This window comes from Variovorax frigidus (assembly GCF_051216515.1).
Taxonomy (GTDB): domain Bacteria; phylum Pseudomonadota; class Gammaproteobacteria; order Burkholderiales; family Burkholderiaceae_C; genus Variovorax.
On the sequence record NZ_JBPJZF010000002.1, the window covers coordinates 791772 to 847343 of the forward strand.

General features: G+C 66.6%; 53 protein-coding genes and 1 pseudogene (2 of these 54 running past the window's edge). 27 read left to right on the forward strand and 27 right to left on the reverse strand.

The window, feature by feature from the left end:
* From ACSFBC_RS08945 to ACSFBC_RS08980, 8 genes and pseudogenes are all read left to right on the forward strand, one after another.
* Positions 1-658, forward strand: partial view of an oxepin-CoA hydrolase, alternative type gene (locus ACSFBC_RS08945; protein ID WP_435509945.1) — the 3' portion only. It extends 155 nt beyond the left edge of the window; only the last 658 of its 813 coding nucleotides appear in the window; its start codon lies off the left edge, out of view; it ends in the stop codon at positions 656-658.
* Positions 659-1582: 924 nt separating this feature from the next.
* Positions 1583-2791, forward strand: coding sequence for a CaiB/BaiF CoA transferase family protein (locus ACSFBC_RS08950; RefSeq protein WP_435509946.1), 1209 nt, complete (start codon positions 1583-1585; stop codon positions 2789-2791).
* Between the two features lie 44 nt (positions 2792-2835).
* Positions 2836-3834: a Bug family tripartite tricarboxylate transporter substrate binding protein gene (locus ACSFBC_RS08955; protein ID WP_435509947.1), complete on the forward strand. Its 999-nt coding sequence runs from the start codon at positions 2836-2838 to the stop codon at positions 3832-3834.
* Between the two features lie 55 nt (positions 3835-3889).
* Positions 3890-5839: an acyl-CoA synthetase gene (locus tag ACSFBC_RS08960; RefSeq protein WP_435509948.1), complete on the forward strand. Its 1950-nt coding sequence runs from the start codon at positions 3890-3892 to the stop codon at positions 5837-5839.
* Between the two features lie 37 nt (positions 5840-5876).
* Complete coding sequence (locus tag ACSFBC_RS08965) at positions 5877-6878, forward strand: Bug family tripartite tricarboxylate transporter substrate binding protein (RefSeq protein WP_435509949.1); 1002 nt, start codon at positions 5877-5879, stop codon at positions 6876-6878.
* A gap of 92 nt (positions 6879-6970) precedes the next feature.
* A pseudogene (locus tag ACSFBC_RS08970) lies at positions 6971-7111 on the forward strand (electron transfer flavoprotein subunit alpha/FixB family protein); the annotation flags it as partial.
* Positions 7112-7248: 137 nt separating this feature from the next.
* Positions 7249-8232, forward strand: coding sequence for a tripartite tricarboxylate transporter substrate binding protein (locus ACSFBC_RS08975; protein ID WP_435509950.1), 984 nt, complete (start codon positions 7249-7251; stop codon positions 8230-8232).
* A 41-nt stretch (positions 8233-8273) separates the two neighbouring features.
* On the forward strand, positions 8274-9245 hold the full coding sequence (locus ACSFBC_RS08980; protein ID WP_435509951.1) for an NAD(P)H-dependent flavin oxidoreductase: 972 nt from the start codon (positions 8274-8276) through the stop codon (positions 9243-9245).
* A gap of 208 nt (positions 9246-9453) precedes the next feature.
* Here ACSFBC_RS08980 and ACSFBC_RS08985 read toward each other — a convergent pair whose 3' ends face one another.
* Both ACSFBC_RS08985 and ACSFBC_RS08990 read right to left on the reverse strand, forming a co-directional pair.
* Positions 9454-9678: a hypothetical protein gene (locus tag ACSFBC_RS08985; protein ID WP_435509952.1), complete on the reverse strand. Its 225-nt coding sequence runs from the start codon at positions 9676-9678 to the stop codon at positions 9454-9456.
* Positions 9679-9902: 224 nt separating this feature from the next.
* A complete protein-coding gene (locus ACSFBC_RS08990; protein WP_435509953.1) occupies positions 9903-10130 on the reverse strand; it encodes a DUF1016 N-terminal domain-containing protein in 228 nt (75 codons plus the stop codon).
* Positions 10131-10386: 256 nt separating this feature from the next.
* On the opposite strand from ACSFBC_RS08990, the gene ACSFBC_RS08995 reads away from it, so the two are divergent.
* From ACSFBC_RS08995 to ACSFBC_RS09005, 3 genes are all read left to right on the forward strand, one after another.
* Complete coding sequence (locus tag ACSFBC_RS08995; protein ID WP_435509954.1) at positions 10387-10947, forward strand: TRAP transporter small permease; 561 nt, start codon at positions 10387-10389, stop codon at positions 10945-10947.
* Positions 10944-12242: a TRAP transporter large permease gene (locus tag ACSFBC_RS09000; RefSeq protein WP_435509955.1), complete on the forward strand. Its 1299-nt coding sequence runs from the start codon at positions 10944-10946 to the stop codon at positions 12240-12242. Before ACSFBC_RS08995 ends, ACSFBC_RS09000 begins: the two co-directional genes overlap by 4 nt.
* A gap of 157 nt (positions 12243-12399) precedes the next feature.
* Positions 12400-13434 carry a DctP family TRAP transporter solute-binding subunit gene (locus ACSFBC_RS09005; protein ID WP_435509956.1) on the forward strand — a complete coding sequence of 345 codons (1035 nt, stop codon included), beginning with the start codon at positions 12400-12402 and terminating at the stop codon, positions 13432-13434.
* Positions 13435-13511: 77 nt separating this feature from the next.
* Here ACSFBC_RS09005 and ACSFBC_RS09010 read toward each other — a convergent pair whose 3' ends face one another.
* The 11 genes from ACSFBC_RS09010 to ACSFBC_RS09060 form a co-directional block, all read right to left on the reverse strand.
* Positions 13512-13943: a GreA/GreB family elongation factor gene (locus ACSFBC_RS09010; protein WP_435509957.1), complete on the reverse strand. Its 432-nt coding sequence runs from the start codon at positions 13941-13943 to the stop codon at positions 13512-13514.
* A 368-nt stretch (positions 13944-14311) separates the two neighbouring features.
* On the reverse strand, positions 14312-15049 hold the full coding sequence (locus tag ACSFBC_RS09015; protein ID WP_219213097.1) for an amino acid ABC transporter ATP-binding protein: 738 nt from the start codon (positions 15047-15049) through the stop codon (positions 14312-14314).
* Between the two features lie 257 nt (positions 15050-15306).
* Positions 15307-15996 carry an amino acid ABC transporter permease gene (locus tag ACSFBC_RS09020; RefSeq protein ID WP_435509958.1) on the reverse strand — a complete coding sequence of 230 codons (690 nt, stop codon included), beginning with the start codon at positions 15994-15996 and terminating at the stop codon, positions 15307-15309.
* A gap of 1 nt (position 15997) precedes the next feature.
* The gene (locus ACSFBC_RS09025) at positions 15998-16729 is read right to left on the reverse strand and encodes an amino acid ABC transporter permease (protein ID WP_435509959.1); all 732 of its coding nucleotides are present in this window, start codon (positions 16727-16729) and stop codon (positions 15998-16000) included.
* 106 nt (positions 16730-16835) lie between these two features.
* Entirely contained in the window at positions 16836-17735 is a 900-nt protein-coding gene (locus ACSFBC_RS09030; protein ID WP_435509960.1) for a transporter substrate-binding domain-containing protein, read from the reverse strand.
* Positions 17736-18100: 365 nt separating this feature from the next.
* Positions 18101-19078 (reverse strand): LysR substrate-binding domain-containing protein, encoded by a 978-nt coding sequence (locus ACSFBC_RS09035; RefSeq protein ID WP_435509961.1) that lies wholly within the window; start codon positions 19076-19078, stop codon positions 18101-18103.
* Between the two features lie 57 nt (positions 19079-19135).
* The gene (locus ACSFBC_RS09040) at positions 19136-20074 is read right to left on the reverse strand and encodes a 2-hydroxyacid dehydrogenase (protein ID WP_435509962.1); all 939 of its coding nucleotides are present in this window, start codon (positions 20072-20074) and stop codon (positions 19136-19138) included.
* 202 nt (positions 20075-20276) lie between these two features.
* Complete coding sequence (locus ACSFBC_RS09045) at positions 20277-20762, reverse strand: hypothetical protein (protein ID WP_435509963.1); 486 nt, start codon at positions 20760-20762, stop codon at positions 20277-20279.
* Positions 20759-21502 carry a hypothetical protein gene (locus ACSFBC_RS09050; protein WP_435509964.1) on the reverse strand — a complete coding sequence of 248 codons (744 nt, stop codon included), beginning with the start codon at positions 21500-21502 and terminating at the stop codon, positions 20759-20761. Before ACSFBC_RS09050 ends, ACSFBC_RS09045 begins: the two co-directional genes overlap by 4 nt.
* A 12-nt stretch (positions 21503-21514) precedes the next feature.
* Positions 21515-23140 (reverse strand): hypothetical protein, encoded by a 1626-nt coding sequence (locus tag ACSFBC_RS09055; RefSeq protein WP_435509965.1) that lies wholly within the window; start codon positions 23138-23140, stop codon positions 21515-21517.
* A 134-nt stretch (positions 23141-23274) separates the two neighbouring features.
* Entirely contained in the window at positions 23275-25110 is a 1836-nt protein-coding gene (locus ACSFBC_RS09060; protein WP_435509966.1) for an ABCB family ABC transporter ATP-binding protein/permease, read from the reverse strand.
* Positions 25111-25148: 38 nt separating this feature from the next.
* On the opposite strand from ACSFBC_RS09060, the gene ACSFBC_RS09065 reads away from it, so the two are divergent.
* Complete coding sequence (locus ACSFBC_RS09065; RefSeq protein ID WP_435509967.1) at positions 25149-25574, forward strand: acyl-CoA thioesterase; 426 nt, start codon at positions 25149-25151, stop codon at positions 25572-25574.
* 9 nt (positions 25575-25583) lie between these two features.
* Here ACSFBC_RS09065 and ACSFBC_RS09070 read toward each other — a convergent pair whose 3' ends face one another.
* Complete coding sequence (locus tag ACSFBC_RS09070) at positions 25584-26582, reverse strand: ABC transporter substrate-binding protein (RefSeq protein ID WP_435509968.1); 999 nt, start codon at positions 26580-26582, stop codon at positions 25584-25586.
* 96 nt (positions 26583-26678) lie between these two features.
* Between ACSFBC_RS09070 and ACSFBC_RS09075 the strand changes: the two genes are divergently transcribed.
* The 6 genes from ACSFBC_RS09075 to ACSFBC_RS09100 all read left to right on the forward strand — a co-directional run bounded on the left by ACSFBC_RS09075 (position 26679) and on the right by ACSFBC_RS09100 (position 32122).
* Positions 26679-27371: a TetR/AcrR family transcriptional regulator gene (locus tag ACSFBC_RS09075; protein WP_435509969.1), complete on the forward strand. Its 693-nt coding sequence runs from the start codon at positions 26679-26681 to the stop codon at positions 27369-27371.
* Positions 27372-27496: 125 nt separating this feature from the next.
* Entirely contained in the window at positions 27497-28330 is an 834-nt protein-coding gene (locus ACSFBC_RS09080) for an ABC transporter permease (RefSeq protein WP_435509970.1), read from the forward strand.
* On the forward strand, positions 28327-29394 hold the full coding sequence (locus tag ACSFBC_RS09085; protein ID WP_435509971.1) for an NAD-dependent epimerase/dehydratase family protein: 1068 nt from the start codon (positions 28327-28329) through the stop codon (positions 29392-29394). The genes ACSFBC_RS09080 and ACSFBC_RS09085 overlap by 4 nt, the downstream gene beginning before the upstream one ends.
* The gene (locus ACSFBC_RS09090) at positions 29381-30232 is read left to right on the forward strand and encodes a GNAT family N-acetyltransferase (protein WP_435509972.1); all 852 of its coding nucleotides are present in this window, start codon (positions 29381-29383) and stop codon (positions 30230-30232) included. The genes ACSFBC_RS09085 and ACSFBC_RS09090 overlap by 14 nt, the downstream gene beginning before the upstream one ends.
* A gap of 28 nt (positions 30233-30260) precedes the next feature.
* The gene (locus ACSFBC_RS09095; RefSeq protein WP_435509973.1) at positions 30261-31328 is read left to right on the forward strand and encodes a dihydrodipicolinate synthase family protein; all 1068 of its coding nucleotides are present in this window, start codon (positions 30261-30263) and stop codon (positions 31326-31328) included.
* A complete protein-coding gene (locus tag ACSFBC_RS09100; RefSeq protein ID WP_435509974.1) occupies positions 31325-32122 on the forward strand; it encodes an ABC transporter ATP-binding protein in 798 nt (265 codons plus the stop codon). Before ACSFBC_RS09095 ends, ACSFBC_RS09100 begins: the two co-directional genes overlap by 4 nt.
* A gap of 11 nt (positions 32123-32133) precedes the next feature.
* Here ACSFBC_RS09100 and ACSFBC_RS09105 read toward each other — a convergent pair whose 3' ends face one another.
* The 9 genes from ACSFBC_RS09105 to ACSFBC_RS09145 all read right to left on the reverse strand — a co-directional run bounded on the left by ACSFBC_RS09105 (position 32134) and on the right by ACSFBC_RS09145 (position 42035).
* Complete coding sequence (locus ACSFBC_RS09105) at positions 32134-32898, reverse strand: enoyl-CoA hydratase (RefSeq protein ID WP_435509975.1); 765 nt, start codon at positions 32896-32898, stop codon at positions 32134-32136.
* 4 nt (positions 32899-32902) lie between these two features.
* Positions 32903-33733 (reverse strand): acyl-CoA thioesterase, encoded by an 831-nt coding sequence (locus tag ACSFBC_RS09110; protein ID WP_435509976.1) that lies wholly within the window; start codon positions 33731-33733, stop codon positions 32903-32905.
* A 44-nt stretch (positions 33734-33777) separates the two neighbouring features.
* Positions 33778-34980, reverse strand: coding sequence for an acetyl-CoA C-acyltransferase (locus ACSFBC_RS09115; RefSeq protein WP_435509977.1), 1203 nt, complete (start codon positions 34978-34980; stop codon positions 33778-33780).
* Entirely contained in the window at positions 34977-35396 is a 420-nt protein-coding gene (locus ACSFBC_RS09120; RefSeq protein WP_435509978.1) for an endonuclease domain-containing protein, read from the reverse strand. The genes ACSFBC_RS09115 and ACSFBC_RS09120 overlap by 4 nt, the downstream gene beginning before the upstream one ends.
* A gap of 67 nt (positions 35397-35463) precedes the next feature.
* Entirely contained in the window at positions 35464-37869 is a 2406-nt protein-coding gene (locus tag ACSFBC_RS09125; protein WP_435509979.1) for a 3-hydroxyacyl-CoA dehydrogenase/enoyl-CoA hydratase family protein, read from the reverse strand.
* 278 nt (positions 37870-38147) lie between these two features.
* Entirely contained in the window at positions 38148-38582 is a 435-nt protein-coding gene (locus ACSFBC_RS09130; protein WP_435509980.1) for a DUF2147 domain-containing protein, read from the reverse strand.
* Between the two features lie 40 nt (positions 38583-38622).
* A complete protein-coding gene (locus ACSFBC_RS09135) occupies positions 38623-40419 on the reverse strand; it encodes an acyl-CoA dehydrogenase C-terminal domain-containing protein (protein WP_435509981.1) in 1797 nt (598 codons plus the stop codon).
* A gap of 64 nt (positions 40420-40483) precedes the next feature.
* Positions 40484-41167 (reverse strand): TetR/AcrR family transcriptional regulator, encoded by a 684-nt coding sequence (locus ACSFBC_RS09140; RefSeq protein ID WP_435509982.1) that lies wholly within the window; start codon positions 41165-41167, stop codon positions 40484-40486.
* A gap of 109 nt (positions 41168-41276) precedes the next feature.
* Positions 41277-42035, reverse strand: a complete 759-nt coding sequence (locus tag ACSFBC_RS09145) for an SDR family oxidoreductase (RefSeq protein WP_435509983.1) — start codon at positions 42033-42035, stop codon at positions 41277-41279.
* 105 nt (positions 42036-42140) lie between these two features.
* Here ACSFBC_RS09145 and ACSFBC_RS09150 point away from each other — a divergent pair, with 105 nt between their 5' ends.
* A complete protein-coding gene (locus tag ACSFBC_RS09150; RefSeq protein WP_435509984.1) occupies positions 42141-43025 on the forward strand; it encodes a LysR family transcriptional regulator in 885 nt (294 codons plus the stop codon).
* Positions 43026-43082: 57 nt separating this feature from the next.
* On the opposite strand, the gene ACSFBC_RS09155 is transcribed toward ACSFBC_RS09150, so the two are convergent.
* Both ACSFBC_RS09155 and ACSFBC_RS09160 read right to left on the reverse strand, forming a co-directional pair.
* Positions 43083-43931, reverse strand: coding sequence for a fumarylacetoacetate hydrolase family protein (locus tag ACSFBC_RS09155; protein ID WP_435509985.1), 849 nt, complete (start codon positions 43929-43931; stop codon positions 43083-43085).
* A gap of 69 nt (positions 43932-44000) precedes the next feature.
* Positions 44001-44735: an SDR family oxidoreductase gene (locus ACSFBC_RS09160; protein WP_435509986.1), complete on the reverse strand. Its 735-nt coding sequence runs from the start codon at positions 44733-44735 to the stop codon at positions 44001-44003.
* Positions 44736-44886: 151 nt separating this feature from the next.
* On the opposite strand from ACSFBC_RS09160, the gene ACSFBC_RS09165 reads away from it, so the two are divergent.
* The 7 genes from ACSFBC_RS09165 to ACSFBC_RS09195 all read left to right on the forward strand — a co-directional run bounded on the left by ACSFBC_RS09165 (position 44887) and on the right by ACSFBC_RS09195 (position 53313).
* Positions 44887-45597 (forward strand): FadR/GntR family transcriptional regulator, encoded by a 711-nt coding sequence (locus ACSFBC_RS09165; RefSeq protein ID WP_435509987.1) that lies wholly within the window; start codon positions 44887-44889, stop codon positions 45595-45597.
* 65 nt (positions 45598-45662) lie between these two features.
* Entirely contained in the window at positions 45663-46664 is a 1002-nt protein-coding gene (locus ACSFBC_RS09170; RefSeq protein WP_435510057.1) for a sialic acid TRAP transporter substrate-binding protein SiaP, read from the forward strand.
* 170 nt (positions 46665-46834) lie between these two features.
* Positions 46835-47389, forward strand: a complete 555-nt coding sequence (locus ACSFBC_RS09175; RefSeq protein WP_435509988.1) for a TRAP transporter small permease — start codon at positions 46835-46837, stop codon at positions 47387-47389.
* A gap of 144 nt (positions 47390-47533) precedes the next feature.
* On the forward strand, positions 47534-48928 hold the full coding sequence (locus ACSFBC_RS09180) for a TRAP transporter large permease (RefSeq protein WP_435509989.1): 1395 nt from the start codon (positions 47534-47536) through the stop codon (positions 48926-48928).
* 39 nt (positions 48929-48967) lie between these two features.
* Positions 48968-50494 carry a UxaA family hydrolase gene (locus ACSFBC_RS09185; RefSeq protein WP_435509990.1) on the forward strand — a complete coding sequence of 509 codons (1527 nt, stop codon included), beginning with the start codon at positions 48968-48970 and terminating at the stop codon, positions 50492-50494.
* Between the two features lie 147 nt (positions 50495-50641).
* Positions 50642-51727: a malate/lactate/ureidoglycolate dehydrogenase gene (locus tag ACSFBC_RS09190; protein WP_435509991.1), complete on the forward strand. Its 1086-nt coding sequence runs from the start codon at positions 50642-50644 to the stop codon at positions 51725-51727.
* Positions 51728-51873: 146 nt separating this feature from the next.
* Positions 51874-53313 carry a catalase gene (locus tag ACSFBC_RS09195; RefSeq protein ID WP_435509992.1) on the forward strand — a complete coding sequence of 480 codons (1440 nt, stop codon included), beginning with the start codon at positions 51874-51876 and terminating at the stop codon, positions 53311-53313.
* Between the two features lie 22 nt (positions 53314-53335).
* Here ACSFBC_RS09195 and slmA read toward each other — a convergent pair whose 3' ends face one another.
* Positions 53336-53986 carry a nucleoid occlusion factor SlmA gene (gene slmA / locus ACSFBC_RS09200; RefSeq protein WP_435509993.1) on the reverse strand — a complete coding sequence of 217 codons (651 nt, stop codon included), beginning with the start codon at positions 53984-53986 and terminating at the stop codon, positions 53336-53338.
* 130 nt (positions 53987-54116) lie between these two features.
* Between slmA and galE the strand changes: the two genes are divergently transcribed.
* Positions 54117-55136: a UDP-glucose 4-epimerase GalE gene (galE, locus tag ACSFBC_RS09205; protein ID WP_435509994.1), complete on the forward strand. Its 1020-nt coding sequence runs from the start codon at positions 54117-54119 to the stop codon at positions 55134-55136.
* A gap of 306 nt (positions 55137-55442) precedes the next feature.
* On the opposite strand, the gene argB is transcribed toward galE, so the two are convergent.
* Positions 55443-55572, reverse strand: the 3' end of a protein-coding gene (gene argB / locus ACSFBC_RS09210) for an acetylglutamate kinase (RefSeq protein ID WP_435509995.1). Its footprint extends 764 nt past the window's final position; 130 of the gene's 894 nt are visible here — the last part of the coding sequence; its start codon lies off the right edge, out of view; its stop codon occupies positions 55443-55445.

A 55572-nucleotide genomic window follows, 5' to 3' on the forward strand; every position in this document is an offset into this window, starting at 1 on the left:
CGTCTTCACCGGCGCGGGCGATTTCTTCTGCTCCGGCGGCGATCTGAATCTGCTGGCCAAGCGCCGCGAACTGCCCGCATCGGAACGCCGCGAAAAGCTCGAAGGCCTGCACGACCTGATCCGTGCGATCCGCGATTGCGGCAAGCCCGTCATCGCGGCCGTCGAAGGCGGCGCGGCGGGCGCGGGCCTGTCGATGGCGCTGGCCTGCGACATGCTGGTGTCGGCGCGCGATGCCTTCTACACCGTGGCCTACGTCAAGGTCGGCCTCACGCCGGACGGCGGTGCCACGGCCTTCCTGTCGGAGTTCGTCTCGCGCCAGGTGCTGACCGAGATGTGCCTGACCGGCGACCGCCTGCCGGCCGAACGTCTGCACGCGCTGGGCGCCGTCAACCGCCTGACCGACAAGGGCGCCGCGCTGGCCGAAGCCATCGCGCTCGCGGCCAAGGTGGCGAACGGCCCCCTGCGGGCGAGTGCGCGCATCAAGACGCTGTGCCGGCAGGCGCATCGTGCATCGCTCGAAGAACAGCTGGAACTGGAAGCCGTCTATATGGTCGAAGCACAGGCCGATGCGGAAGCGGCCGAAGGCATCGGTGCCTTTCTCGGCAAGCGCAAGGCGGATTTCGTCGCGCTGCGCCACAAGAAGCAGGACGCGTTCTGACGCCCCGGCCTCATCCTCATCCTCATCGAACCTGAACCTGAACCTGAACCTGAACCTGAACCTGAAACCGAACCCAAAACCGTTCGGGCTGAGCCTGTCGAAGCCTCGCGCCCATCGCGAGCAGCCCTTCGACAGGCTCAGGACGAACGGTGTAAGGAGTGATTTGTGCCTGTCCCAACAACCGTTCGGGCTGAGCTTGTCGAAGCCTTTCGCCCACCGCGAGCAGCCCTTCGACAGGCTCAGGGCAAACGGTGTAAGGAGTGATTCGTGGCTATCCCAACAACCGTTCGGGCTGAGCCTGTCGAAGCCTTGCGCCCATCGCGAGCAGCCCTTCGACAGGCTCAGGGCGAACGGTGTAAGGAGTGATTCGTGGCTATCCCAACAACCGTTCGGGCTGAGCCTGTCGAAGCCTCGCGCCCATCGCGAGCAGCCCTTCGACAGGCTCAGGGCGAACGGTGTAAGGAGTGATTCGTGGCTATCCCAACGACCGTTCGGGCTGAGCTTGCCGAAGCCTTGCGCCCACCGCGAGCAGCCCTTCGACAGGCTCAAAGCGAACGGTGTAAAGAGTGATTTTTGCCTATCCCAACAACCGTTCGGGCTGAGCCTGCCGAAGCCTTTCGCCCACCGCGAGCAGCCCTTCGACAGGCTCAGGGCGAACGGTATAAGGAGTGATCTGTGGCTATCCCAACAACCGTTCGAACTGAGCCTGTCGAAGCCTCGCGCCCACCGCGAACGGCCCTTCGACAGGCTCAGCGCGAACCGTGTAAAGAGTGATTTGTGCCTATCCCAACAACCGTTCGGGCTGAGCTTGGCCGGTCCTGAGCTTGTCGAAGGATCGAAGCCTCGCGTGGCGCTTCGACAAACTCAGCGCGAACGGATCTGTATTTCGAACCCAACCCGGTCTCACGTCTTCCTGGAGCCGCTATGCCCATGCTGAATTCCTCCCTGCCGCTCGCCGGCGTACGCGTCCTCGATCTGTCCCGCATCCTCGCGGGCCCCTGGTGCGGCATGGTGCTCGCCGACATGGGTGCCGAAGTGATCAAGGTCGAGCACCCGGGCCGCGGCGACGACACGCGCGACTGGGGCCTGCGCGTCGGCAAGACCGAGACCGCCTACTTCAACAGCGTGAACCGCAACAAGCGCTCGGTCACGCTCGACCTGCAGACGCCCGAAGGCCAGCAGATCGCGCGCGACCTGGCCAAGCAGTGCGACGTGGTGATCCAGAACTTCAAGTTCGGCGGCATCGACAAGCTGGGCCTGGGCTACGCACAGCTCCGCAAGGAACAGCCGGGCCTCATCTACTGCTCGATCTCGGGCTACGACCGCACCGGCCCCGAGGCCGCGCGCCCCGGCTACGACCTCGTGGTGCAGGGCGAGGCCGGCCTGATGGCGCTGAACGGCGAAGCCGACCAGCCGCCGCTGAAGTTCGGCGTGGCGGCCGTCGACCTGTTCACCGGCATGTACTCGGCGCAGGCCATCCTGGCCGCGCTCTACCAGCGCGAGAAGACCGGCAAGGGCCGGCATGTGGAGATGGCGCTATTCGACTGCGGCCTGATGATCACGGCCTACTACGGCCTCGAAGCGCTGCTGATGGGCGAAGACCCGCCGCGCTACGGCAACTCGCATCCGTCGATCGTGCCGTACGGCGTGTTCGACGCGCAAGACGGCCCGCTGGTGATCACCGTGGGCAACAACGCGCAGTTCGCGCGCTTCTGCACCGAGGTGATCGAGCGGCCCGACCTCACGGCAGACGAGCGCTTCAAGACCAACATCCTGCGCTCGGCCAACCGCGATGTGCTGCTGCCCGAACTGCACGCCGAGCTGGCCAAGCGCCCGCGCGCCGCGCTGCTCGAAAAACTCAACGCCTCGGGCATTCCCTGCGGCGAAGTGCTGGGACTGCTGGAGGCGCTGAACTCCAAGCGCGCCACCGACGCCGGCCTCGTGACCACGCAGCCGCACCCGGTGGCCGGCACGGTCAACGTGCTGGCGCCGCCCTACCGTTTCGATGGCGAGCGCCTGCCCGTGCGCAGCGCGCCGCCCACTTTGGGCGAAGGCACGCACGACGTGCTGAAGTCCCTGCTCGGCCTGTCGGATGAAAAGCTGGCAGCGCTGAAAACGAACGGCGTCGTCTGATCGCACCCCGCGAAGACAACGCCCGCATCCCTGAAGAGAAGTCCATGACCTTTCCGTTTCTTAGCTCCCCTCGCAATCCCGTGCGCCGCGCCTTGATCGCCCTGGCCCTTCCCCTGCTGACCGGCACCGCCTTCGCGCAAGCCTGGCCCACCAAGCCGATCACGCTGGTCGTGCCCTTCCCGCCCGGCGGCCCGACCGACGTGGCCTCGCGCATCGTGGCGCAGAAGATGTCGCTGTCGCTCAAGCAGAACATCCTGGTCGACAACCGCAGCGGCGCCTCGGGCACCATCGGCGCGGCCTTCGCAGCCAAGGCCGCACCCGACGGCTACACCTTCGTGATGCTGGCCACGCCCACGCTGCTGGCCTCGCACCTGTACGGCACCGTGCCCTACGACATCTTCAAGAGCTTCACGCCCGTGGGCACGGTGTACGACCTGCCGATCGTGATGGTGGTGAACCCGAAGGCCCTGCCCGGCGTGAACGGCCTGCAGGACCTGATCGCCAAGGCCAAGGCCGACGGCGGAAAGCTCAACTACACGACCGCCGGCGCCGGCAGCTTCGGCCACCTGACGACCGAGCAGCTGAAGAACATCGGCAAGTTCGAGATGCAGCACGTGCCCTACCGCGGCAGCGCTCCGGCCGTGACCGACCTGATCGGCGGCCAGGTGCCCGCGATGTTCTCCGACCTCGTGGCCGTGATCCCGCACATCCGCGCCGGCACGCTGCGCCCGATCGCCGTGGGCTCCGGCAAGCGCGTGAGCCTGCTGCCCGACGTAAAGACCGTGGCCGAGCAGGGCTTCCCCGGTTTCGACGCCACCTCGTGGGGCGCGCTGCTGGCCCCGGCCGGCACGCCGCAAGCTGTGGTCGACCGCATGAGCGCCGAGCTGAAGAAGGCACTGGCCGACAAGGAAGTCGGCGAGAAGCTTGAGAGCGTGGGCTCCTTCGCGGCGTACGGCACGCCGGAACAGACCGGCGCGCGCATGCGCCAGGACTTCGAGCGCTGGGGCAAGGTCATCCGCGACAACAAGATCACGAACCAGTGAGACACAAGGCGGGGCATCCCGTCCGCAGCCGGCCAGACGACCTCAAGGAGACACCATGACAACAGGCAACGACAAGAACAACAACGTCATCGGCGCACCGTTTCGCCCCCGGTTTCCGGTGCGCGGGCTCGCCGACATCCGCGTGCTCGAGGCAACGCCGCTCGCAGAAGCGCTCACGGTGCGCAGCACCTACGAGATTTTCTGCAATGCCAGCGCGGCCTTCGGCGACAAGACCGCGCTGACCTTCCTGCGCACCGGCAACCCGGCCGACGAGCCGATCCGCTGGTCGTATGCCGAGCTGCTCGCACGCATCCACCAAACCGCCAACCTGCTGCACACGCTGGGCGTGGGGCCGGACGACGCGGTGGCCGTGCTGCTGCCCGGTTGCCTCGAATACCACCTCGCACTCTGGGGCGGAGAAGCGGCCGGCATCGTTCAACCGCTCAACCCGTTGCTCACCGATGAAAAGCTGGTGGCACTGATGACCGCGGGCCGCGCCAAGGTGCTGATCGCCTATGGCTCGGACAGCGAATCGGGCATGTGGTCGAAGGCCATGCGCCTGCGCGGCCAGGTGCCCACGCTCACCACCGTGCTGCGCGTGGCGCCGCACGACGAAGCACAGGGTGCTGCGGGTGCGTTGCCCGAAGGCGTGGCCGAGTTCGACGTGCTGCGCGCCGTGCAACCGTCCGACCGCCTCGTGAGCGGCCGCGACATCGCGCCCACCGACATCGCTGCCTACTTTCACACCGGCGGCACCACGGGCGCCCCCAAGCTGGCACGCCACAGCCACGGCGCGCAGGTGTTCACCGCCTGGGCCAGCGTGCAGCTCGCGGGCATGAGCGAGCACGGCATCTCGGTCAACGGCTACCCGCTGTTCCATGTGGCGGGCGTGCTGCCGGCCTCGCTGTCGTCGCTGTCGGCAGGCGCGGAGGTGATCATTCCGACGCCTTCGCTGCTGCGCAACAAGGAGGTGCTGGCCAACTACTGGAAGCTCGTCGAAAAGTACCGCCCGACCTCGCTGTCGGCCGTGCCCACGGTGCTCGCGGCACTGGCCAACGTGCCGCTGGACGGCGCGGACATTTCGTCCATCACCTACTGCCGCACCGGCGCCGCCGTGCTCGCGCCCGAGCTGGCCGCGCGCTTCGAGCGCCTGTTCGGCCTGCACGTGCACGAGAGCCTGGGCATGACCGAGATGGCCGGCATCTCGACCATCACGCCGCCCGGCGTGAACGGGCCCGCCGGCTGCGTCGGCTTTCGCCTGCCGTACGCGCAGGTGCGCATCGTGGCGCTCGACGAGAACGGCAACGCGAGCGAGCGCGAAGTGGCGCCGGGCGAGACCGGCATGGTGCTGTTCAAGTCGCCCAACGTGTTCTCGGGTTTCGTCGATCCGGCCGACAACGCCAAGGCCTTCACGGCCGACGGCTGGCTCGCGACCGGCGACCTGGGCTGGATGGACGCCGAGGAGCGGCTGCATCTCACAGGCCGCTCGAAGGACCTGATCATCCGCAGCGGCCACAACATCGACCCCAAGACCATCGAGGACGCGCTGGGCGCGCACCCGGCCGTGCAGCTGTGCGCCGCCGTGGGCGCCCCCGATGCCTACGCGGGCGAGCTGCCCGTGATCTTCGCGACGCTGGTGCCCGGCGCCTCCGCCGCCGAAGACGAGCTGCTGGCTTTCACTTCCGCGCGTGTGGACGAGGCACCCGCGCGGCCCAAGTGGGTGTCGGTGATCACGACGATGCCCATGACCAACGTCGGCAAGATCTACAAGCCCGAGCTGCGCGCCATGGCCGCGCGGCAGGTGGTGGCGGCCACGGTCACCGAGGTCTGCGCCGAACTCGGGCTGAGCGATGCGGCTCGGCCCGCGGTGAGCACGGAAGGCGAAAACCTCGTGCATGTGCAGATCGACGCCGCCGCAGCGGGCGCACTCGCCGCACCACTGCAGGAGCGGCTGCAGAAAGTGCTGGCACCGCTGCCCTTCAAGACGTGCATCGCGCTGAAATGAACTTCAAGAGTTTCTGAAACCAACGGGAGACAAGACCATGGCCCATCCATCCTCCAACCTGCGCGCATTGCTCTGCGCCGCAGCAGCATCGACCGCCGCACTGTTCGCGCTGGCACCCGCGCATGCGCAGGCGCCCTACCCGAACAAGTCCATCCGCCTCGTCGTGCCCTTCCAGGCCGGCGGCGCGACCGACGTGCTCGCGCGCGTGCTGGCCCAGAAGATGTCGACCGGCTTCGGCCAGCCCGTCATCATCGACAACAAGCCCGGCGCGGCCGGCATCATCGGCACCGACGCGGTCGCCAAGTCGGCGCCCGATGGCTACACCGTCGTCTTCTCGCTCAGCAACGCGCTGCTGACCAACGAATTCCTCTACGAGAAGCTGCCCTACGACACGCAGCGCGACCTCACGCTGGTCTACCAGGTGGCTATGGGTCCGTTGGTGCTGGTGGTGCATCCGAGCGTGCCGGTGAAGACCGCGCCGGAGCTGCTGAAGTACGTGGCCGCGAACAAGGGAAAGGTGGCCTACGGCTCGTACGGTGTGGGCGCCTACCCGCACCTGGCCGGCGCGCACATGAGCCTCACGCAGCAGGCCGAGATGAACCACGTCGCCTACAAGGGCGAGGCGCCGATGATGCAGGACCTGATCGGCGGCCAGATCCAGATGGCCTATGCGAGCGCGCTCGTGGCCAAGCCGCACATCGACGCGGGCAAGGTGCGGGCCATCGGCGTGAGCGGCGAACGCCGCATGGCCGCGCTGCCCAACGTGCCGACGATGGCCGAGCAGGGCCTGAAGGACGAGGCCTATCGCGTGACCGGCTGGCTCGCCTTCGCGGTGCCAGCCAAAACGCCCAAAGCCATCGTGGACCGCATCGCCGACGAAGTCCGCAAGGCCATGCAGCAGCCCGATGTCCGCGAGCGCGTGGCGGCCATGGGCTTCGAGAGCAAGGACAGCTCGCCCGAGCTTTTTCTCGCCGCCTGGAAGCAGGAACGTCCCGTGTGGGAACGCTTGATCAAGCAGTCGGGCGCCAAGCTCGAGTAACCCATTTTTCGTCCTTCAAAGGAACAGCCATGAAGGTTCTGGTCCCGGTCGAACGGGTCGTCGACTACAGCGGCAAGGTACGCGCGAAGAGCGACGGCACGGCCGCGACCGGTGGTTCGGCTTCGGTCGAAACCGTCGAAGGCCTGGCCGACAGCGGCAAGTCGAGCTTCGTGAGCCGCGAGGTGACGAAGAGCGAAAGCCCCGAACTGGGCCAGACCGGCAAGATCGTGGCGCCGACTTGTTCGCGGCCGTCCCCGAGCTTGCACAGGCGATCTGAACGGAGCTCTGGCGCGGTTCAAGGAGGGCTTCCGACGCTCTCCTGGCGAGCTCCAGAGCGATTTTTCATTCAACGAATCTGGTGACAAATTCCATGACCATTCCCCTTTCCCGCCGCGCGCTCATACAGACAGCCACCGCCGCACTGGCCAGCGCGGCTCTGCCAGCCCTGGCGCAGTCCGCCTGGCCCAGCCGCCCGATCAAGATCATCGTGCCCTACACGGCAGGAGGCTTTACCGACCAGATGGCGCGCCTGTTGCAGGTGGGTCTGCAAAAGCAACTGGGCCAGCCCATCGTGATCGAGAACAGGGCGGGAGCCAACAGCATCATCGGCGTGGACCAGGTGGCCAAGTCCGCACCCGACGGCTACACCTTCGGGGTGGTGATTCCGGCTTTCACGGCCAACACCACGCTTTACCCCAAGCTGCCCTATGACCCGCGCAAGGACCTGGTGGGCGTGTCGCTCATGGGGGTGTCACCGCTGGTGGCAGCCGTCGCCAACAATGCGCCCTTCAAGAGTGCCAAGGAACTGGTGGCCTACGCCAAGGCCCACCCGGGCAAGGTGAGCTTCGCTTCCTCAGGCAGCGGCTCGGCAGCGCACCTGACCAGCGAGTTGCTGAAGACGCTGACCAAGACCGACATGGTGCACGTTCCCTACCGTGGCGCTTCGCCGGCCCTGGCCGACCTGATGGGCGGTCAGGTGCCGTTGTTCCTGGACCCACCACCCAACCTGATCCAACCCGCCAAGGTCGGGCGCATCCGTCTCATCGGCGTGGCCGGCGACAAGCGCCTGCCCATCCTGCCCGACGTGCCTACTTTTGCGGAACAAGGTTTCGCGGGGATGGTGGGAAGCACCTGGGCGAGCATGATCGCGCCCGCCGGCACACCGCGCGACATCGTCAAACGCATGTCGGAGGCAGTCAACCAGATCATCCACAGCGAAGAAACACGCGCCAAGCTCGAAGCCATGGGAACGTTCGCAGAAGGCAGCACGCCAGAGGCATGCGACGCCTTCCTTGCGGCGGAAACGACCAAGTGGGGGAAGGTGATTCGCGACGCCGGGGTGACGGTGGACTGAAGAGTGAGGGCCACAGCCCGCCACGAACACTGGAGAAAAAAATGAAAACCCGCATCACCGAACTGCTCGGCATCCGCTACCCCATCATCCAGGGCGGCATGCAATGGGTGGGCCGCGCCGAGTTGGCCGCAGCCGTGTCGAACGCCGGCGGCCTCGGCATCCTCACGGCGCTGACGCAGCCCACGCCCGACGACCTGCGCAACGAGATCGCGCGCACCCGCACGTTGACAGACAAGCCCTTCGGCGTGAACCTGACGATCCTGCCGGCGGTGAAGCCGCCGCCGTATGCGGAATACGTGCAGGCCATCATCGACAGCGGCGTGAAGATCGTGGAGACCGCGGGCAACAGCCCGAAGGACTTCATCGAAGCGCTCAAGCGCCACGACGTGAAGATCGTCCACAAGTGCACCTCGGTGCGCCATGCGCTGTCGGCGGAACGCAATGGCGTCGACGCGGTGTCGGTCGACGGCTTCGAATGCGCGGGCCATCCGGGCGAAGACGACGTGCCCGGCCTCGTGCTGCTGCCCATCGCGGCACGCAAGCTGCGCATTCCGATCATCGCGTCGGGCGGCATCGCCGACGGACGCGGCATGGCGGCGGCATTGGCGCTGGGCGCCGAGGGCGTGAACATGGGCACGCGCTTCTGCGTGACGCAGGAAGCGCCGATTCACCCGAACATCAAGCAGGCGCTGGTCGATGCCACCGAGCGCGACACCAGGCTGATGTTCCGCACCATGCGCAACACAGCTCGGGTGTTTCGCAACGCCATCTCCGAAGAAGTGGTGGCCACCGAGAACCGTCCTGGCGGCTGCGAATTCGAGGAGGTGCGCCCGCTGGTGGCCGGTGCGCGTGGCCGTGCGGCGCTGGAGTCGGGCGAGGTGCACGACGGCGTGGTGTCGGCCGGCCAGTGCATCGGGCTGATCGACGACATGCCGACCTGCGCGGAGTTGCTCGAGCGCATGGTGCGTGAATGCCGCGAGCATCTGGACCGGGCGCGGGGCTGGATGGGCTGAAGTCTTTCTGCTCGCATCCGGGGCGCTCACGAGGCCCCCTTACAGCGCATTGCGGAAGCTGCATTTGTTGGCGGTTGCGTCTGAACTTGCTCGCAAGGCTGGGGAGTTGTTTCAGATGAGCGAGAAGGCGCGACGTGGGGGCGCCTGAGACTGGCGGGTAGCGGCTGGTCTGCGGGCTGCAGGTTTCGCGGCCCGCCTGGGCGGACCGTCAACTGCCCGACGCAGTCACCGCACCCATCGCACGGCCCTCATACGCCAACAGGATCAGCGGCTTCGCTGCATCCAGATCCGACTGCGACGCGAGGGAAATTTCCAGGTCACCCGTTCCCCAATGTCCCTGCTGCCTGACATCCCGCCCGTTCGAGGGTAGCGGCAGCACCTGGGCTGGGTCGACGTGCAGGTACAGAAGCAGGCGCGACTTCTGCGGCACCACGGTGGCAAAGTTCTTCAGGGTACGCGGTCAGTAAACCACGTCCTTGAGCCGCAGGCTGTGACCTGACAGCCTACGTTCCCACATAGAGCAACGTGGGAACGTAAATGACAGACGATGTGGAAGAAGGCACGGGCCTCCGGCGTCTTGAGCGCCACGATGGCCACCAGGTGGCTCCAGCTCAATTGTGTCGACAGCGTCGACACAATCTCCACATCAGGGAAAGCCTATGCGAACTTCACCATTCGACGCAGGTTGCGGGATTCGAACCCGCGGCCGAATTCCTGCGCCAGTTGCTGGCCCAACTGATCGAGCAAGCGAGCGCCGTAGCCGGCACGCTCACCGCCCAGCACTTCGGGGGCTAGGCGCTGCCCGACGGTCCAATACAGCCGGGTGAGCTCGGCATTGACCGCGCCGGTCAGCCCACCAACGCCACAGCCGCACTCATCGTGCACAGGGCGCCGGGTGCTCCCCGCAGCGAAATATAGGAGAAGCCGCGAAGGGCGGGGGACATTCGCGGAGGGGGAGTGCCCGACGCCGTGTGCACACGCCCTGAAAGCCGCTCTGCAGGCCCGGCAGCTAAGGAAACCCCCGATATATGAGTGGTCATTGACCCCCTAGCATCGACGGCTGTTTCCCTGTCGAGGTGTACGGATCGCGTCCCGGCGTCCGCCCGGTGACATGGCGCCTGCCTCACCTGCCCTTTCTGCGATGACAACACCTCCCGAGTCCGGCCCCATGCTGGACGCCGCCAGCCCCATTCCCCCCGACATCGGAGCCGCCGACGAACCCACCAAGGTCCCGCTCGCCATTGAAGACTGGCTCACCGTCATCATCATGGGCGCGCTGGCGCTCATCACCTTCGCCAATGTGCTGGTGCGCTACTTCACCGACTCCTCCTTCGCCTGGACCGAGGAGTTCTCGATCTTCCTGATGATCCTGCTGGCCATGGTGGCCGGCTCGGCCGCGGTGGCGCGCGACCGCCACATCCGCATCGAGTATTTCTCCGAGAGCGGTTCGATGGCGCGGCGCAAGCGGCTGTCGCAGTTCGGCGCGGTGCTGGTGGCCGCGCTCTTCATCCTGATCGCGGCGCTGAGCACGCGCATGGTCTGGGACGACTACCGCTTCGAGGAGACCTCGCCGGGCATCGGCGTGCCGCAGTGGTGGTACTCGATCTGGCTGCCGATCGTGTCGACCGCGATCGCGCTGCGGGCCGTGGGCCTGTTCATCCGCCGCGGACGCCGCGATGACGGCGAGGGCACGCCGAAATGATCGCGACGCTGCTCTTCGTCGCCTTCGTGGTGCTGATGCTGGTCGGCGTGCCGATCGGCGCGGCGCTGGGTCTGGCCGGCGCGGCCTGCATCGCGCTGGCGAACGCCGACGCCCAGTGGTTCGGCCTCTTGGCCGTGCCGCAGAATTTCTACGCCGGCCTGGGCAAGTACCCACTGCTGGCCATTCCGATGTTCGTGCTGGTTGGCTCGATCTTCGACCGCTCCGGCGTCGCGCTGCGGCTGGTGAACTTCGCCGTCGCGATGGTCGGCCGTGGCCCTGGCATGCTGCCGATGGTCGCGATCCTGGTCGCGATGTTCCTGGGCGGCATCTCCGGTTCGGGCCCGGCCAATGCCGCCGCCGTGGGCGCGGTGATGATCGCCGCGATGTCGCGCGCCGGCTACCCGCCGGCCTTCTCCGCCAGCGTGGTCGGCGCCGCAGCGGCCACCGACATCCTGATCCCGCCCTCGGTGGCCTTCATCGTGTACTCGGTGCTGGTGCCCGGCGCCTCGGTGCCGGCCCTGTTCGCGGCCGGCATGATCCCCGGCATCCTGGCCGGCCTGGCGCTGATCATTCCCGCGGTCTGGATGGCGCGCAGCCACAAGATGGGCGCGCTCGAGGCCAGCATGCCGCGGCCCGCGTTCTGGAAGAGCTTTCGCGAAGCGACCTGGGGCCTGGCGGCGCCGATCCTGATCCTCGGCGGCATGCGCGCCGGCTGGTTCACGCCGACCGAGGCCGCGGTGGTCGCGGTGTTCTACGGCCTGTTCGTGGGCATGGTGATCTACCGGACCATCAAGGTGCGCGACCTGTTCGTGATCCTGCGCGAATCGGGCGAACTCTCGGCCGTGATCCTGCTGGTGGTGTCGCTCGCGGGCATCTTCGCCTACTCGCTGTCGACGCTGGGCGTGATCGATCCGGTGGCCACGGCCATCGTCAACTCCGGCCTGGGCGAGTACGGCGTGCTGGCACTGCTGATCGTGCTGCTGATCACGGTCGGCATGTTCCTCGACGGCGTGTCGATCTTCCTGATCTTCGTGCCGCTGCTGTGGCCCATCGTGCAGCACTACAAGTGGGACCCGGTCTGGTTCGGCGTGATCCTCACGCTCAAGGTCGCGCTGGGCCAGTTCACACCGCCGCTCGCGGTCAACCTGATGGTGTCGTGCCGCATCGCCAACGTGCGCATGGAAGAGACCGTGCGCTGGGTCGGCTGGATGCTGTTCGCGATGTTCCTGGTGATGGTGGCCGTGATCGTCTGGCCGCAGCTCGCGCTGTGGCTGCCGGCCAAGCTCGGCTACTGATGGCTCTCCCCCAGTCTTCGCGCACTGCGTGTCGCTTCGCCAACCCCCTCGCCGGGGGCGACACCAGCGGCCCGGCAAAGCCGGTTCCGCGGTGTCACTGGCGAATGAGCTGCGTTCCCAATCAACTTCCATCGATTTTTCACACGGAGACAAGACCATGAAATTCCGCCGCACCCTGCTCGGCCTCGCGCTCGTCGCGACCGCTCTCGGCTTCACCACCGGCGCCATGGCGCAGGCGGCCTACAAGGCCGAGTACAAGATGTCGCTGGTGCTGGGCCCGCCCACACCCTGGGGCCAGGCCGGCCAGATCTGGGCCAACCTGGTGAAGGAACGCACCCAGGGCCGCATCAACATCAAGCTGTACCCGGGCGTGTCGCTGATCCAGGGCGATCAGACGCGCGAGTTCAGCGCGCTGCGCCAGGGCGTGATCGACATGGCCGTGGGCTCGACCATCAACTGGTCGCCGCAGGTCAAGCAGCTCAACCTGTTCTCGATGCCCTTCCTGATGCCCGACTACGCGGCGGTCGACGCGCTCACGCAGGGCGAGGTCGGTGCCGAGCTGTTCAAGATCATCGACAAGGCCGGCGTGATGCCGCTGGCCTGGGGCGAGAACGGCTACCGCGAGATCACCAACTCCAAGCATGCGATCAAGTCGCCGGCCGACCTCAAGGGCATGAAGATCCGCGTGGTTGGCTCGCCGCTGTTCGCCGACCTGTTCACCGCGCTGGGTGCCAACCCGACGCAGATGAGCTGGGCCGATGCGCAGCCCGCGCTCGCGAGCGGCGCGGTCGACGGCCAGGAGAACCCGCTGTTCCTGTTCACCGTGCTGAAGATGCACAACGTGGGCCAGAAGTTCGTCACCACCTGGGGCTATGTGGCCGACCCGCTGATCTTCGTGGTCAACAAGGAGATCTGGGCCTCGTGGACGCCGGCCGACCAGGCCATCGTGAAGCAGGCCGCCATCGATGCCGGCAAGCAGGAAATCGCCATCGCGCGCAAGGGCCTGGTCGAGGCCGACAAGCCGGTGCTCAAGGACATCGCCGGCATGGGCGTGACGGTGACGCAGCTGACGCCGGCCGAGCGCGAAGCCTTCGTGAAGGCCACGCGTTCGGTGTACGCCAAGTGGCGCCCCACCGTGGGCAACGACCTGATGACCAAGGCCGAGAAGGCCATCGAAACGCGCAAGAAGTAAAGCAGCAAGGCGCTCGCGCCGCAACGACGAAGGCCCCGCATGCGGGGCCTTTTTCGTGGGCGAATGCTACGGCTTCCTCAACGCAAGTACTCGCCGCTCGCCTCGGGCTGGAAGGCGATGCCGGCAATGCGCAACGCACCGCCCGAGCCGTCCGGCGCGACCCAGTTCGCCACGTCGCCCACGCGCAGACCCAGCAGCGCGGTGCCCACGGGCGACAGCACCGAGATACAGCCGGTGGCGGGGTCGGCGTCCTGCGGGTAGCTCAGCGTCAGCGTGCGCTCGCCCGCACCGGTGACTTCGGCCACGTTGACCCGCGAACGCATCGTGACGACGTCGGCCGCGATGTCGGTCGGCGACACGAGGTCGGCGTTGTCGAGCACGGCCTGGATGGCCGGCGAGTAGGCGGCATCGGCGTCGGCGTACTTGGCGAGCCGCGCGTGATCGAGTTCGGTCAGGGTGCGGCCGGCGAGGACCGCGGAAGAGACGGGGGAAGAGAGGGGTTGAACCATGGAACGCTCCTGGAGGAAATGCACAACGCCGGACGGTGGGCGCCCGGCGATCCAGTGGCGGGAATGGGAAGAGGATGAAAGCGGATCGCCGGGCTCAGGAATGTGCAGCAGCACTTCGAGCCGGTGGCATGCGGCGAAGCTCCGCGCGCGGTCGCGTCGCCGGACGGCTCGAGACGAGCCGGCGAGCGAAGAAGCAGCCGAGGGAGAACGCGATGGAACGCATGGCGATATCGTAGGCCGGGCCGGCCCGTGCGCGGGCAATAGCCTTGCGCGGCATCAGGTACCGCGTGCGCCAAAGAGGATGTGCCCAAGAAAAAGGCCCCGCATCGCGGGGCCCTGGTACAGCGAGGTGCCTGCGATCCGCGGGCTCAGTGCTGCAGGATCTTGTTCAGGAATTCCTTGGTGCGCGGCTGGCGGTTCTCCGGGTGGTTGAAGAACTCGTCCTTCTCGCAGTCTTCCAGGATGCGTCCGCCCACGTCGATGAAGATCACGCGGCTCGCGACCTTGCGCGCAAACGCCATCTCGTGCGTGACCACCATCATGGTCATGCCTTCCTTGGCCAGCGTGACCATCACGTCGAGCACTTCGCCGACCATTTCCGGGTCGAGCGCCGAAGTGGGCTCGTCGAACAGCATCACGATCGGGTCCATCGACAGCGCACGGGCGATCGCCACGCGCTGTTGCTGGCCGCCCGACAGCTGGCCCGGGAACTTGTCCTTGTGCGCCATCAGGCCCACGCGGTCGAGCATCTTCAGGCCACGGGTCTTGGCTTCGTCGGCCGAACGGCCCAGCACCTTGATCTGCGCGATCGTGAGGTTCTCGGTCACCGACAGGTGCGGGAACAGCTCGAAGTGCTGGAACACCATGCCGACCTTGGAGCGCAGCTTGGGCAGGTTGGTCTTGGGGTCGTGCAACGGGATGCCGTTGACAGTGATCTCGCCCTTCTGGAAGGGCTCGAGCGCGTTGACCGTCTTGATCAGCGTCGACTTGCCCGAACCCGACGGGCCGCACACCACCACCACGTCGCCCTTGGCAATGTTCACCGAGCACTCGTTGAGCACCTGCACCGGGCCATACCACTTGGAGACGTTCTTGATTTCAATCATTTTTTCCGACATTTCAAACTCCTATCGACGAGGCGTGCAAGCTGATTCCATACCAGAAACACCGCGGAACCGGCTTTGCCGGGCCGCTGGTGTTGCCCCCCTGGAAGGGGGTTGGCGAAAGCGACACGAAGTGCGCGAAGACTGGGGGTAAGACCAGTGACACCGCGGAACCGGCTTTGCCGGGCCGCTGGTGTTGCCCCCTGGAAGGGGGTTGGCGAAAGCGACACAAAGTGCGCGAAGACTGGGGGTCATCTGATTCATCGGATGATGGCGATCTTCTTGTGCAGGCGCTTCACCATCCAGGACAGCGAATAGCACAGGATGAAGTAGACGACCGCAGCCAGCAGGTAGGACTCGACGGTACGACCGTACTGCTTGCCCATCGTGTCGAAGCCCTTGAGCAGGTCGTAGGCGCCGATGGCGTAGACCAGCGAGGTGTCCTGGAACAGGATGATGGTCTGCGTGAGCAGCACCGGCAGCATGTTGCGGAAGGCCTGCGGCAGGATCACCAGGCGCATGTTCTGGCCGTAGGTCATGCCCACCGCCTGGCCCGCGTTCACCTGGCCACGCGGGATCGACTGGATGCCGGCTCGCATGATCTCGCTGAAGTAGGCGGCCTCGAACGCGATGAAGGTGATCACCGCCGAGATCTCCGAGCGGTAGTTGGCGCCCATCGAACCGAACAGGTTGTAGAACGAGGCCGGCACCAGCAGGAAGAACCAGAGGATCACCATCACCAGCGGGATGCTGCGCATGCCGTTGACGTAGATGGCTGCCGGCGCGTCGAGCCATTTCTTGCCCGACAGCCGCATCAGCGCCAGCAGGGTGCCGAAGACCACGCCGCCGATGGTGGCGATCAGGGTCAGCATCACGCTGAAGTAGAAGCCCTTCAACACGAAGTTGGAGATGACTTCCCAGTTGTAGAACGAAAAATCGAGGTTCAACATGTCAGTGTCCCCCGCCGCCGCTGGCCGAAACGATGAAGCCCGGAACGCGCGTTTTCTTTTCGATGAATGACATGAGGCGGTTGATCGCGAAGGCAGAGATCACATAGAGCCCCGTCACCGCGAGGTAGACCTCGATGCCGCGCGAGGTTTCTTCCTGCGCCTGCATCGCGAACATGGTGAGCTCGGACACCGACACGGCGAAGGCCACCGACGAGTTCTTGAAGATGTTCATCGTCTCGCTTGTGAGCGGCGGAATGATGATGCGGTAGGCCATCGGCAGGATCACGTAGCGGTAGTACTGGAAGGTGGTGAAACCCACCGCCATGCCCGCATAGCGCTGTCCCTTGGGCAACGCCTGGATGCCCGAACGCACCTGCTCCGCGATACGCGCGGAGGTGAAGAAACCCAGCGCCAGCACGACCAGCACGAAGCTGGGCACCGTCTTCATCGGTGGGATGAGCGCGGGAATGACGTGGTACCAGAGAAAAATCTGGACCAACAGTGGAATGTTGCGGAACAGCTCGACCCATGCATTGCCGAAGCGAATGAGCCACGGGTTGTCCGGCAGCGTGCGGATGATGCCCACCAGCGAGCCCAGCACCAGCGCGACGATCAGCGCCAGCAGCGAGACCGACAGCGTCCAGCCCCAGGCCGAAAGCATCCATTGCCAATAGGTCGGGAATTTCCCGCCTGGATCCTGCAAGAAGACCTGCCAATCCCAGTTTGATCCCATCGGGACTCTCCTTGTTGTTGTAGACCGTTTCGATGTGAAGCGCGCCCTGCTTCAACAGAAACGCCCGCCGGATGTGGCGGGCGTTGGCGCAATAACCGGGAAGCGATTACTTCTTCGCGGCGTAGTCTTCCATCGGCTTGTCGTTCGGGTTCGCCCATGCGTCCTTGGTCGCGTCCGACAGGGCCAGGCCGATCTTCACGTTCGACGGCGGGATCGGCTGCAGGAACCACTTGTCCCACAGCTTGGCGAGGTCGCCGTTCTTGATCTGGGCCTTGATGCTGTCGTCCACGGCCTTCTTGAAGGCCGGATCATCCTTGCGGATCATGATCGCGATCGGCTCGACGCTCAGGACTTCGCCGACGATCTTGAAATCGCTGGGCGCCTTGGACTTGGCGATGTTCGAAGCCAGGATGGAACCGTCCATCACGAAGGCGTCGGCACGGCCCGATTCGAGCAGCAGGAAGCTGTCGGCGTGGTCCTTGCCGAAGACTTCCTTGAAATCGATGCCACCGGCGCGCTCGTTCTTGCGCAGGGTCTGCACCGAGGTGGTGCCGGTGGTGGTCGCGACGGTCTTGCCGTTCAGGTCCTTGATCGAGGCGATGCCCGAGTTCGCCTTGACGGCGATGCGGATTTCCTCGACGTAGGTGGTGACGGCGAAGGACACGTCCTTGGCACGCGTGGCATTGTTGGTGGTCGAGCCGCATTCCAGGTCGACGGTGCCGTTCTGCACCAGCGGCACGCGGTTCTGCGAGGTCACGGGCTGGTACTTGGTTTCCAGCTTCTTGCCCACGACCTTCTCGAGGTCCTTGATGATGTTGGCGCAGATGTCGTAGTGGAAGCCGGTGTACTGGCCGTTACCGAGCGTGTAGGAAAGACCGGAGGATTCGCGAACGCCTTCGGTGATGGAGCCCGAGGCCTTGATCTTGGCGAGGGTGTCGGTGGCTTGCGCGAACGCGCCGCCGGCGGCCATGACGGCGATGGTCAACGCCAATACTTGCTTCTTCATACGAAACTCCTGAGTGAAACTGAAACAGAGCCAAATTTTAGACAGTCGCGCGAACAGAGGCACCCGGTCCAACCCGGTGCACCGCCCGGCACCCGTCTGGGGCGGCGCGAAAATCCTCGATGCATCCTTGGTGCAACGCACCGCTGAAGCACGACATGCAGGGGATTAAGCAGTCTTTGTGCCCGCTTGGCCCACCGACAGGCAAGAGATCGCCCCGGTGCGGAAAAGAACACGCATGCACTGATTTTCTCCAGCGAGTGACAGCAAAGCAGGCGGGACTGTATGCGGCGCACGGCGGCCTGACCAATGCCGTATGCGCGCGTCATCATGCACATCTTTTATAGTTTGTGCAGTGCAGCAAACAATCAATTGACAGGCTGCGTTTCGACGAGATAGGCCCATAGCGCGTCCAGCGCTCGCTTGGGGGGTGCGAAGTCGTCGTGAGACTTCGTCGCGCGTCCGGTCTTGCCAGGCGTCGCCGCCGCCGGACGCTCGCGGTAGGCGCGGATCTCCATCGTGGCCTCGAGGCGGTCGATCTCGGGCGGGAGCGCGCTCACCAGCCGCCGCGCCTTGACCTCCTTGCGCACCGCGCTCTGCGGCAGGAACGCGATGCCGTGGCCTTCGAGCGCCATCGCCTTCAGGCCTTCGGACATGTCGGTCTCGTAGACGCGGTCGAGGTGGATCGCGGTGTCCGACTCCTTGATCAGCTGGTCGACGATGCCGCTCATGTAGGCACCCGGCGCGTAGCCCAGATAGGGCAGCGGCTGGCCCTGGCGGCCCGGCAACCGGTAGCGCGGCGCGCCGTCGGCGTCGGGCTTGACCCAGGGCGCGACCACCTCCTGCCCCAGCACCACCATTTCGTAGCGGTTGGTGTCGAGCTGCAGCGGTTGCGACGGGTGCTGGTAGGCGATCAGCAGGTCGCAGCTGCCTTCGACCAGCCGCATCACCGCGTCGTGCACGTTGAGCGCGATGAGCCGGCTCTTGAGCGGCCCGAAGTGCTCGCGCAGCGTGGTCGCCCAGGCCGGGAAGAAGGTGAAGGCCAGCGTGTGCGGCACCGCGAACTCGATCACGTCGTGCGCCGCGGCCGAGTGGCCGCGCAGCATGGCGCGCGTGCTCTGCAGGCCCTGCAGCATTTCGAGCGCCTGGCCGTAGAGCGTCTGGCCGGCCGGCGTGAGGCGCGTGGGATAGGAAGAGCGGTCCACCAGGTCGGTGCCGGCCCATCCTTCGAGCGCCTGGATGCGGCGCGAGAAGGCCGGCTGCGTCACATGGCGCAGCTGGGCCGAGCGGCTGAAGCTGCGGGTTTCAGCAAGACTGACGAAGTCTTCGAGCCACTTGGTTTCCATGGGGCTGGATTATGTGCGCGCCCCCGGACTTTCGACGGCGCTTCGGCCAGCGCCAGGTCAGACCGGCGAGATCACGCCGCGGCCGGTGAAGTGGCCTTCGGCGTTGGCGAGGAAACGCTCGAACGAAGCCTGCGTGGCCTCGGGCGACCAGCCCGCGAGGTGCGGCGTGAGGATCAGGTTGTCCAGGCCGATCAGCGGCTCGGGCCGCAGCGGCTCGCTCTCGTAGACATCGAGCCCGGCGCCGGCGATGCGGCCTTCACGCAGCGCGGTGGCCAGCGCCTCGGTGTCGACCAGGCTGCCGCGGCCGATGTTCACCAGGAAGCCCTGCGGGCCGAGTGCATCGAGCACGCGGGCGTCGACGATATGGTGCGTGGCCGCGCCGCCCGGCGCCGCGCACACCAGCATGTCGCTCCACTCGGCCAGCGCATGCAGGTCGTCGAAGTAGCGGTGCGCCACGCCTTCCTTGGGCTTGCGGTTGTGATAGCCGATGGCCATGTCGAAGCCGGCCGCACGCCTGGCGATCTTCTGGCCGATGGTGCCCATGCCGAGGATGCCCAGGCGCTTGCCCGAAACGTTCGGCGGTTGCGGAATGGCCAGGCGCCAAACGCCGTCGCGGCACAGGCGATCGAGCTGGCGGAAGTTGCGCACGGCCGAGATCAGCAGGCCGAAGGCGTGGTCGGCCACGCAATCGTCGTTGGTGCCCTGCCCGTTGGCCACCACGATGCCGCGCGCACGCGCCGCGGCAAGGTCGACCTTTTCGTAGCCGGCGCCCATGCAGCACACCAGCTCGAGCGCCGGCATCGCGGCCATCTCGTCGGCAGTCAACCCGGTCACGCCGATGGTCAGCACCGCGCGGAAATCGGCACCGCGCGCGGCGATGGCGGCCGAGCGCTCGGCGGGCTCGGCGGCGTAGCTCAGGTCGAAATGCTCGGCGAGCACGGCTTGGTGGGCGCGCGAGAGGTGGCTCAGCACGAGCAGGGGAATCTTGGTCGTCATCTGTGATTGGTTCCGAATGAGAGTGTGCTGCGCCCGCTGGACGGGTGGCTTCCGGCCTGCAATGGCCTTGTCCCGTCACCGTCTCGGGCGACTGAAGCATTTTCCATGCGGGAGACGAGACCACGATGGCTTCGGCGGCGTGCGTCACGCATCGTCGATGAAAAAACATCCGGCCGTGCGAGCCGGCCGGGTGTTCTTGTGCCTAACGGTTGCCGATCACCACATAGCCGTCGCCAAACTTCTCGGCCTTCGGTGGCACCTTGGCGCACAGGCGCTGGTTGCACAGGTTCAGGTCCCCGGCAGCGATGGCGCCGAGGACCTGGCGGTTGTAGTCGATCTCCTGCAGCGCCTGTGCGTTGTGCCACACCCAGTAGCTGCTGCCACCCACCACCAGCACGGCCATCGAAAGCAGCGCCAACGAGACCTTCCACAGCCATGCTTTCTGCGCGGCCAGCAATTGGCGCTGCGCCTTTTGCAAGAACTGCTCCGCGTTCGTCAGCTCGCGCTGCATGCTCTTCTGCCCCTCCCGATGTGCGGCATCGACATCGGCCGACAGGCGCGAAGCGCTGTGGTCGAGTTGCTGGCTGGCCTGCGCGATCCGCGCCGCGGCGCCCTCATTTTCTCGGCGGAGATGCCGGGTCACGCTTGACAGATTCAGCGCCAGTTCCTGCAGTTGCTCGGGGGTCATGGTGCGGCTGTTTTGGCGGGTAGGGGCGACGATGCCGATGGGGGCAAGGGGTCGGCGATCAGGAATTCGGGGCTGAAGGAGGAAGCGCCGCTTTTTCTCAGTTGGGCTTGGCCTGATTGCCCAAAATCGACGGTGATGGTGATCGGTTCGGTGCTTTCGTCAACCTTCACCTTTTGCCAGAGGATGCTCCACGTGCCGGCCTCGACCACGATGGTGGTGCTCTGGGGTGGGCTGCGGAAGGGGGCGTACTCCGGCGGCCATCGCGCCCGCTTTTCTACTACAGTAGCCTGGGCAGTCAGTTTATAAATGCCGGGCGGCATCAACGGAGCGTGAGCAGGAAAGCGCCCCTCTCTCGGCCTTAAGGTGACTGAATCAATGTAGTCACGACCAAAGGTAGTGCTAAACCATGCACTGCCTTGAGCTTGCTGCGCGCTCACGTTGGGCACATAGATTTGGGCGTTGACCTTGCCAACACCCGGTGGCTCGCCAATGCGTTCCAAGGTGATAAAGCCGCTGATGATGTATTTTTCCGTCACGCCAAAAGAGGCAGCGGCGTTCCACAATGCGCCCCGCGTCAGGTCAGTCGGTGCTCCCGCTCCATAGTCAGCCGGTGCTCCATAGCTCGTAGGCATATTGCCCCCACAGCGGCTGAAGCATTCGCCGTACCCAACCATGGCGCAGCCCGTCAGCGCCAGCGCTGCCAGTGCGGCAACAGCCCACTTGTACAAAGTGCTCTTCATCGTGCGCTCCCTCTATCGGCCCATCACCGGGCCACGCTGTTGCTGCTGTTGCGCGTCTTCTTGCCGCTGCGCCGCAAGTTGTTGCTCGCGCTCACGTTGCTGCTGCGCAATCAGGGCTTGTTCGTAGTCTTGGCTTTGCTGTTGAAACTTCTGCCATTCGGGCGAAGCCTGGTGCGCCTCAAGCACCCGGTCATAGGCTTTGTCGTCTTTGCGCTCGATGGCATCGACCAGCGCCTTGAACCGCTCGCCAATGGCGCTTTGGGTGATGATGGATGCGGCCAGCGGGGTGTCGGGCGCGGCCGCAGGCGCTTGGGGTTGTTGTTGCTGCGTGTGCTTGCCGTGTGGATGCTGCACCACATCCCGATGCAGCGGGTGGTCTTTGGCAAGGTAGTGTTGTTGGGCTTGGTCGCGTTGCGCATCGATATCGATTTCTACCTCTCGAATAGTCGCTTGCCGCTCAGGCTTCGGATCATTCTTGATCTCCCGATACTTCCCCTCCAAATCCCGCAGCGCCTCCTGATACAACGGACTGCCGTCCACCCTCGGATGGTCATTCTTCCCTTCGGGCAGCGAGCTTTGGCTGACAACCTGCCCTTGCCCATCGCGCGTTTCGACGGCGTAGCTGGGCGTGAAGTAGTTCTGGGCAATGAGCGGCCCCGTCGGCGTTCTGGTTTCGGTGCTCAAGGCCTGGCCGGTCGCGGGGTCGCTCGTCGTGGTGGTGAAGCGCCGGCCTTGATCGAGGTCCAGCACCTTCTCGACGCGGTGGCCTTGCTCGTCGGTGTAGCCGAGCTTGAAGCGGCCGTGCGCCATGGCGCCCGCCTGATTGGCAGGGTGGTCTGGATGGGGCTCCCACACCGGCGCACCAGGTTGTTTGATGCTGTCGATGCTGTTGTGGAAGAAGTCGCGCTCGCGGTCGCTCAGGGGCAACGTGACGAACTGCTCGAACGCGGTCTTCTTGAGGCCCACGGCCCCCATCGCATGTCCGCCCATCGAAAGGGGATTGAAGTCCACGCCGCCGCCCTTGTCGCGCAAGGCCGGCATTTCGGCCAGCATGCGTTCGCGAGCGGACGCGGGGTAGCTGCCAGCCAGCGCTTCGAAGCCGGCCACGCCCTTGTTCTTGAAATAGCCGGCGACGGCGCCTTCGGGCTTCCAGTCTTGCAGGCCATGCAGAAACTCGGTTTCGGCCGTGGTGCGGATGTCGTGGTAGCGGGCGTCGGCGGCCAGGGCGGTGGCGTTGGTGGATCGCTCCCAGCCGCTCAGTTCGGCCCAGGTGCGGTATTCGCCGGGGCGCCCGGGGCGTTCAAATTCTTTGTGGCCTTGCAGCATGCGGTCGCGCTGGTCGGCGGCGTACCAGCATTCGATGTCGTGGCGCTGGGCGATGGTGTCCGCGTAGGAATTCGCGCCCGTCGTGCGCGGCGCCTCGGGGTCGGCGAGTTGCTGGTGGATCGTGTAGTGCGCCGCCACCTGCGCATCGAGGTTGTAGACCCGATCGCCATTCGGCAGGACAGTGCCGTACAGATCGGGCCGGCTGCCCTTGGCGGCATGGATCTGGCTGACCCCGCCGAAGTAGTCGGCGCCGGGCGAATTGCCATAGCGCGGCGGCAGGCTCTGATCGGCCTGGTGTCTGTAATCGCCCATTCTTTGAGGCTCCCTGTGATGGCTGAAGCATGCACATCCCGGACGAAATGACAGCGGGCCATGCAGCCGCACACCATCCGTTTTGGCGCATGCTACTTCCCCTCAAGCAAGCTACAAAGCGATGAGAAACGTGTTCAAAGATTGACCGGCGCCGCCTCGATTTTTTGCAGCGCCCACATCTGCGCATAGCGCCCCTGGCGCGCCAGCAGCTCCGCGTGGGTGCCGCGCTCGACGATCACGCCGGCCTCGAGCACCAGGATCTCGTGCGCATCGACCACGGTCGACAGCCGGTGTGCGATGACCAGCGTGGTCTTGTTCTGCGCCGCGCTCTTGAGCTCCGACTGGATCGCGCGCTCGTTGGCCGAGTCCAGCGCCGAGGTGGCCTCGTCGAAGATCACGATCGGGGGGTTCTTGAGCAAGGTGCGCGCGATGGCCACGCGCTGCTTTTCGCCGCCCGACAGCTTCAGGCCGCGTTCGCCGACCGGCGTGTCGTAGCCCCTGGGCGTGGCGGCGATGAAGTCGTGGATGCGCGCGGCCTTGGCCGCCGCCTCGATCTCTTCGGTCGTCGCGCCCGGGCGGCCGTAGGCGATGTTGTAGGCCACGCTGTCGTTGAACAGCACCGTGTCCTGCGGCACGATGCCGATGGCCTGACGCACGCTGGACTGGGTCACCTGGCGGATGTCCTCGCCGCCGATGGTGATCTTTCCCTGCTGGACGTCATAGAAGCGATACAAGAGTCGGGCCAGCGTGGATTTTCCGGAACCCGAAGGGCCGACCACCGCCACCGTCTTGCCGGCCGGAATCTCGAAGCTCACATGCTGGAGGATCGGCCGCGCGGGCTCGTAGGCGAAGCTCACGTCCTCGAAGCGCACGGTGGCGTCGGTGCCCGCCAGCGGCATCGCACCCGGCGCGTCCTGCACCTCGCGGTCCTTCTCCATCAGCACGAACATCTTGTCGAGGTCGGTCAGGCTCTGCTTGATCTCGCGGTAGATCACGCCCAGGAAATTGAGCGGGATGTAGAGCTGGATCATGAAGGCGTTGACCATCACCAGGTCGCCCAGCGTCATGCGGCCCTCGACCACGCCCGAGGTGGCGCGCCACAGCATCAGCACCAGGCTCACGGCGATCAGCAGCTGCTGGCCGGTGTTGAGCATCGACAGCGTGCGCTGGCTCTTGATCGCGGCCTTGCGGTAGCGGTCGAGGCTGGCGTCGTAGCGCTTCGCCTCGAACTCCTCGTTGTTGAAGTACTTGACGGTCTCGTAGTTCAGCAGCGAATCGACCGCGCGGCTCTGCGCCATCGTGTCGAGCTCGTTCATGGTCTTGCGGAACTGCGTGCGCCACTCGGTCACGGTCACGGTGAAGCCGATGTACAGAACCAGCGCGGCACCGGTGATCCAGACGAACAGCGCATCGAACTTGACGCCCAGAATGGTGAGCACCAGCACCAGCTCGATGATGGTCGGCACGATGCTGTAGAGCGACATCGAGATCAGCGAGTGCACGCCGCGCGTGCCGCGTTCGATGTCGCGCGTCATGCCGCCGGTCTGCCGCTCGAGGTGGAAGCGCAGGCTCAGCGCATGCAGGTGCCGGAACACCTCCAGCGAGATGCGCCGCGCCGCGCCCTCGGTGGCCTTGGCGAACACCAGCTCGCGCAGTTCGCTGAACAGCGAGGTCGACAGCCGCAGCAGGCCGTAACCGATCAAGAGCGCGATCGGCACCACGAGCAGCGCCTGCGCCATGTCGGGCTTGGGCGTCATGGTGTCGACCAGGGTCTTGAGCAGCACCGGCACGCCGACGTTGGCGACCTTGGCGCCGACCATGAAGGTCAGCGCGGCCAGCACCCGCCATTTGTAATCCCAGAGGTAGGGGAAGAGGCGTCGAAGCGTCGCCCAGTCGGAGCGGTCGGCCCGTTCGGGCGCGCCGCCGGGTGCATGGTGGGGAGAGGAAAGGGCTTCGCCGCTGCGGCGCATGGGAGACAATCTGGCTGTTATTTGCTTCGATTGTGCCCATGTCCCATTCTCCCGACGCCAACGTGGCCGCTGTCCTCAAGAGCCTGCCGACCGACATGGAGCTGGTGCTCAAGGTCATCCCGATGCCCGCCGACTGCAACGCCAACGGCGACATCTTCGGCGGCTGGGTCATGGCCCAGTGCGACCTGGCCGGTTCGGTGATCCCCGCGCGCTACACCCTGGGCCGGATGGCGACCGTGGCGGTCAACGAGTTCGTCTTCAAGCAGCCGGTGCGCATCGGCGACATCCTGTCCTTCTATTCGAAGCTGGTGCGCATCGGGCGCACCTCGGTCACCGTCACGGTCGAGGTCTTCGCCGAGCGCTTCAAGGCGCAGGGCAACTACATCAAGGTGACCGAAGCCACTTTCACCTACGTCGCGATCGACGACCACGGGCGGCCGCGGCCGATCGCCGCGACGGCCTGATCCCGGTCGTCAGTTGCCGCTCATGCGCACCGACTTGTCCAGGTACTCGTTGGTGAACAGCGCGACCGGCTCGAAGCCCTTCTCGATGCCGATCATTTCCTTGACCAGTTCGTAGTCGGCCTTGACGCGCGCGCCGTCGAAGGCGCCTAGCGCCACGCCGGTGGTGGTGTCGTCGCGCATCAGCTGCTTGATGCGTTCCCACTGGTCGCGTTGGTTGTCCGGCGTCAGGCCGCTCACGCTGGCGGTCAGCGCATCGAGGCAGGGCGCGAAGTCCTTCACGCAGGCCGCGTAGGCGCGCTGCGTGACGGCCGCGAACTTGCGCACGCGCTCGGGGTTGGCCTTGAGGTAGGCGCCGTTCACGAACAGCGAGTTGCCGTACACGTTCACGCCGATGCTGCGCCAGGCCACGAAGCCCAGGTCGGGGCCGAACTCGCGGACCTTGAGGTCGTGCTCGTTGTAGAAGTCGCTGATGATGTCGACCGACTTGCTCTTGAGCGCGCCGACCTTGGCCTGCGGGCTCAGGTTGACGAAGTTCACGCCCGCCGGGTCGATGCCCGTCTTCTTGGCGAAGGCCGGCCACATCAGGCGCGCGGCGTCGCCGGGCGGGTTGCCGATCTTGCGGCCGACGAAATCCTTGGGGCCGTTGATGCCCGAGGACTTGAGCCAGTAGAAGCCCTGGGGGCTGTTCGCGTAGATCACCATCACCGCTTTCAGGTCCGCGCCCTTGCCCACGGCCTGGATGGCGGTCGGCAGGTCGGCGATGCCGAGGTTGGCGCCGCCGGTTCCCACGCGCTGCGCCGACAGCGCCGAGCCCTTGCCGGCCTCGATGCTCAGGTCGATGCCGGCTTCGGTGTACCAGCCCTTGGCTTTGGCGAAGTAGATCGGCGCATGGTCCGCGGTCGGCGTCCAGTTGAGCATCAGGTTCATCGAATCCGCGGCCGAGGCCGTGCCGGTGAGCCCCAGGGCGCACAGGGCGGTGAAGAAGACGGAAGACGCGCGTGCTCGCATGGGGATCGCTCCAGAATGAAGGGGTGGATCGGGACTAGAATTCATATTACCAACTGTTTGGTTGACAAGCAATACAACAGAACGCGAGCAGTACGCATGGCCTCTTCTCCAGCTTTTTCATCCGCCCCCACGACCGTCCCTCGCAAGAAGAAGACCACGCAGGCCGAAGGCCCCGCGCGCCGCGATGCCGCCGCCACGCGCGAGGCGTTGCTGGCCGCTGCGGTGGCCGAGTTCTCGCGCAACGGCTTCGCCGGCGCGCGGGTCGACGAGATCGCGCGCACGGCCGGTGCGAACAAGCAATTGGTCTATCACTACTTCGAGAGCAAGCAGGGCCTGTACCTGGTGGCGCTCGAGTCGGTGTATGCGGCGATCCGCGAGAAGGAGCAGGCACTGTCGCTGGGCGCGCTGGAGCCGGTGGAAGCCATGACGCAGCTCATCGGCTTCTCCTTCGACTACCTGGCCGAGCACCCCGAGTTCCTCGCCCTGCTGACCGACGAGAACCGCAACCAGGGCCAGCACATCCTGGGCTCCGAGCGTCTGCAGAAAATGCATTCGCCCTTCATCGAGATGCTCGAGGCCACGCTCGAGCGCGGCGTGGAGCAGGGCGTGTTCCGCAACGATTTCGATGCGATCAACCTCTACATCTCGATCGCCGGCATCTCCTACTTCTTCTTCTCCAACAACCACACGCTGTCGGCCATCTTCGGCAAGTCGCTGGGCTCGCGCGGCGCACTGGTGCAGCGGCGGCGCCATGTGATCGCCTTCGCGCTCAACGCGCTGCGGCCTTGAGTCTCTGACTTCGCAGCCGGCGGCGCCGACGCCTTCCTCGATAATTTATCAACCAGTTGGTTGACAGTGCGTCGGGCGAATCCTATGATTTGGATTCGACCCGCACTCCCGAGGAAGACACCCCCATGACGGCCTCCGCCACCGCACCCGCCGCCGATCCGCCCGCCACCCGCGCGGCCGGCGGCCCCGACAGCAGCCAGGACCGCCCCGCCTGGCAGCGCTGGGCCGCCGTCGTCGGCGTCCACCTGGCCGGCATCGGCCTGTGGGAACTCGCGGTGCGCGTGTTCTCGATCCAGACCTTCATCCTGCCCGCGCCCTCGCGCGTGCTGGCCACGCTGGGCAACGGCAACTACCACTGGCTGTCCAACACCGGCGTGACCGCGCTCGAGGTGTTCGGCGGCTATGTGCTGGCCCTGGTGCTGGGCATTCTGTGTGCGCTGCTGTTCATCACCAGCCGGCGCCTGATGCTGCTGGCCTTCCCGCTGCTGGTCACGCTCAACATGATCCCGAAGGTGGCGATGGGGCCGCTGATCATCGTGTGGTTCAGCTACGGCATCGGGCCCAACATCCTGATCACCTTCAGCCTGTGCTTCTTCCCGATCCTGCTGACCACGATCCGCGGGCTCAACGAGACCGAGCCCGATCTGCTGAACCTGGTGCGCGCGCTCAAGGGCTCGCGCTGGCAGCTGTTCCGCTACATCCAGCTGCCGGGCTCGCTGCCCTACGTGTTCTCGGGCATGAAGGTCGCCACCATCCTGGCCGTGGCCGGCGCGGTGGTGGGCGAGTTCATCGCCTCCGACAAGGGTCTGGGCTACCTGATGATCCAGGTGCAGGCCTCGCTCGACACCCCCGCCGTCTTCATGGCCGTGCTGCTGATCACCGGCCTCGGCGTGCTGCTCTACCTGCTGGTCCTGCTGCTGGAGCGCTTCTTCATCACCCAGGACGCCCGCATCCAATGACCGCCTCCACCCCCACGCCCGCCGCCGTGCTCGACACGCGCGCTTTCCCCACGCACTTCGAGACCGAACAGGCACTCGAGGACTACCTCGCCACGCCGTCGCGCGAACTCATCGACGACCTCGCACGCCTCGACGGCGACCTGATGATCCTCGGCGTCGGCGGCAAGATGGGCCCGACGCTGGCGCGGCTGGCACGCAACGCCCTGCCCGCCCACCGCCGCGTGATCGCGGTCGCGCGCTTCAGCGAGGCCGGCATGCGCGAGATGCTGCATGGGCACGGCATCGAAACCATCGTCTGCGACCTGCTCGATGCCGCCGCCGTGGCCGCACTGCCGAAATGCGCCAACGTGGTCTTCATGGCCGGGCGCAAGTTCGGCGGCGACGACAACAACCCGCTGACCTGGGCCATGAACGTGCACGTGCCGGCCCTGGTGGCGCAGGCCTTCAGCGGTTCGCGCATCGTGGCCTTCTCGACCGCCTGCGTGTACCCCTTCGTGCCCGTCGCCGGCCAGGGCGCGTCCGAAGACCTGCCGCCCAGCCCGCCCGGCGAGTACGCGAACTCCTGCGTCGGCCGCGAGCGCATGTTCGAGTATTTCTCGCAGCAGCACGGCACGCCCGGCCGGCTGTTCCGCCTGAGCTACGCGATCGACCTGCGCTACGGCGTGCTGGCCGACGTGGCGCAGAAGGTCTGGCGCGGCGAGCCGGTGGACGTGACCATGGGCCACGTCAACGTGATCTGGCAGGGCGATGCCAACGCGCAGGCGCTGCGCTGCCTGGCGGTGGCCACGGTGCCGACCTCGCCGATCAACGTGAGCGGCCCCGAGACCACCTCGATCCGCTGGCTGGCCGAGGAGTTCGGCCGCCGCTTCGGCAAGCCCGTGCAGATCACCGGCAGCGAAGCACCCACCGCCTGGCTCATGAACACCGGCGAGGCCGAGCGCCTGTTCGGCTACCCGCAGGTGCCGCTGTCGCAGCAGCTCGGCTGGGTCGCCGACTGGATCGCACGCGAGCAGCGGCTGTATGGCAAGCCGACCAAGTTCGAGTCGCGCGATGGCAAGTACTGAACTCGACGCGCCGGTGCACGTGGTCGAGACGCTCGGTGCGCTCGACGACGGGACGCTGGCGATGCTCGACGCGCTGGTGGTACAGAGCGGCTGGAACCAGACCGCCGAGGACTGGGCGCTGTTCTCGCAGCAGGGCACGCTGTTCGCGGTACGCGATGGCGAGGGGCGCATCGGCGCCAGCGGCGCCGTACTGCCGATGGGCGACACGGGCGCCTGGATCAGCATGATCCTGGTCGCGCCCGCGCTGCGCGGCCAGGGCCTGGGCCGCACGGTCTTCGAGCACTGCCTGCGCGAAGTGCAACGCCAGGGCCGGGTCGCGCTGCTCGACGCCACGCCCGCGGGCGAGCGGCTCTACACCCGGTACGGCTTCGCGCCGCTGTGGCGCCTCACGCGCTGGCAGCGCCCCGCCGCGGTGCCGAGCCGCGCTTTGGCGCGGCAGGAACCGGCCGGCCTCGAACGACTCGCCGCCCTCGACGCCGAGGCGCTGGGCCTGGCGCGCGGCCTCGTGCTCGCGCACCTGGCCGGGCGTGCGGGCTCACGCCTGCAGCGCCATGCGCAAGGCTTCGCGATCGTGCGCGCCGGCCGCATCGCCCACCAGATCGGCCCGCTGATCGCGACCGACGAAGCCGCCGCCGCGCTGCTGCTGGCCGAGCTTGCCGACAGCACGCCCGGTCCGCTGATGGTCGACGTGCCCGACATGCGCGCTCTGCTGCGCGAGCAACTCGGCGCCGCCGGCTTCACGCCGCAGCGCGGCTTCGTGCGCATGGCCCTGGGCGAACCCGTGCCCGTCGGCCAGACTGCCTTCCTCCACGCCATCGCCGGCCCCGAGTACGGCTGAGCGGCCCTTCACCTTTCCAGGAGTTTCGATGGCCTTGCAACGATCCGATCTTCCCGCCGACGTGCTGGCGCTGCTGGCGCAGGGCACGGTGATTCCGGCCCACCCGCTGGCGCTCGACGCCGACCGCCAGCTCGACCGCCGCCGCCAGCGCGCGCTCACCCGCTACTACACCGATGCCGGCGCGGGTGGCCTGGCCGTGGGCGTGCACACGACGCAGTTCAGCATCCGCGAACGCGGCCTCTACGAGACCGTGCTGCGCGCCGCGGCCGAAGACCGCGCGGCCTGGACCGACCGCCCCATGGCGATGATCGCCGGCCTGTGCGGCCCCACGGCGCAGGCGCGTGCCGAGGCGCGGACGGCCGTCGGCCTGGGCTACCACGCGGGCCTGCTGAGCCTCGCGGCCGTGGCCTCGGCCTCGGAGGACGAACTGATCGCGCATTGCGAGGCCGTGGCCGAGGAGATCCCGCTGATCGGCTTCTACCTGCAGACCGTGGTCGGCGGCCCGATCCTGTCGAGCGACTTCTGGCGCCGCTTCGCGCTGATCCCCAACGTGCTGGCGATCAAGGTCGCGCCCTTCAACCGCTACCGCACCATCGACGTGGTGCGTGGCGTGGTCGATGCGCGCGCCGAGGAGCGGGTGTTCCTCTACACCGGCAACGACGACCACATCGTGCTCGACCTCGCCCTGCCCTTCAGCGCGATGCGCGACGGCACCGCGGTGCAGGTGCGCTTCCGCGGCGGCCTGCTGGGCCACTGGTCGGTCTGGACCGCGAGCGCGGTGCAGCAGCTCGCGCAGATCAAGGCCGAGATCGCGGCCCATGGCGGCGCGCTGAGCCCGGCGCTGCTGGCCCTCGATTCGCGGGTGACCGACTGCAACGCGGCCTTCTTCGACGTGAAGAACAACTTCCACGGCTGCATCGCGGGCTGCCACGAGGTGCTGCGGCGCCAGGGCCTGCTCGACGGCATCTGGTGCCTGGATCCGGCCGAGGGCATGGGCCCCGGACAGAGCGAAGAGATCGACCGCGTCTACCGACTGCACGGCGACCTGGCCGACGATGCCTTCGTGCGCGACAACCTGGCACGGTGGCTGGCATGAGCGCGCTGCCGGTCCAGGCGGCGGCGCCGCTGATCCGCATGCAGCAACTGCGCAAGGTCTACCGCAAGAAGCAGGCGGGTGGCAAGACCGAGGAGTTCCTTGCGGTGTCCGACGTGTCGATGGACATCCACGAGGGCGACATGGTGTCGCTGGTCGGGCCCTCGGGCTGCGGCAAGTCGACGCTGCTCAAGATCCTGGCCGGCCTGCACGGCCACGACGGCGGCACGCTGCAGATCGGCGGCGGCACGCCCTTCAACGCGGGCCGCGATGTGGGCATGGTGTTCCAGCAGCCGGTGCTGCTCAAGTGGCGCACCATCCTCGAGAACGTGATGCTGCCGGCCGACATCCTCGGCCTGGACCGCAAGAAGGCCCGCGTGCGCGCGCACGAACTGCTGGAGATGGTCGGCCTCACCGGCTTCGCCGACAAGCTGCCCTACGAACTCTCGGGCGGCATGCAGCAGCGCGCGGCCATCGCGCGGGCGCTGATCCACGACCCGAAACTGGTGCTCATGGACGAGCCCTTCGGCGCGCTCGATGCGCTGACGCGCGAGAAGATGAACCTCGAGATGCTGCGCATCTGGGAGGAGACGGGCAAGACCTTCGTGGTCGTGACCCACAGCATCCAGGAGGCCGTGTTTTTGGGCACGCACTGCGCCGTGCTCACGGCCGGCCCGGCGCGCATGGCCGACTTCTTCGCGATCGACCTGCCTTCGCCGCGCCGGCTGCACCTCAAGACCAGTCCGGAATTCGGCGGCTATGTGCGCAGGGTGTACGACTTGCTGGGCGTCGAATAGACGCCCGTGGATCAGAGCTTCGAGAAGTCCGGCTTGCGCTTCGCCATGAACGCGCCAAATGCCTCGCGCGCCGCCGGCTCGCGCAGCATGCGGCCGAAGCTCTGGCCTTCCTCGTCCATGCGTTCGAGCACCGCGGCCTGCTGCGATTTCTTGAGCAGTCGCTTGGTCTCGATCAGCGCCGTGAGCGGCTTGGCCGCGAGCTTGCGGGCCTGCGTCTGGGCGATGCCGTTGGCTTCGGTCGGCGGCACCACGCGGTTCACGAGGCCGATCTCGAGCGCCGCCTCGGCCATGAAGGGCTCGCCCAGCAGCAGCGCTTCGGCCGCGCGGTGGTAGCCGAACATCTGCGGCACCAGCAGGCTCGAGGCCGCCTCGGGGCACAGGCCCAGGTTGACGAAGGGCATCGAGAAGGCCGCGTTGTCGCCCGCGTAGACCAGGTCGCAATGGAACAGCATCGTGGTGCCCACGCCCACGGCCGGGCCGCAGACGGCCGCGACGATGGGCTTGGGGAAGGTGGCGATGCCGCGCAGGAAGCGGAACACCGGCGACTCCGTGGTCGCGGGCGGGGCGTTGAGGAAATCGCCGATGTCGTTGCCCGCGCTGAAGATGGTCGGGTCGCCCTGGATCAGCACCGCGCGAACGGCCGGGTCCTGCTCGGCGCGGGCCAGCGCATCGGCCAGTTCGCCGTACATCGCGCCGGTGATCGAGTTCTTCTTGTCGACGCGGTTGAAGGTCAGGGTCATCACGCCGGCTTCGGCGTGGACGAGGATGTCGCTCATGAGGTCATTCCTTGAAATAGACGATCTGGTTGGAGGTGGCGAGCAGCACGCCGGCGTCGCTCCAGAGCTGTGCGCTCTGGTCGAAGAAACCGTTGCGGAATTGCTGCCCGACCGCTGAGGCCAAAAGATAGCCGCTTCCCACCTCGGCCATCTGCGCCGCGTCGGTGTGGAAGTAGGTGGTGATCGAGACCGTGCCGGCCGGCACCGGCTTGGCACGGCGCAGCCAGACACGCGGAAAGAACACGTCGCTCATCGCCGCGAGCGAGGGAAAGTCGAGTGGCCGAGGCTGCGCATCGCGCACCCAGAGCCGGGTCTCGCTGTGGTCGCCGCTGCCGTCCCAGGTCGAGGGCGGCGCACCGCTGACCGGCCGCATGTCGTACTGCGCGAGCCAGGCCACGCCCGCGGGGCCGGCGCTCATGCGCGGCGCATCGGCGGGTCCGGCAACCTGCGGCATCGGCAGATCGGTGCCGCCCCAGGTGTCGCGGCGCGCGGCCGTGACCACGGTGGCCGTGGTGGTCATCTGCGGTGCACCGTCGATGCCGGCCTGCGTGATCTGCACGGTCCAGTGTTGCGTCGAGCGGTTGGTGCGCACCGGCGTGGCCTGGACGTCGAAGGCGCCGGCTTCGATCGCGGCCGCGAAGTTCACCGTCAGCGCGATCGGCGCGCCCAGCAGGTCGGGATGCCGCAGCACCGCCTGCAGCGCGATCGCCGCCGTCATGCCGCCGAAGGGGCCGACCATGTTCCAGTAGTCGGGACTGGTCGTGCCCGTGAAATGCCCGGCGCGGATGTCGCTGTGCCGGAGCGCGAGCGCCTTGTCGAATACGTGGTCTGTCACTGCCTGTCTCCTGTTGGATCGGTGGCGCCGGATCCCTTGGGGAATCAGACCCGCTCGAAGATGCCGGCGGCGCCCTGGCCCATGCCCACGCACATCGTGACCATGCCGTACTTCAGATTCTTGCGCCGCAACGCATGCACGACTGTCGCCGAGCGGATAGCACCCGTCGCGCCCAGCGGGTGCCCGAGCGCGATCGCGCCGCCCATCGGATTGACCTTGGACGGGTCGAGCCCCAGCGTGCGGATCACGGCCAGCGACTGCGCCGCGAAGGCTTCGTTGAGTTCGAACCAGTCGATGTCCTCGTGCTTGAGCCCTGCATAGCGCAGGGCGGCCGGGATGGCTTCGATCGGACCGATGCCCATGATCTCGGGCGGAACGCCCTTGCTCGCGAAGCTCACGAAACGCGCCAGCGGCGTCAGGCCGAATTGCTTGACCGCCTTCTCGCTCGCGAGGATCAGCGCGCCCGCGCCGTCGGAGGTCTGCGAGCTGTTGCCGGCCGTGACCGTGCCGCGCGCGGCGAACACGGTGCGCAGCCGGGCCAGGCCTTCGATCGAGGTGTCGGGCCGCGCGCCTTCGTCGAGCGACACGGTGCGCGTCTTCGCGATCGCTTCGCCGGTGGCGAGGTCGGGCGTGCGGTCGGTGACCTCGATGGGCGTGATCTCGTCGGCGAACTCGCCGGCCTGCTGCGCGGCCAGCGCCTTCTGGTGCGAGGCCAGAGCGAATTCGTCCTGCGCCTCGCGGCTCACCTTCCATTGCTGCGCGACCTTCTCGGCCGTGAGGCCCATGCCGTAGGCGATGCCCACGTCGCCTTCGCGCTCGAAGATCGAGGGCGACAGCGAGGGCGCGTTGCCCATCATCGGCACCATGCTCATGCTCTCGACGCCGGCCGCGATCATCACGTCGGCCTCGCCGACGCGGATGCGATCGGCCGCCATCTGCACCGCCGACAGGCCCGAGGCACAGAAGCGGTTGACCGTGATACCGCCGATGCTGTTGGGCAGGCCGGCCAGCACCGCACCGATGCGCGCGATGTTCAGGCCTTGGCTGCCTTCGGGAATCGCGCAGCCGCAGATGATGTCCTCGATGGCCTTGGGGTCGAGGCCCGGCACGGCCGCGAGCGCGGCCTTGAGCGTGGTCGCGAGCAGGTCGTCGGGGCGGTAGTTGCGGAAGTAGCCGCGGTGGGATTTGCCGATGGGCGTGCGGGTGGCGGAGACGATGTAGGCGTCTTGGATTTGTTTGCTGCTCATGAGGAAGCTCCTGGATTGTCTTGCTCCTTCCCCCTCCGGGGGAAGGCGGGGATGGGGGCCGGGGCCGTCAACAGATCGAGCCGGTTGGCAATCGCCTGAAGCACCCCATCAAGATGGGTAAACGGATCGTTGGATGCAAAGCGCAGCACGTCGAAACCCTGCGCCCGGAAGAATGCATCGCGTCGCTCGTCGTAGCCTTGCTGCGCCTGGTGCTGCGAGCCGTCGAGCTCGACGATCAGACTCGGCGCAAGGCAGGCGAAGTCCGCGATGTAGTTGCCCAGCGGATGCTGGCGCCGAAACTTCACACCCAACTGCTCCGCGCGAAGCCCCGCCCAAAGCTTGCGCTCCGAATCGGTCATCTCGCGGCGAAGCACCTGCGCGTTCGCGCGGGCGTTCGGTGTGGCCTGGTTTCGCATCGTGATTGGTTGGAGAGCCCCCATCCCTGCCTTCCCCCGGAGGGGGAAGGAGGAAGAGGAAACCTCGTCAGTTCCGCACCGGCTTCCCCGTGCTCAGCATCCCCATGATCCGTTCCTGCGTCTTCGGATGCACGATCAGCGAACAGAAGGCCTTGCGTTCCAGCACCATCAGGTACTCCTCGGTCACGAGCGAGCCCGCGTCCACGTCGCCGCCGGTGACCACGTTCGCGATCAGGCTTGCGATGTGGAAGTCGTGCGCGCTGATGAAGCCGCCGTCGCGCATGTTCACCAGTTGGCCCTTGATGGTCGCGGCGCCGCTGCGGCCCGCCACGCGGAAGCTGCGGCGCAGCGGTGCGCGGTAGCCGGCGTCGGCCATGGCCTTGGCCTGCTGCAGCGCCACGTAGAGCAGCTCGTCCTTGTTCGCCACGATCACGTCGCTGTCGAGCAGGTAGCCCAGCTTCTTCGAATCGAGCGCACCGGTGCCGACCTTTGCCATCGCGGCGGCGGTGAAGCCTTCGGTCAGGAACGGCAGCAGATCGGTGCCCGTCGACGCTGCGGCGTTCTCCGCCGCACGGCGTGCGATGTAGGTCAGGCCGCCCGCGCCGGGGATCAGGCCCACGCCCACTTCGACCAGTCCGATGTAGCTTTCCATCGCGGCCACGCGCTTCGAGGAATACACCGCCAGCTCGCAGCCGCCGCCCAGTGCCATGCCGCGCACGGCCGAGACCACGGGCACGCTCGCGTAGCGGATCTTGAGCATCGTGTTCTGCAGTTCTTCCTCCGCACCTTCGACCGCGCCGATGCCCGCGACCACGAAGGCCGGCAGCATCGCCTGCAGGTCGGCGCCGACCGAGAACACCTCGTCGGGCGACCAGATCACCAGGCCCTTGTAGTCGGCTTCGGCCAGGTCGACCGCGGCGCCCAGCGCTTCGGCCACGTCGGGGCTGATGGCGTGCATCTTCGACTGGATGCTCGCAATCAGAATCTCGCCGTCGAGCGTCCACACGCGCACGTCGCCTTCATCGCTGATCGTCGTGCCGGCGGTGTTGGCATCGGCCGCGTTCGCGCCCAGCACGCTCTCGGGGAACAGCTGACGGTCATGCACCGGCAGCTTGCGCTGCGCCACGAATTTTTCTTGCGAAGCACTCCACGAGCCCTCGGGCGTGTGCACCCCGCCGGCCTGCGCCACCGGGCCTTCGAACACCCACTTCGGCAGCGGCGCGCTGCTCAGCGCCTTGCCCGCGTCGATGTCCTCCTGTACCCACTTGGCGACCTGCGCCCATCCTGCTTCCTGCCAGAGCTCGAACGGGCCCTGCTTCATGCCGAAGCCCCAGCGCATCGCGAAGTCGATGTCGCGCGCGCTCTCGGCGATGGTGGCCAGGTGCACGGCAGCGTAGTGGAAGCTGTTGCGCAGGATGGCCCACAGGAACTGGCCCTGCGGCCCTTCGCTCTCGCGCAGCAGCTTCAGGCGTTCGCCCGCGGGCTTCCTCAGCATGCGGCCGTACACCTCGTCGGCCTTCTCGCCGGCGGGCACGTAGTCGCCGCTCGCGAGGTCGAAACGCAGGATGTCGCGGCCGACCTTCTTGAAGAAACCGGCCTTGGTCTTCTGGCCCAGGTGGCCGAGTTCGAGCAGCTTGGCCAGCACCGGCGGCGTCGCGAAGTTGGCATAGAACGGATCGGTCTCGGCGTTCAGGTTGTCCTGCAGCGTCTTCACGACGTGGGCCATGGTGTCCAGGCCCACCACGTCGGCGGTGCGGAAGGTGCCCGAACTGGCGCGGCCCAGCTTCTTGCCGGTGAGGTCGTCGACCACGTCGGGCGTGAGGCCGAACTTCTCGACTTCCTTCAAGGTCGCCAGCATGCCGGCGATGCCGACGCGGTTGGCGATGAAGTTGGGCGTGTCGTGCGCGCGCACCACGCCCTTGCCCAGCGTGCTGGTGACGAAGGCTTCGAGGTCGTCGAGCACCTGCGGCTGGGTGGTGGGCGTGTTGATCAGCTCCACCAGGAACATGTAGCGCGGCGGGTTGAAAAAGTGAATGCCGCAGAAGCGCGGCTTCAGTGCTTCGGGCAGCGCCTCGCTCAACTTGGTGATCGACAGGCCCGAGGTGTTCGAGGCCAGGATCGCATGCTTGGCGACGTGCGGCGCGATCTTCTTGTAGAGATCGAGCTTCCAGTCCATGCGCTCGGCGATGGCCTCGATGACCAGGTCGCACTCGCCAAGCTTGGCCAGGTCTTCGTCGTAGTTGGCTTGCTCGATGAGCACGGCATCGGCCACGTCGCCCAGCGGCGCGGGCTTCTGTTTCTTGAGGTTGTCGACGGCGCGCGTGACGATGCCGTTCTTCGGGCCTTCCTTCGCGGCCAGGTCGAACAGCACGACAGGCACGCGCACGTTGACGAGGTGGGCCGCGATCTGCGCCCCCATCACGCCAGCGCCGAGCACGGCGACTTTCTTCACTTGAAATCGGGAATTTGTCATTGAGTTACTCGTTGTCTAACAGCCAACTTTTCGGGATTTCGCGTCGTGCGCCGCTGCCCGTTCGGGCTGAGCTTGTCGCCCTTCGACAGGCTCAGGATGCACGGGCGCCCACGTCGTGCGCCCCTGCCCGTTCAGGCTGAGCTTGCCGCCCTTCGACAGGCTCAGGATGCACGGGCGCCCGCGTCGTGCGCCCCTGTCCGTTCGGGCTGAGCTTGTCGAAGCCTTGCACGCTTTAAACTGCCCTTCGACAGGCTCGGGGCGAACGGATTCCGAGAGGATCATTGCATGCGGTTCCAGGTTTGGGTTCGCCAGAACGGGCCTATGTAGCCGCGCACTTCGAGCTTCTTGCCACCTTCGATCGGCGTGAAGCTCGCGCGGTATTCCTTGCCGTTCTCGGGGTCGAGGATCCGGCCGCCTTCCCAGACGTCCTTGCCTTCGGCCTTCTTGCCGCCGCGGATGATCTCGAGGCCGACGACGGGCTTGCCCTTGCGGTCGTCGGGGCACTCGTCGCAGGTCGCGTCGGTCTTGGTGTCTTTCTTCAACGAGCGCTCGAGCCGCCCCAGCAAGGCACCGTTCGCTTCGGCGATCCGGATCTCACCCTTGGCTTCGCCGGTCTTGTCGTCGACGTTGCGCCACAGCCCCACAGGGGTGCTCTGGGCCATGGCCGACGCCGCGATGGCGGTGAACAGAAGGGTCGCGAGTGTTTTTTTCATGCGTGTCTCCCGGTGCGTTGAAGAAAGATGAGGGCCCGCGTCAGGTCAGCGCGGCGTCGGTGTCCATCAACACCTTGCTGCCGGCGCGCGCGGTGCGCATCAGCGTCGCGGTCTCGGGGAACAGCTTGGCGAAGTAGAAGCGCGCGGTCTGCAGCTTGGCGACGTAGAACGGATCGGTGTTGCCCGCAGCGATTTCGCGCAGCGCGACCTGGGCCATGCGGGCGAACAGGTAGCCGAACACGAAGTGGCCGGCCACGCGCAGGTAGTCGACCGCCGCGGCGCCCACTTCGTCGGGGTTCTGGAAGCCCTTGAAGCCGATCTCGGTCGTGAACTTGGTGAGTTGCTCGCCCAGCACCGCGATCGGCGTGATGAACTCGCTCATCTTCTCGTTCACGCCCTCTTCGGCCACCAGCGCGCCGACCAGCTTGCCGAACTTCTTGAGCGTGGCGCCGTTGTTGCCCAGGATCTTGCGGCCCAGCAGGTCCAGCGACTGGATGGTGTTGGTGCCTTCGTAGATCATGTTGATGCGGTTGTCCCGCACGAACTGCTCCATGCCCCATTCCTTGATGAAGCCATGGCCACCGAAGACCTGCATGCAGGCGTTGGTCGCGGTGTGGCCGTTGTCGGTGATGAAGGCCTTGACGATGGGGGTCAGCAGCGCGACCAGTTCGCCCGAGTCCTTGCGCACCTTCTCATCGGGATGGTGGTGCTCCTTGTCGAGCAGCAGCGTGCAGAAGATCTGCAGCGCGCGGCCGCCTTCGGCGTAGGCCTTGGCCGTGAGCAGCATCTTGCGCACGTCGGGGTGCACGATGATCGGATCGGCTTCCTTGTCCTTGGCCTTGATGCCGGACAGCGAGCGCATCTGCGTGCGGTCCTTGGCATAGGCCAGTGCGTTCTGGTAGGCCACTTCGGTCAGGCCCAGCGACTGATTGCCCACGCCCAGGCGGGCCGCGTTCATCATCACGAACATCGCGGCCAGACCCTTGTGGGGCTCGCCCACCAGCGTGCCGGTGGCGCCTTCGATCACGATCTGCGCGGTGGCGTTGCCATGGATGCCCATCTTGTGCTCCAGTCCGGCGCAGAAGATCGGGTTGCGATCGCCCAACGCACCGTCGGCCTTGACGTGGAACTTGGGCACCACGAACAGGCTGATGCCCTTGCTGCCCTTGGGCGCGTCGGGCAGGCGGGCCAGCACCAGATGGATGATGTTGTCCGTCATGTCGTGCTCGCCGGCCGAGATGAAGATCTTGCTGCCGGTGATGCGGTACGTGCCGTCGGCCTGCGGTTCGGCCTTGGTGCGCAGCAGGCCGAGGTCGGTGCCGCAATGGGGCTCGGTCAGGCACATGGTGCCGGTCCACTCGCCGCTCACCAGCTTGGGCAGGTAGGTCTTCTTCTGCTCGTCGGTGCCGTGGGCCACCAGCGCCTCGTAGGCGCCGTGCGAAAGGCCCGGGTACATCGTCCAGGCCTGGTTGGCGCTGTTGAGCATTTCATAGAGGCACTGGTTGACCACGAAGGGCAGGCCCTGGCCGCCGAACTTCGGGTCGCAGGACAACGCCGCCCAGCCGCCTTCGACGAACTTGGCGTAGGCGTCCTTGAAGCCCGTGGGCGTCTTGACCTCGTGCGTCGTCTTGTCGAGCACGCAGCCTTCTTCGTCGCCGCCGATGTTCAGCGGAAAGGTCACTTCAGCCGCGAACTTGCCGGCCTCCTCGATGACCGCGTTGACGGTCTCGATGTCGGTCTCGGCGTGGACCGGCAGCGCCTTGAACTCGTCGGTGACCTTGAGGACTTCGTGCAGGACGAACTGCATGTCGCGCAGCGGTGGGGTGTAGAGCGGCATCGATGGACTCCGGGAAAAATGGGAAGAGGAAAGGAAGAACGCGAAAAGGGAAAGCGGCGGCGCGTCAGCGCACGGTCTTGAGGCGGCGGCCCGCCGATGCCGGCGCCGGTGAGGGCGCATCGGCGGTGGCGCTGCGCGCAAGGATGTTGTCGAAGCCGATGTTGGCGCGGCCGATGGAGCCGGGGACTTGCAGGAAGCGCGCCTCGTAGTGCAGCGCGAGGATCAGGCCATGGATCTCGAACGCGACCTGGCGCTCGTCGGCGTCGGCACGCAGGTGCCCTTCGCCCTTGGCCTGCACGATGGCGCGCAGCACCGCGGCCTGCCAGATGCTGACCGACTCGACCAGCGCATCGCGCACGGGGCCCGGGCGGTCGTCGAATTCGGAGGCGCCGCTGATGTAGATGCAGCCCGAGTCGATCTCGGTCGAGGTGCGCTTCATCCAGTTGGCGAACATGGTGCGCAGGCGCGGCAGGCCGCGGGCCGCCTTGAGCGCGGGGAAGAACACTTCCTGCTCGAAGCGCGCGTGGTACTCGCGCACCACCGAGATCTGCAACTCCTCGCGCGAGCCGAAGTGGGCAAACACGCCCGACTTGCTCATCTTGGTGATCTCGGCCACCGCGCCGATCGACAGGCCCTCGAGCCCGATCTGCGCGGCCAGCGCCAGCGCGGCGTCGACGATGACGGCCTTGGTCTGCTGGCCCTTCTGGGCCGCCCGGACGGGCTTGGCGGGAACAGCGTTGACAGACATGGTGAAAGCCTCGACATAAAAACGAACGATCGTTCTATTTTGTCGTGGCTTTCACCTTTTGGCTAAAAGAACCCCTCAACTGTTGAAGGGCTTGAGCCCGAACCGCGGCTCAGAAGTCCTGCGACACCGGCCGCACCACCACCTCGTTGATGTCCACGTTGGCCGGTTGCTCCACCGCATAGACCACTGCGCGCGCCACCGCGTCGGCCGGAATCTGGTTCGCGTCGTAGAAGGCCTTCAGGCCCGCGGCGGCGTCGGCGTCGGTGCTGCCGAGCTTCAGTTCGGACTCGACCGCGCCGGGCGACACCACGGTCACGCGAATGCCGCTGTTGCCCATCTCGACGCGCAGGCCCTCGGAGATGGCGCGCACCGCGTGCTTGGTCGCGCTGTACACCGTGCCGATGGGCGTGAACACCTTGAAGCCGGCGATCGACGCCACGTTCAGGATGTGGCCGCTGCCCTGCGCCTGCATGCGCGGCAGCACCGCGGCGATGCCGTAGACCACGCCCTTGATGTTGACGTCGATGGTGCGGTCCCACTCGTCGACCTTGAGGCGCTCGATGGGCGACAGCGGCATCACGCCCGCGTTGTTGACCAGCACGTCGATGCGGCCGAAGGCCTCGACAGTGGCGGTCGCAAGCCGCTCCAGGTCGGCGCGCCTGGCCACGTCGGTGGCCACCGCGATGGCCTCGCCGCCGGCCTCGCGGATCTCGGCGACCACCTGGTCGAGCCGCTCGGTGCGGCGCGCCGCGAGCACCACCTTGGCGCCGCGCGCCGCCAGGTGGCGCGCCATCGATTCGCCGATGCCGCTGCTCGCGCCAGTGACGATGGCGACCTTGCCACGGATGTTGTCTTGAACGGATGTCATGGAAATTCCTTTGAAGGTGTTGAAGAGGTGCCTGCAGTGTGGAAAATCCACGCATTCCCGTAAATGAACTCGTCACGCCTTCAGAATTCCTGAATTAGGAACGCCATGTCCAACCGCCTCGAAGCCCTGCGCGTCTTCTGCACCGCCGCAGACGCCGCCAATTTCCGCGAGGCCGCGGTGCGCCTGTCGGTCTCGCCGCAGGTGGTGACGCGCGCGGTGCGCGAGCTGGAGGACGAACTGGGCGAGCCGCTGTTCCACCGCAGCACGCGCGGCGTGCAGCTGACCGACTTCGGCCGGCATCTCGCGGAGCGCGCACGCGCGGCGGTGGGCGGCGTCGACGAACTCTTCCACCGCATCGACCGGCGCGCGCTGTCGCAGCACACGGGCACGGTGCGGGTCACGGCGCCGCAGGTGTATGCGCGCCTCATCCCGCAGGCGCTGGCACCGCTGCTGGCGGCGCACCCGGGGCTGGTGCTCGACCTGCGGCTGTCGGAGCAGCATGCCGACGTGGTCGACCAACAGATCGACATCGGCGTGCGCGTCGGGCCGCTGCGCGATGCACGCTTCGTCTCGCGCACCGTGGGAAAGATGCCGCTGCTGGTGGTGGGTGCGCCCTCGCTGCTTCAGAAGGTCGGCACGCCGCGCGATCTCGAGGCGCTGTCGGCGCTGCCCTTGACCGCGCTGATCGATCGGAGCTCGGGCCGGCCCTGGCCCTGGGCCTTCAGCCGGAAGCGGCTGGTCACCGTGTCGTCGCCCGCGTTCGTGACCGACCACATCGATGCGGAATGCGCGGCCGTCGTGGCAGGGTTGGGCTTCGGCCAGCTCATTGCGCCGCTGGCCGAGCCGTGGCTGGCCTCGGGCGCGCTGGTGGAGGTGCTGCAGGCCGAGGCGCCGGCGCCCTGGCCGATCAACATCTACCGTCCGCAGCGCGCGCCGGTGCCGGCGCGCGTGCGCTTGGTGTTCGACGCGCTGGTGCTCGCTCTGCGTTGAGCGAACAGCGCCGATAGACACCCTGGCGGGCGCATGGCGCGCCCGCCCTCACCGCCTTCAGAGCTTGAAGGGGATCACTTCCTGGCGCTGGTCGCCCAGGCCTTCGATGCCGAGGGTCATGACGTCGCCCTTCTTGAGGTAGAGCGGCGGCTTCATGCCCAGGCCCACGCCGGGGGGCGTGCCGGTGGTGATGACGTCGCCGGGCATCAGCGTCATGAACTGGCTGACGTAGCTCACGAGCTTGGCCACCGAGAAGATCATGGTCTTGGTGCTGCCGGTCTGCACGCGCTTGCCGTTGAGGTCGAGCCACATGGCGAGCTTCTGCGGGTTGGGCACGTCGTCGCGCGTCACCAGCCAGGGGCCGATCGGGCCGAAGGTGTCGCAACCCTTGCCCTTGTCCCAGGTGCCGCCGCGTTCGATCTGGTATTCGCGTTCGCTGATGTCGTTGATGGTGCAGTAGCCGGCCACGAAGTTGAGCGCGTCCTTCTGCGAAACGTAGCGTGCGCGCGTGCCGATGACCACGCCGAGTTCGACTTCCCAGTCGGACTTGACCGAGCCCTTGGGCAGCATCACCGGGTCGTTGGGGCCCTGGATGCAGCTCGTGGCCTTCATGAAGACGATCGGTTCCTTGGGAATCGGCAGGTTCGATTCGGCGGCGTGGTCCGCGTAGTTCAGGCCGATGGCGATGAACTTGCCGACGTTGGCGACCGGACTGCCCAGGCGGGGCTTGCCCTTGACCAGCGGCAGCTTGTCGGTCTTTAGCTTGCGCAGCTTGGCCAGCGCGGCATCGCCCAGTTGTTCCGGTCCCAGGTCCTTGAACACGGCGCTCAGGTCGCGCAGTTGTCCGTTGTCATCGATGAGGCCTGGCTTTTCCTTGCCGGGGTTGCCGTAACGCACGAGTTTCATTCAGAGATTCCTTTCAAAGGTGGTGGGAAGTGTATTCAGTGGTGCCGATGCCGCTGCGGACGGCACCGCTCAGATCGTGATGCCGCCGTCGACCGAGAAGGCCTGGCCGGTGGCGAAGATGGCTTCGTCGCTGGCGAGGAACACCACGACCGGCGCGATCTCGTGCGCCTGCGCGAGCCGCCCCATGGGCTGGCGTGCGATGAAGGCCTTGCGCGCCTCGACCGGATCGGCGTTGGCGTTGATGCGTTCGCCCAGCGAGGGCGTGTCGACCGTGCCCGGGCAGACCGCATTGCAGCGCACGCCCTGCAGCACGTAGTCGGCCGCCACGCTCTTGGTCAGGCCCAGCACCGCGGCCTTGGTGGTGCCGTAGACGTTGCGGTTGGGCAGGCCCTTGATGCTCGAGCACACGCTGGCCATGTTGATGATGCTGCCGCCGCCTGCGGCCAGCATGCGCGGCAACACGGCCTGGATGGCCCAGAACTGGGCCCGCACGTTGAGGCGGAACGCGAAGTCGAGGTCGTCGTCGGTGGCATCGAGGATGGTGCCGTTGTGCACCACGCCCGCGCAGTTGAACAGCACGTCGACGGCCGGCATGCGTGCGACCAGCGCCTGGATGGCCGCCTTGTCGAGCACGTCGAGCACCGCGGTCTGCACGTTGGGCGTGCCGGCGTAGCGCTCGAGCAGCGCGGCGTTGACGTCGGTGGCCCAGACCTGGGCGCCTTCGGCGGCCATGGCGAGTGCGGTCGCGCGGCCGATGCCCTGGCCGGCGGCCGTGATGAGGGCCGTTTTTCCTTGAAGTCTCATGCGGTGTCCTGGTGAATGGGGGTGGGGGTGCATCTCGTTCAGGGTTTCGCCCGATGGCGAGTCCCGGATGGCGCACGTATTCTGAATTGGTCTGACCACTTGTCCAATTCTGGACAACCCTTAACTTCCCCCTGTTGATCCATTCGCGCCCGTGCCCCTGCAATCCATCGAGCCCCAGCGTCTCTACCGCCAGATCGCCGACCAGTTGCGCAAGCTGATCGGCGATGGCGAATTCGCCACCGGCGCGCGCCTGCCGGCCGAACGCGACCTGGCGCGCCAGCTGGGCGTGAGCCGGCCGTCGGTGCGCGAGGCGCTGATCGCGCTCGAGGTCGAGGGCTGGGTCGAGGTCCGCACCGGCTCGGGCGTGTACGTTCAAGACCGCGCCCAGCGCAAGCCGGCCCCCGTGGCCAGCGTCGAATGGGGCCCGCTCGAACTGATCCGCGCACGTCGCGTGGTCGAAGGCGAGACCGCCGCGCTGGCCGCGGCACAGGGCCGCCGCAAGGACGTCGACGCGATGACGCGCGCCATCTCGCTGATGCGGGAACTGGCCGGTCGCAACGTGATGCCGCTCGAAGGCGACCGCGCCTTCCACCTGGCCATCGTCGGCGCCTGCGGCAACACGGTATTGCATGAAACGGTGCAAGGCTTCTGGGATTCGCGCAACGGCCCGATATTCACGCGCCTGGGCGGTTACTTCGAGACCTTGCCTTCCTGGCGCTCGGCCATTGCGGAGCACGAGGCGATCCGCGATGCCATCGCCGCGCACGACGCCGATGCCGCACGCGTGGCCATGCACGAACACATGGACAAGTCCCACCAGAGATTCAGCGCGAGCTGGCGCCGCGCGAAGAAGGCCGCTTGATGCGCCAGCAGAAGTTTTCCCCTCTTCCTCATCAGACAACAACGGAGACAAGCCACATGAACCGCATGAACGACAAGAGCAAACGCTGGGTCCTCAAGGCCGTGGCGCTCGGCGCCCTGGCTGCCACGGCCTTCGGTGTCGCCGGCACCGCCAGCGCGCAGACCAAGCTCAAATGGGCCCACGTGTACGAGACCTCGGAGCCCTTCCACAAGTACTCGGTCTGGGCTGCGGAAGAGATCAAGAAGCGCACCAACGGCCGCTACGACATCCAGGTGTTCCCGGCCTCCAGCCTGGGCAAGGAAGCCGACATCAACCAGGGCCTGACCCTGGGCACGGTCGACATGGTGCTGACCGGCGCGAGCTTCGCCGGGCGCAGCTACACGCCGCTCGCCATCTCCTACTTCCCGTTCATCTTCCGCGATGCCGAGCACCAGTTGAAGTACGCCAAGAGCGACGTCTTCAAGGAACTGGCCAAGGGCTACGACGACAAGACCGGCAACCACATCACTGCACTCAACTACTACGGTGCGCGCCACGTGACATCGAGCGCGGCGCGGCCGGTCGCCAAGCCCGAGGACATGAAGGGCCTGAAGATCCGCGTGCCCGACGCACCGGCTTACCTGGCCTTCCCCAAGGCGCTGGGCGCCAACGCCACGCCGATCGCATTCGCCGAGGTCTACCTGGCGCTTCAGAGCGGCACCGTCGATGCGCAGGAGAACCCGCTGCCCACCATCGAGGCCAAGAAATTCTTCGAGGTGCAGAAGAACATCTCGCTGACCGGCCACATCGTCGACTCTCTGCTCACCGTGGTCTCCGGCCAGCTCTGGGGCAAGCTGAGCGCCGACGACAAGAAGGTCTTCACCGAGGTCACGCAGGAAGCCGCCGAGAAGACCGGCCGCGAGATCATCGCGTCGGAAACGCGCCTGGTCGAGGAGTTCAGGAAGCGCGGCAACAACATCATCACGGTCGACAAGAACGCGTTCCGCGATGCGGTGCTGAAGAACACCAAGCCGACGGATCACGGCTACCGCCAACAAGACTACGACCGCATCCTCGCTATTCGTTGACTGGGGTGCAGGACGCTGCCGCGCGCCGCGATCCTGCGTTTGCGATGCTCGACGTACAGGAGTACGTCTGCGCTTCTCAACGCAGGCTTGCGGCGCTCGCGACGCTTCCTGCATCCCCCTTGAGGCTGTAGAGAAAACCGATACCAACACCACAACACGGCGGAGACGCGATGAGCGACAAGTTACTTGGGGATGACGGGGAGTTTCATGTGACCGACGAGGCTGTCGACCTGTCGGGCACGACGGTCGAGGCCTGGGCTGCGCTGGGGATCTTCTGGGCACTGGGGCTGACGGTGCTCTACCAGTTCGTCACGCGCTACGTGCTCAACGATTCGGCGGCGTGGACGGAGGAGATCGCGCGCTACCTGTTGATCGGCGTGGTGTTCGTCGGCGCCTCGATCGGGGTGGCGAAGAACAACCACATCCAGGTCGACTTCTTCTACCGCCACATGCCCGCGCGCATGGGCAAGGTGCTGGGCATCGCGGTCGACGTGCTGCGCACGCTGTTCTTCGTGGCCGCGGTGGTGATGACGGTGCAGATGATGGTCAAGATCGGCAACAACGCCGCCATGACCATCGTCGACCTGCCGATGAACATCGTCTACGGCGTCTGCCTGCTGGGCTTCGTCGCGATGCTGGCGCGCTCGCTGCAGGTGAGCTGGGTGCACTGGCAGCGCGGCTACTGCGTGCTCGAACGCCCCGAGTCCACCATCCAAGACCGCTAGAAATGGGCTCTCCCCCAGTCTTCGCGCACTTCGTGTCGCTTCGCCAACCCCCTTCCGGGGGCAACACCAACGGCCCGGCAAAGCCGGTTCCGCGGTGTTCCGGACTCAATCCCAGAGCGCAGAAATAAAAGACGGTAGTACCTCATGCTCAAGATCGCCTTCCTTCTCTTCATGAGCGTCGGCCTGCCGGTCGCCGTGGCCATGGCCGGCGCCTCGCTGGTCTACATCTACTGGTCGGGCAACCTGCCGCCCTTCGTCGTGATCCACCGCATGGTGAGCGGCATCGACAGCTTTCCGCTGCTGGCCGTGCCCTTCTTCATCCTGGCCGGCAACCTGATGAACAACGCGGGCATCACCAACCGCATCTACAACTTCGCGCTCGCGCTGGTGGGCTGGATGCGCGGCGGGCTGGGCCACGTCAACATCCTGGGCTCGGTGATCTTCTCGGGCATGAGCGGCACGGCCATCGCCGATGCGGCCGGCCTGGGCACGATCGAGATCAAGGCGATGAAGGAACACGGCTACTCGACCGAGTTCGCGGTCGGCGTGACCGCGGCCTCGGCCACGCTGGGCCCGATCATTCCGCCCAGTCTGCCCTTCGTGATCTACGGGATGATGGCCAACGTCTCGGTGGGCGCGCTGTTCATCGCGGGGCTGCTGCCCGGCGTGATCATGACCCTCCTGATGATGCTCACGGTCGCGTACTACGCGCACAAGAACGGCTGGGGCGCCGACGTGAAGCTGGTCTGGCCGCGCGTGATCAAGGCCTTGTTCGAGTTGCTGGTGGTCTGCGGCTGGCCCATGGCGCTGTGGTTCGCGGTCGACACGCTGGGCGCACCCGCGCAACCCGCCGTGCTGATCGCGCTGGTGATCCTGTTCGTGGCCGACAAGGTCTTCAAGTTCGAAGCCGTGCTACCCATCATGACGCCGGTGCTGCTGATCGGCGGCATGGCGACCGGCCTGTTCACCGCCACCGAAGGTGCAATCGCGGCCTGCGTCTGGGCCATGGTGCTGGGCTTCTTCTGGTACCGCACGCTGAAGTGGAAGATGTTCGTGCGGGTGTGCCTCGACACGGTGGAGTCCACCGCGACGGTGCTGTTCATCGTCGCGGCCGCTTCCATCTTCGGCTGGATGCTGACGGCCACCGGCGTGACCGCGGACATCGCGAACTGGGTGCTCAACTTCACCAAGGAACCCTGGCTGTTCCTGCTGCTCGCCAACCTGCTGATGCTGTTCGTCGGCTGCTTCCTCGAGACCACGGCCGCCATCACGATCCTGGTGCCGATCCTGCTGCCCATCTCTACGCAGCTGGGCATCGACCCGGTGCACTTCGGCGTGGTCATGGTGCTGAACCTGATGATCGGCGTGCTGCATCCGCCCATGGGCATGGTGCTGTTCGTGCTGGCCCGCATCGCCAACCTGAGCATCGAGCGCACGACGATGGCGATCCTGCCCTGGCTGGTGCCGCTGCTGCTGAGCCTGGCGCTGATCACCTACTGGCCGGCCACTGTGTTGTGGTTGCCCAAGCTCATGCAGTAACCACCTTCAGTTCTTCTCTCTCAAAACTACGAGCCCCCGATGACCCCATTCATTCGCCTCCACCCATCCGACGACGTGGTGATCGCCCGCAGCCAACTGGTGGGCGGCACGACGGTGGAGAACTTCACCGTGCGCGGCCTGGTCCCGGCCGGCCACAAGGTGGCGGCGCATGCCATCGACGCCGGTGCGCCGGTGCGCCGCTACAACCAGATCATCGGTTTCGCCAGCAAGCCGATCGCCGCGGGCGAGCATGTGCACACGCACAACCTCGACATGGGCCCGGACAAGGGCGACTTCGCCCGCGACTACGCCTATGGGGCCGACGTGAAGCCCGCGCCCGCGCGGCGCGAAGCCAGCTTCATGGGCATCAAGCGCGCCGACGGCCGCGTGGCCACGCGCAACTACATCGGCGTGCTGACCAGCGTGAACTGCTCGGCCACCGCCGCGCGCGCCATCGCCGACCATTTTTCGCGCAAGACCAACCCGCAGGCGCTGGCCGACTTCCCGAACGTCGACGGCATCGTCGCGCTCACCCACGGCACCGGCTGCGGCATGGACACCCAGGGCATGGGCATGCAGATCCTCGAGCGCACGCTCACGGGCTATGCGACGCACCCGAACTTCGCGGCGGTGCTGGTGGTGGGCCTGGGCTGCGAAGCCAACCAGATCAAGGCCTGGCTCGACACCGGGCACCTGGCCGAGGGCGAGAACTTCCGCACATTCAACATCCAGGACACCGGCGGCACGCGCAAGACGGTGGAGAAAGGCGTGGCACTGATCCAGGAGATGCTGCCGCGCGCCAATGCCGTGAAGCGCGAACCCTGCAGCGCCTCGCGCATCACGATCGGCCTGCAGTGCGGCGGTTCCGACGGCTATTCGGGCATCAGCGCCAACCCGGCGCTGGGCGCGGCGGTCGACCTGCTGGTGGCGCATGGCGGCACGGCCATCCTCAGCGAGACGCCCGAGGTCTACGGCGCCGAGCATTTGCTCACGCGCCGCGCGGTGAAGCGCGAAGTCGGCGAGAAGCTGGTGCAGCGCATCAAGTGGTGGGAGCACTACACCGAGATCAACCAGGGCGAGATGAACAACAACCCCTCGCCGGGCAACAAGGCGGGCGGGCTCACCACCATCCTGGAGAAGTCGCTGGGCGCGGTGGCCAAGGGCGGCACCAGCAACCTCGAGGCGGTGTACGAGTACGCCGAGCCGGTGACGGCACATGGCTTCGTCTACATGGACACGCCGGGCTACGACCCGGTGAGCGCCACGGGCCAGGTCGCGGGTGGCGCCAACCTCATCTGCTTCACCACCGGCCGCGGCTCGGCCTACGGCTGCGCGCCTTCGCCGTCGCTCAAGCTCGCGACCAACTCCGCGCTGTGGAAGCGCCAGGAAGAAGACATGGACATCAACTGCGGCGAGATCGTCGAGGGCACGGTGTCGATCCAGGAGATGGGGCAGCGCATCTTCGAGATGGTGCTGGCGACCGCGTCGGGCGAGCCGTCGAAGAGCGAGAAGCATGGGTACGGGCAGAACGAGTTCGTGCCGTGGCAGGTCGGCGCGGTCATGTAGCTCGCCTCCCTTTCTTGCCCCCTCTCCCTCCGGGAGAGGGCGGGGGTGAGGGCCTGCAGCTTCACAAGGTTGCGCCCTTCTCGAAGAAGCCCCCAACCCAGCCTTCCCCCGGAGGGGGAAGGAGAAAAACACCCTAGGAGCTTTTGAATGTCCAGAACCGTTCCCGCCGCAACCCTTCGCCAACAGGTGGCCCAGGTCCTTGTCGCCGCCGGCAGCGCACCCGCCGAGGCCGAGCAGGTCGCGGCCAACCTCGTGCTGGCCAACCTCAGCGGCCATGACTCGCACGGCGTGGGCATGCTGCCGCGCTATGTCGATGCCGTGACCGAGGGCGGGCTGAAGCCGAACACCTCGATCCGGATCAATGCCGACATCGGCACGCTGCTGGCGCTCGACGGCCAGGGCGGCTATGGGCAGGTCGTGGGCGTGCAGGCGATGGAGATGGGCATCGCGCGTGCCAGGCAGCACGGCAGCTGCATCTTCACGCTCGCGCATGCGCACCACCTGGGCCGCATCGGGCATTTCGCGGAGATGGCGACAGCGCAGGGCCTGGTCTCGATGCACTTCGTCAACGTGCTGTCGCGGCCCGTGGTCGCGCCCTGGGGCGGTGGCGACGGACGCTTCGGCACCAACCCCTGCTGCATCGGCGTGCCGCTGGCCGGCGCCGAGCCCTTCATCCTCGATTTCGCGACCAGCCGCGTCGCGCAGGGCAAGATGCGCGTGGCCCACAACAAGGGCGAGCGCATCGCGCCCGGCTATCTCATCGACGAACAGGGTCGGCCCACCGACGACCCCGGCGTGGTGGTGGTGCCGCAAGCAGGCAGCGGAGGGCCCGCGGGCGGGCCGGGCCTGTTCGGCGCGCTCATGACCTTCGGCGAGCACAAGGGCTACGGCATGGCCGTGGCCTGCGAACTGCTGGGCGGCGCGCTCAGCGGCGGCGGCACCTGGCATCGACCGGCGGACACCGCGCGCTCGGTCTTCAACGGCATGCTGACTGTGCTGATCGATCCCGCCAAACTGGGCACGCAGGCCAGCTTCGAACAGGAAGCGCAAGGCTTCGTCGACTGGCTGCGGCAGAGCCCGCCGGGCGCGGGCTTCGACCAGGTGCAGATCGCAGGCGAGCCCGAGCGTGCGGCACGCCTCGCGCGCGAACGCGATGGCGTGGTGGTCGACGATGCGACCTGGGGCGAGATCGTGGCCGCAGGCGCGAAGCTGGGGGTTTCGGTGACGGCTTGATGTCGGCGTCGCATGGCATGCACTTGCATGTCTATGAAGGGCTTCGGAATTTCCTATGGGCATTGCATTGCGCGGTGGATAGCACCGAACCACAATCGGTAGGCAGTCGATAGCCCGATGCTATTTTTAGAAAAGGAACCCTTCCGATGTCCAAGCTCACCACCGCCTTTGGCGCACCCGTCGTCGACAACCAGAACAGCCTGACCGCCGGCCCGCGCGGCCCGCTCCTCTCGCAGGACGTCTGGCTGTTCGAGAAGCTGGCCAACCTCAATCGCGAGGTGATCCCCGAACGTCGCATGCATGCCAAGGGCTCGGGTGCCTTCGGCACCTTCACCGTGACGCACGACATCACGCAGTACACGCGTGCCAAGCTGTTCAGCGCGGTCGGCAAGAAGACCGAGATGTTCGCCCGCTTCACCACGGTGGCCGGCGAACGCGGTGCGGCCGATGCCGAGCGCGACATCCGCGGCTTCGCGCTCAAGTTCTATACCGAGGAAGGCAACTGGGACCTGGTCGGCAACAACACGCCGGTGTTCTTCCTGCGCGATCCGCGCAAGTTCCCCGACCTCAACAAGGCGGTCAAGCGCGACCCGCGCACCAACCTGCGCAGCGCCACCAACAACTGGGACTTCTGGACCAGCCTGCCCGAAGCGCTGCACCAGGTCACGATCGTGATGAGCGACCGCGGGATTCCGTCGAGCTATCGCCACATGCACGGCTTCGGCTCGCACACCTACAGCTTCATCAGTGCGAACAACGAGCGCTTCTGGGTCAAGTTCCACATGAAGACGCAGCAGGGCATCCAGAACCTGACGGACGCCGAGGCGGCCGCGCTCGTCGGCTCCGACCGCGAAAGCCACCAGCGCGATCTGTTCGATGCGATCGAGCGCAAGGACTTCCCGAAGTGGACCGTGTTCGTGCAGGTGATGCCCGAGGCCGATGCCGACACCGTGCCCTACCACCCCTTCGACCTGACCAAGGTCTGGCCCAAGAAGGACTACCCGCTGATCGAGGTCGGCGTGATCGAGCTGAACAAGAACTCCGAGAACTTCTTCGCCGACGTCGAGCAGAGCGCCTTCGCGCCCAACAACCTGGTGCCCGGCATCAGCGTGTCGCCCGACAAGATGCTGCAGGCCCGCCTGTTCGCGTACTCGGATGCTCAGCGCTACCGCCTGGGCGTGAACCACCACCAGATCCCGGTGAACGCAGCGCGTTGCCCGGTGCACAGCAACCACCGCGACGGCGCGATGCGCGTGGACGGCAACTACGGCGGCACGCCGCACTACGAGCCCAACAGCTTCGGGCACTGGCAGGAGCAGCCCGACTACCGCGAGCCGCCGCTGAAGATCAAGGGCGACGCCGACTTCTGGAATTTCCGTGAGGACGATGCCGACTACTACAAGCAGCCCGGCGACCTGTTCCGCCTGATGAGCCCGGCCCAGCAGCAGGTGCTGTTCGAGAACACGGCCCGTGCAATGGGCGATGCGCCGGACTTCATCAAGCAGCGCCACATCGACAACTGCAGCAAGGCCGACCCGGCCTACGGCGCCGGCGTGGCGCAGGCGCTCAAGCAACTGCAGGGCTGAGCGCCGTCGACGCTGTCTTCTTTCAGAGCATCAATTGGACGGCGGCGTCCAGGTGCTCCGAAGGCAGCCGCCGAAAGCCCGAACGCACGAAGCGCTGCAGCCGCCCGACCACGAAGGCGGTGAGCGCGCCGGCACGCACCTGCGCATCGACCGTGGGCATCGCGGAGCCGTCGGCCACCGCGACGTCGCGCAGCACCTGGCGCAGCGTGGCCTCGATCTTGTCGAAGAACTGGTTCATCCGGCTCTGCAGGCGCTCGTTCTCGTAGACCAGCGCATCGCCCACCATGACGCGCGTCATGCCGGGATTCTTCTCAGCGAACTGCACCACCATCGTCACGATGCGCGCGGCCCGCTCGCGGCCCGCGCCATCGCGCTCGGCGATCTGGTTGACCAGCGTGAATACGCTCTGCTCGATGAAGTCGATCAGCCCCTCGAACATCTGCGCCTTGCTGGCGAAGTGCCGATAGAGCGCCGCCTCGCTGACATCGAGCTGTGCCGCCAGCGCGGCCGTGGTCACGCGCTCGGCGCCGGGCCGCTCCAGCATCGCCGCGAGGGTCTGCAGGATCTGCACGCGACGCTCGCCGGGCTTCGGCCGCTTGCGAACGACCGGTGAGGCCTCGGAAAGCGGAGCGGAGTCCCGGGACGGAGGAGCACTGGTCTCTTCGTTTTGCATGGGCGGCGCGCGCATATGTAAAAAAATGATTCTCGCACAAGGTCGTGAGTGCGCGCCAACTGCGCGCCTCGCCTGCGGATGTCCGCGCGTCGCGCAGAATACCCCTTTGACCTCTTTGGACGAACACGCGATGCACAAGAACATCCTGGTGACCGGCGGCGCAGGCTTCATCGGGAGCCATACCTGCGTGGCCTTGATCGAAGCCGGCTATGTGCCGGTGATTCTGGACAACCTCGGCAACAGCGACGTTCGCGTGCTCGACCGGCTGGCACGCATCACCGGCACCACCCCGGTCTTCATCGAAGGCGATGTGCGTGATCGCACTTTGCTCGACCAGGTGTTTCGCACCCACGACATCGCAGGCGTCATCCACTTCGCAGGCCTCAAGGCGGTCGGCGACTCGGTCGCCGACCCAATCACCTACTACGACAACAACGTGCACGGCACCTGGGTGCTGGCCGCGGCGATGCAGGCGGCGGGCGTGAAGACGCTGATCTTCTCGTCGTCGGCCACGGTCTACGGCGAGCCCGAGCGCTCGCCCATTCCCGAAGACGCGCCCTGCCGGCCGGCCAACCCCTATGGCCGCTCCAAGCGCATGGTCGAAGAGGCACTGATCGATCTGCAACTCGCGCAACCGGACTGGCGCATCGCGCTGTTGCGCTATTTCAACCCCGTCGGTGCGCACGAGAGCGGGCTGATCGGCGAACACCCGCAGGGCAAGCCCAACAACCTCATGCCCTTCGTTTGCCAAGTGGCCGTCGGCCTGCGCGACAAGCTGTCGGTGCATGGCGGCGACTACCCCACACCGGACGGCACGGGGGTGCGCGACTATGTGCACGTGATGGATCTGGCCGAAGGCCATGTCGCGGCGCTGCGCCATGCGGAGCAAGCGCCCGGACTGGTCACGCTCAACCTGGGCACGGGCACGGGTGCATCGGTGCTCGATGTCGTCAAGGCCTTCGAGCGCGCCAGCGGGCGGCAGATCGCCTGCGAGATCGGCCCGCGCCGGCCGGGCGACGTGCCGGCCTATTGGGGCGATCCGGCGCTCGCCCAATCCACGCTGGGCTGGCGCGCGCGGCGCGGACTCGATGCGATGTGCGCCGACAGCTGGCGCTGGCAGCAGGCCAATCCCCGCGGCTACGAGCCCTGAATGCCTTCAGCGTGTGACACCGCGGAACCGGCTTCGCCGGGCCGCTGGTGTCGCCCCCGAAAGGGGGAAGGCGAAGCGACACGCAGTGCGCAAGCCCTCGGGGGAGAGCCCATTGCTACCGCGGAACCGGCTTCGCCGGGCCGCGAGTGTCGCCCCCGGTAGGGGGTTGGCGGAGCGACACGCAGTGCGCAAAGCCCCGGGGGGCGAGCCAGTGACACCGCGGAACCGGCTTTGCCGGGCCGCTGGTGTCGCCCCCGGAAGGGGGTTGGCGGAGCGACACGAAGTGCGCGCAGACTGGGGGCGAGCCTATCGTGCCCGGATCATCGTCCCGTAGGCCTGGTCCGTAAGGATTTCCAGCAGCATCGCGTGCGGCACGCGGCCGTCGATGATGTGCACCGCATTCACACCGCTCTTGGCGGCATCGAGCGCGCCCTCG

What these genes read in the sequence shown, in the direction of transcription:
- ACSFBC_RS08950 (WP_435509946.1), top strand. Translation starts at nt 1,583, where the DNA reads ATGCCCATGCTGAATTCCTCCCTGCCGCTCGCCGGCGTACGCGTCCTC.
- ACSFBC_RS08955 (WP_435509947.1), top strand. Translation starts at nt 2,836, where the DNA reads ATGACCTTTCCGTTTCTTAGCTCCCCTCGCAATCCCGTGCGCCGCGCC.
- ACSFBC_RS08960 (WP_435509948.1), top strand. Translation starts at nt 3,890, where the DNA reads ATGACAACAGGCAACGACAAGAACAACAACGTCATCGGCGCACCGTTT.
- ACSFBC_RS08965 (WP_435509949.1), top strand. Translation starts at nt 5,877, where the DNA reads ATGGCCCATCCATCCTCCAACCTGCGCGCATTGCTCTGCGCCGCAGCA.
- ACSFBC_RS08975 (WP_435509950.1), top strand. Translation starts at nt 7,249, where the DNA reads ATGACCATTCCCCTTTCCCGCCGCGCGCTCATACAGACAGCCACCGCC.
- ACSFBC_RS08980 (WP_435509951.1), top strand. Translation starts at nt 8,274, where the DNA reads ATGAAAACCCGCATCACCGAACTGCTCGGCATCCGCTACCCCATCATC.
- ACSFBC_RS08995 (WP_435509954.1), top strand. Translation starts at nt 10,387, where the DNA reads ATGACAACACCTCCCGAGTCCGGCCCCATGCTGGACGCCGCCAGCCCC.
- ACSFBC_RS09000 (WP_435509955.1), top strand. Translation starts at nt 10,944, where the DNA reads ATGATCGCGACGCTGCTCTTCGTCGCCTTCGTGGTGCTGATGCTGGTC.
- ACSFBC_RS09005 (WP_435509956.1), top strand. Translation starts at nt 12,400, where the DNA reads ATGAAATTCCGCCGCACCCTGCTCGGCCTCGCGCTCGTCGCGACCGCT.
- ACSFBC_RS09010 (WP_435509957.1), bottom strand. Translation starts at nt 13,943, where the DNA reads ATGGTTCAACCCCTCTCTTCCCCCGTCTCTTCCGCGGTCCTCGCCGGC.
- ACSFBC_RS09015 (WP_219213097.1), bottom strand. Translation starts at nt 15,049, where the DNA reads ATGATTGAAATCAAGAACGTCTCCAAGTGGTATGGCCCGGTGCAGGTG.
- ACSFBC_RS09020 (WP_435509958.1), bottom strand. Translation starts at nt 15,996, where the DNA reads ATGTTGAACCTCGATTTTTCGTTCTACAACTGGGAAGTCATCTCCAAC.
- ACSFBC_RS09025 (WP_435509959.1), bottom strand. Translation starts at nt 16,729, where the DNA reads ATGGGATCAAACTGGGATTGGCAGGTCTTCTTGCAGGATCCAGGCGGG.
- ACSFBC_RS09030 (WP_435509960.1), bottom strand. Translation starts at nt 17,735, where the DNA reads ATGAAGAAGCAAGTATTGGCGTTGACCATCGCCGTCATGGCCGCCGGC.
- ACSFBC_RS09035 (WP_435509961.1), bottom strand. Translation starts at nt 19,078, where the DNA reads ATGGAAACCAAGTGGCTCGAAGACTTCGTCAGTCTTGCTGAAACCCGC.
- ACSFBC_RS09040 (WP_435509962.1), bottom strand. Translation starts at nt 20,074, where the DNA reads ATGACGACCAAGATTCCCCTGCTCGTGCTGAGCCACCTCTCGCGCGCC.
- ACSFBC_RS09045 (WP_435509963.1), bottom strand. Translation starts at nt 20,762, where the DNA reads ATGACCCCCGAGCAACTGCAGGAACTGGCGCTGAATCTGTCAAGCGTG.
- ACSFBC_RS09050 (WP_435509964.1), bottom strand. Translation starts at nt 21,502, where the DNA reads ATGAAGAGCACTTTGTACAAGTGGGCTGTTGCCGCACTGGCAGCGCTG.
- ACSFBC_RS09055 (WP_435509965.1), bottom strand. Translation starts at nt 23,140, where the DNA reads ATGGGCGATTACAGACACCAGGCCGATCAGAGCCTGCCGCCGCGCTAT.
- ACSFBC_RS09060 (WP_435509966.1), bottom strand. Translation starts at nt 25,110, where the DNA reads ATGCGCCGCAGCGGCGAAGCCCTTTCCTCTCCCCACCATGCACCCGGC.
- ACSFBC_RS09065 (WP_435509967.1), top strand. Translation starts at nt 25,149, where the DNA reads ATGTCCCATTCTCCCGACGCCAACGTGGCCGCTGTCCTCAAGAGCCTG.
- ACSFBC_RS09070 (WP_435509968.1), bottom strand. Translation starts at nt 26,582, where the DNA reads ATGCGAGCACGCGCGTCTTCCGTCTTCTTCACCGCCCTGTGCGCCCTG.
- ACSFBC_RS09075 (WP_435509969.1), top strand. Translation starts at nt 26,679, where the DNA reads ATGGCCTCTTCTCCAGCTTTTTCATCCGCCCCCACGACCGTCCCTCGC.
- ACSFBC_RS09080 (WP_435509970.1), top strand. Translation starts at nt 27,497, where the DNA reads ATGACGGCCTCCGCCACCGCACCCGCCGCCGATCCGCCCGCCACCCGC.
- ACSFBC_RS09085 (WP_435509971.1), top strand. Translation starts at nt 28,327, where the DNA reads ATGACCGCCTCCACCCCCACGCCCGCCGCCGTGCTCGACACGCGCGCT.
- ACSFBC_RS09090 (WP_435509972.1), top strand. Translation starts at nt 29,381, where the DNA reads ATGGCAAGTACTGAACTCGACGCGCCGGTGCACGTGGTCGAGACGCTC.
- ACSFBC_RS09095 (WP_435509973.1), top strand. Translation starts at nt 30,261, where the DNA reads ATGGCCTTGCAACGATCCGATCTTCCCGCCGACGTGCTGGCGCTGCTG.
- ACSFBC_RS09100 (WP_435509974.1), top strand. Translation starts at nt 31,325, where the DNA reads ATGAGCGCGCTGCCGGTCCAGGCGGCGGCGCCGCTGATCCGCATGCAG.
- ACSFBC_RS09105 (WP_435509975.1), bottom strand. Translation starts at nt 32,898, where the DNA reads ATGAGCGACATCCTCGTCCACGCCGAAGCCGGCGTGATGACCCTGACC.
- ACSFBC_RS09115 (WP_435509977.1), bottom strand. Translation starts at nt 34,980, where the DNA reads ATGAGCAGCAAACAAATCCAAGACGCCTACATCGTCTCCGCCACCCGC.
- ACSFBC_RS09120 (WP_435509978.1), bottom strand. Translation starts at nt 35,396, where the DNA reads ATGCGAAACCAGGCCACACCGAACGCCCGCGCGAACGCGCAGGTGCTT.
- ACSFBC_RS09125 (WP_435509979.1), bottom strand. Translation starts at nt 37,869, where the DNA reads ATGACAAATTCCCGATTTCAAGTGAAGAAAGTCGCCGTGCTCGGCGCT.
- ACSFBC_RS09130 (WP_435509980.1), bottom strand. Translation starts at nt 38,582, where the DNA reads ATGAAAAAAACACTCGCGACCCTTCTGTTCACCGCCATCGCGGCGTCG.
- ACSFBC_RS09135 (WP_435509981.1), bottom strand. Translation starts at nt 40,419, where the DNA reads ATGCCGCTCTACACCCCACCGCTGCGCGACATGCAGTTCGTCCTGCAC.
- ACSFBC_RS09140 (WP_435509982.1), bottom strand. Translation starts at nt 41,167, where the DNA reads ATGTCTGTCAACGCTGTTCCCGCCAAGCCCGTCCGGGCGGCCCAGAAG.
- ACSFBC_RS09145 (WP_435509983.1), bottom strand. Translation starts at nt 42,035, where the DNA reads ATGACATCCGTTCAAGACAACATCCGTGGCAAGGTCGCCATCGTCACT.
- ACSFBC_RS09150 (WP_435509984.1), top strand. Translation starts at nt 42,141, where the DNA reads ATGTCCAACCGCCTCGAAGCCCTGCGCGTCTTCTGCACCGCCGCAGAC.
- ACSFBC_RS09155 (WP_435509985.1), bottom strand. Translation starts at nt 43,931, where the DNA reads ATGAAACTCGTGCGTTACGGCAACCCCGGCAAGGAAAAGCCAGGCCTC.
- ACSFBC_RS09160 (WP_435509986.1), bottom strand. Translation starts at nt 44,735, where the DNA reads ATGAGACTTCAAGGAAAAACGGCCCTCATCACGGCCGCCGGCCAGGGC.
- ACSFBC_RS09170 (WP_435510057.1), top strand. Translation starts at nt 45,663, where the DNA reads ATGAACGACAAGAGCAAACGCTGGGTCCTCAAGGCCGTGGCGCTCGGC.
- ACSFBC_RS09175 (WP_435509988.1), top strand. Translation starts at nt 46,835, where the DNA reads ATGAGCGACAAGTTACTTGGGGATGACGGGGAGTTTCATGTGACCGAC.
- ACSFBC_RS09180 (WP_435509989.1), top strand. Translation starts at nt 47,534, where the DNA reads ATGCTCAAGATCGCCTTCCTTCTCTTCATGAGCGTCGGCCTGCCGGTC.
- ACSFBC_RS09185 (WP_435509990.1), top strand. Translation starts at nt 48,968, where the DNA reads ATGACCCCATTCATTCGCCTCCACCCATCCGACGACGTGGTGATCGCC.
- ACSFBC_RS09190 (WP_435509991.1), top strand. Translation starts at nt 50,642, where the DNA reads ATGTCCAGAACCGTTCCCGCCGCAACCCTTCGCCAACAGGTGGCCCAG.
- ACSFBC_RS09195 (WP_435509992.1), top strand. Translation starts at nt 51,874, where the DNA reads ATGTCCAAGCTCACCACCGCCTTTGGCGCACCCGTCGTCGACAACCAG.
- slmA (WP_435509993.1), bottom strand. Translation starts at nt 53,986, where the DNA reads ATGCAAAACGAAGAGACCAGTGCTCCTCCGTCCCGGGACTCCGCTCCG.
- galE (WP_435509994.1), top strand. Translation starts at nt 54,117, where the DNA reads ATGCACAAGAACATCCTGGTGACCGGCGGCGCAGGCTTCATCGGGAGC.